The organism is Methanocellales archaeon, from assembly GCA_028715985.1.
In the GTDB taxonomy this organism is placed as follows: Archaea; Halobacteriota; UBA148; order UBA148; family UBA148; genus UBA148.
This window is the reverse complement of the sequence record JAQUQR010000004.1, coordinates 57,672-115,342: the sequence shown is the minus strand read 5'-3', so window position 1 is coordinate 115,342 and position 57,671 is coordinate 57,672. Positions and strand designations below refer to the sequence as shown.

Below are 57,671 nucleotides of genomic sequence, written 5' to 3'. Positions count from 1 at the left end.
ATCATTTGGTTCCTGATCTTGACCTTTGCCAATCGTGAGCCATTCTCGGTCTCAGTTAAAATAACGGTATCCACAACTCCTCTTTCATTGGATCTCATGGTGATAGATGCATCTCTCCTCTTCTGCGGACTCAGACCAAGCTCAGTCGGCTCCTCTAAGAACCTAGAAGGACTGGTCTTCCCTATTAGAGCATGGTTCGGATGGACCATGATTTCCGGATCGACCAAACCATCTTCATCTAAGTGAGCGTAAACCTCGCTTCCCCTAGCCCCTCGAATTTCAGGGTCGGGGACTTCAAATTTATCCTCCTGACCACCAGGATAACGCCGCTCTTCACCTTCATATGTTCTAAAGAAATGACTTCTCCCCAACCCTCTCTCTATAGAGCCTTTGTTGATGATGAGTGCATCCTCAACATTATATCCCTCATAGGATAGTACTGCCACAACGAAGTTCTGACCAGCAAGCCTCTCATCGAAACCGAGGGCATCTGATGTTTGAGTTTTAACGATCGCAAGCTGAGGGTAATGCAGCATATATGCCCTTGTGTCCGGCCTGAGCTTCATGTTCGCTGCAGGCATACCAAGTGACTGTTTAACCATGCCAGCGCCAATGGTATTACGTGGCGAGGCATTGTGCTCTGGATACGGGATCATTCCCGCGCATATCCCCAAAATCAGGGAGGGATCTATCTCCAGATGAGTGTGCTCTGCAGTAAGTTCTTCCTCGCTTATAGCGATCAAAGTATTTTCTTCTTCCTCAGGGTCAAGATATTCTATTAAGCCTTGCATAACCAAGTCATCAAATGTCATCGTGCCATCTTTCAGCAATTGAATGTGATCCTCGGTTACCAATGGTCTGCCCTCCTCGATGACTATTAGAGGGCGCCTGGCCCGACCAATGTCTGAACTTATGATAACCTCATGGGTTCTATCATGATATGTAACGTTTACTTGATTGGATATGGTGCCCTGCCTTCTTTTTGCTCTGATTTCCTTTACCAATGCGGTTGGATCACTGTGTGTCCCAACCAGGTTCCCATTTACAAATACTCTGGCCCCATGATCACTGCTTATGGGTTGCAATCCAAGTTTAGATAGAGTTGCTTTAAAATCGTCCTCCACACCAGTTGACAGTTCCACCAGCTGAGCAAAGTTCTTGACCAAGCCGCAGTTAGGACCCTCAGGCGTCTCTGAAGGACAAATCCTGCCCCACTGTGTCGGATGCAAATCACGAGCTTCAAAGTGGGGTTGTGCCCTTGATAAGGGGGATATAACACGACGTAGATGGGACAACATAGCCATGTAATCCGTTCTATCAAGCAACTGAGAGACCCCTGTGCGACCACCAACCCAGTTGCCCGTAGCTAGGGGATGCATCAAACGTTCCGTCAGAACATCCGCCCTTACCACGGTTAAAATGCGAAGTTCCCGATTTCTCATATTTGCCCGCTCAATCTGGTATTTAATGTCCCTGGTGAGACGACTAAATGAAACGCGGAATAAGTCCTCCATTAAGTCTCCGGCAAGTTTCAGCCGTTTGTTAGAGTAGTGATCCTTGTCATCCACCCCCCGGCGTCCAAGAGTTAATTCAAAGCACGATTCCGCCATTCGACCAAGGAAATGTGCTTTTGCAAGCCTACTCCCTGCATCATTGCCCAAATGGGGGAGCAAATACCTATCGATGACATAATTAGCTCGCTTTTGCTGGTATTCTCTGGCCTGACCTGCTGCAACTCGTTTTCCGAGTTTTTCCATAGCTTCTTCCACGCTGTCGATTTCTGCTTCCTCCAGGTTCTCCAGCATGAATTTCACAATTTCTGGATCTCCTGAAACAGCATTCACTATCTCCTGGTCTGTCTCTAAACCAAGCGATCTCATTAAGGTGACAAAATTAATTCGGCCCGAGATGGATGGGAAGGATACCCCAAGGATGGAGTCGCGCCCTCGCTCTACGATAACTAAGGCACGATACCCTCTTCGTTGAGAGAAAACCTTTGCAACCTCTATTTTATCGCCGTAGCGTTCATCAAATTCGACGAGAATTTTGTTTGGTGCCAGGTCCTCCAAAGTCATCAACACGCGTTCGGTACCATTGATGATAAAGTAACCACCGGGATCCTGAGGGTCTTCGCCCACCATTATCATTTGTTCCTGTGTGAGCCCATTCAGATTACAATTTTTTGACCCCAACATTATCGGAAGCTCACCAATTTCTGCCTCGGCCTCTTCCGCATCCTCTAGCTCCCCGATCTCATAATAGTTCTTAACTATAGACATTTTCAGATAGATGGGTGCTGCATAGGTAAGATTTCTAAGTCTCGCTTCTGTTGGAAATAACTTCTCATAGGAGCCGTCTGCTTCTCTGACTTTTGGCGTTCCAACCCTGATCTTGCCGATCTTGACATATACCCTATATTTGCCCCTGCTGTCGACTTCCTCAATGTCAGTTTCGATTATATCTTGCTCACCCATAATTTTCTGGAGACCGTTATCGACAAAATCGTTAAAAGAATCTATATGGTGCTGAGCAATTTTTTTATTGGTAAAATAGGCTTTGGATAAAACTCTTCGATCTAACATCTCATCCCTCGATCACCAATCGATATGATAACGCTTTGCCCGCAATCAAGCTATCCCTAACTACTTTGAGGATATCGCCTGCCTTTGCATTTATTTCCTTACAAGCAGGATCAGACGTCTTGATCTTGGGTAATTGTCCCTTGGTTATGTGATACTTCTCCAATAATGCTTTTACTTCATCTTCGGTCAGCAATATATGTTCGGGAACCATATTATGGTTGAGAACGCTAAATTCTTTCAAATAATTTCCTCCACGTTGAATGATTTTAACGGGCTCGGAGGGACTTGAACCCCCGACCACCTGGTTTCTTCCAGAATTTTCAAGATCCGTCTACCATAAAATGCCAGCGAATAAGACAGCATGTTTTGATTAGAGTTCATCTCTACTAAAAGTTTGGTTAAAAGCCAGGCGCTCTTCCTAGCTGAGCTACGAGCCCTTTTCAAGACCGTATGGAGCTTCCGCTCAAGCACGGATGTACGACGTTTAAACGTATTATATATTATAGCTACCAACAAACGCTCACCATTAGTAGAAGTCGCCAGGATATGTCGCTATAGCAATGCAGTCCTATAATTTAAACTTTTCTGAGACTTTTGGGGTAATATTATTTACTCGTATACGTTATAATCTTTTCGATGGCTCTCATGTTGAGCTGAGCGACCATGCAACTGAACGAGCTGGGTCCCTGTGATTACATCTTAGTTCTACCTGGATAACTGATGCAGAACTCGACGATGCAGTGCACCAACATCAATGGCAGTAAAACAAAAATTTATAGAGAGGTTAAACTGGGACTCCTCAACTAATACTGAGGATGCAGGGCTGAAAATAACTGTAAGGCGATGTCGATGCAATATTCCTATGAAAGGCTACGATACCAAGGGTTACATTGGGGATTTATATAGTATCGCTAGCTAATTCAATCGCACCTAAAAATGAGATACCGCCGGACTGAAAAAGAGGGATTATTCCGCTTTGTCTGATACCAATTCGGCTGTAGCGAACCTACGCATTACCTTGTTAATTTTTATCTTAACCTCATCGCCCAACTTGGTAGATGGAACGAATACCACAAATCCCTCAATTCGAGCGATTCCGTCTCCTTCCCTAGCTATGTCCTCTATCTTTACATCGTACGTTTCCCCCTCTGCTACGGGGGCACTTGGCTCTTTTCTATACAAAATTTACACACCTCTATGTTGCATGGCTAGCTATGCCATAGTAGCTTATAAAGTTTTGGCTGGATTGTTCATGGATGGATCATGTTGTTAAAGTCTTACCTAGCCGAGAAAGTCCAGAAAGAAGTCGGGTATGAGCAAAATACTTCAATTAATCTTCATGCATCGTTCCAACGACTGGAAAATTGTTGAGCAGATCTGCATCATGTGGGGCTTTCTCAAGACCGTCTGTCAAATCTTCTCCAGCGTTATGGGTAACCTGATGAGTCCCACCCTTCCACAGAAAACTACAAGATACATCATACACCTTCCCTTTGTAGGCTATTAGTGCTGGAGCCTTATTTTTGCCATTGTACTGGACCAGTTCTTTCCTGGTGAAATTTCTCATGTAACATCCCAAGCACGTACCTTATGGCTGGAAAAAAGAAAAGAGACTGTTAATTTGCTATTCTTTTCCACCTCGTTTTATATCTTCCAATACCGTCTCAAAGTCATCCTCGTGTTCTACTTCGTCCTTGAGAATGTCCAAGATAATGTGGTAGGTTACAGGGTCTTTGTCTTTGACGATGGCCAAGAGCTTTGTGTAAACATCGATGGCGCATCTCTCACCTTCTATTGCCAGTTTTAAGATGGCCCTGGAGTCAGGATCCGAAGGGTCCACATATTTACAATTTGCTCTTTCGTTTAATTCAGTCATATCTGTTATGGGTGTTCCACCCAATTGCATTATACGCTCTGAGAGCTTTTCCGCATGCTCTAGTTCTTCTGCGGCATGTTCTACAAGCTCTGAGGTCACTGCACCTTTCATGTTTCCCCTCACTATTTGTGCAGCCACCCAATATTGGTAGTATGCCAGCCACTCATCGGCATAAGCCTTATTTAACAGCTCTATTAACTTTTTTACATCGGTTTGCACTATTTCCTTTCCTTTCATTCCCATTTTTACCACCTGTTTTTACGTATAATTTCCAACTCTTAAAAGTTTTCCATGATGGACAAGCTATTTCCTCACTTTGCCTCGCATCTAGCGAATTTTTAAGATCCGTCTTATCTTAAGAAAAGAGGTCTTTAAAAACTTTAGACCCCCAATTCTAAATCTATTTCAGGAACTTGGATACAAAAGGGGAGGTCTCACCTCTGCGCAGGAAATGCCCAGAAGGTCCTTCGCCCAAGAATTCAGAGAACCAAGACTCGTGCTCAATTTCTTCGTTTAGAATCGCCTGAGACAGGGCATAGGTACGATGATCCTTGCCTGCCGTAAGATTACAGATGTGTGTATAACCTCTGACTGCACAACGCTCAGCTGCCACAAGCACCTTAAGTATCTCAATAACATCCGTTGGATCCGCGGGGAGAGACGCTGGCGGACATGCAGACATATCGTGGAACTCTTTCATGTCATCTGGCAGTTTGCCCCCAAGCTCGTAAATGCGGGGCACAATAGCTTCGAAGTGATTCCTGTCTTCAATGCGAGCGGTCTCCGCAATCTCCTTTATACCTTCTCCCTCCAGCCCAATCAGGTTGCACCGAAGTATGGTATAGTAGTAGTAAGTCGTGAGCTCCGCAGCTGCGTTCTTGACCAAAAGCTCCAACAATTCATCAACATTTACTCCTGATTTCTCAACCATTTCCCGTGCCACTTTAGCCATATTTTCACACCCTTATTTTTTTGGATACTTTAAAAATAAAAGTTTTTCGGTTTGTTAGGTTCTGATAACTCTTCGGGAGGTTTCTGCTAGGTGACCTCCCTGATAACTATCGGGTAAATTTAAAGAGAGAACTGCTCAATAATCATGTGTATGAGAGAACGTTCCATTATAATCATTATAATCGTTTTAATCATGTTCATTTCATTATGGTATTTCAATTTACTACCTGCAATGTGGTCGATTCTAACTGGCTTCTCAACTATTCTGAGCATTTTAGTCATATTGCCCTACTTCATAAACAGATTTCGCTATAGACCCGATTTGTATATCTTTGTTCACTGCGATGGTTCACCAGATACCATCCCAAGGAGGGGAGGAAACATCCAGATTGCAATCCATGCCAAGAACAAGCAAAGAGTTGTGGTGGATAGCGTCTGGGTCATTATTCCATATGAACAGAAAGGAGGAATCGAGTCTAGTGGATGTCTACCAGTTCTGCTTACTGGAGACACGATCCCTCCACGTACAAATGCCCCACCGCATTTGGTTGCGAGGCAACAGATCATAGGAGATTCAGATAAGCATGTTGGATTAGCAACTTTCTGGTGCCGAGTAAAAGATGCATCAGAGTTGATAGTGGATATCGCAATTCTTGCTCATATCCATCAGGGCGACTTACCCCATCTCGTAGATATGTACACTCCATCTACTAGAGAGTACATCTTTCGTCATACTTTTCAAGTCCAAGAAGTCAAGGAGTAAGAAAGGCGCTCCACCATTTGCAACACCGACAAAAACCTGAACCTCATCCCACCAAGATGCAACAAAGCCGAATAGAAAGGCAAACCCCGAAAGTAATCAAAGGAGAAAAACAAAATGAAAACCCCTAAGAGTTATCAGAACCATTTTGTATAGGTATTTTGATACAAGATAAAGTCGCTAATTGATCGCCTTCTAACCAAATGCTACATCAAGCACCATCATTACCGCAAAACCCATCATTGCACCCATGGTGGCTAAATCCGTATTGCCGCCACGCTGAGACTCTGGGATTATTTCCTCGACTACGACAAAAATCATAGCACCCGCGGCAAAACTCAAAGCGTATGGCAAGATGGGCTGTGCAAGAATAACGGCTGCAGCTCCAATGACACCAGCAATCGGCTCAACTATTGCGGATAACTGGCCATACCAGAAACTTTTCAAACGAGACATCCCCTCACGTCGAAGAGGCATGGAGACTGCAAGCCCTTCTGGAAAATTTTGTATGCCGATGCCGATTGCCAAGGCTATGGCTGCCGCTAAAGTGGCAGCGGGAAAACCGGCGGCAACAGCTCCAAAGGCAACGCCAACCGCAAGACCTTCTGGGATGTTGTGCAAAGTGATGGCAAGGATAAGCAGGGTACTACGCTGCCAAGTCGTCTTGATTCCTTCGGCTTCCTCGATCGGAAAGCCGATGTGAAGATGGGGGAGGATGTTATCAATCCCCCGCAAGAAAATGCCACCGAGGAGAAAACCTGCCACAGCAGGAAACCAAACGGGAATATCTTTGCCAGTTGACATCTCAATAGCAGGAGCTAGCAAAGACCAATAACTTGCAGCGACCATGACTCCGCCAGCAAAACCAAGCATCCCGTCGAGCACCTTCTTGCTCACATCTTTAGCCATAAATACCGTGGCTGCTCCGAGAGCGGTCAATGACCACGTAAAAGATGTTGCAAGAAGAGCCTGTATAACAGGATGAAGGTTCTGTAAAAAGTCTAGCATGTTTTCATATTCCTCTGATATTCATTTATGAATTTATGAAGAGGATTGGGGCAAGCAATAGCGAATCGCATACTCGCTTGTTATCTGCCATTGCCAATTTGTTCCTCATTTAACTTCCTCAAATGAAAACCTAAAAGTGTATTTCCTTAATTGAAGGTTAGGTACTGCGCGAGCTGCAAAGACTACACGCGGTGGAAAATCCCCCGCCACCAAAATGCCACGGATAGGCCTTTGTTCCTTTTCTCTAAGAGCACCCATATAGGACAGTATTTGAGCAACACAATCCGGATTAGCAGAACCTGCTTTCAGTTCTATGACTACAATTGCACCTTGCTGGTCTTCGGCTGTAATATCAATTCTACCTGCTTCAGTTGTTAGTTCCTTTCCTTCATCAATGATCTTGAGTCCTTGCTCAAGCTGTTGAATGTTAGAACGTAGGGCTATTTGGAGATCACGTTCAAGTCCAAAAGTTGTTTCCATAGCATCGATGACTTCTTCAGCCTCAGAAGGTTCAGCATAAGTTCCCATTGTCAAATGAGCTTTTATTGCACTAACCGTCCCTGGAGATACTCCGACTTTCACAGCAATCTGTTCTCTGTTTAATTTACCTTCCCGCATTAAGCTAATGATTTCGGTTTTTTGATTTTCTGATATTGGATTCATTTAGTTCTCACCCATGCAATGGCAGACAACTCCCCCATCCAAACTTAATTTATATATTGCTACAGCTACAAATTGATATTATATCCTAACTATTTATTTTTTGGCAACTCTCCCCACAAGCGCTCTTATTCCACCCTATTCAAATCAAGCGCCATTTGACCAAAACGCCCTCATCCATCCTCTCAACGCTTAACAGCTCCAGTTTCATCGGCTCTCTTAAGCCAACTCCATCCACAAGCGTGGGTGCAGTCTTGCCGCCGATGACCATGTTCCCTATGTAGACATAGATTTCATCTACCAGCCCCTCGGAGATCAGGCTCCAATTAAGCGTTGCGCCACCCTCGACCATCAGCCGTTCAATGCCGCGGTTCTTCAATTCCGCAAGTAACTCAGACAAGGAGACATGCTTATCACCCATAGCGATGATTTCTGCTTTTTCCCTCAGCGCTGCTACTCTTTCAGAGGGCGCAGATTTGGACATGGCAATGATCGTTGGACCGCCTTTTCTGGAGATGACCTCAGCATCTACGGGCGTCCTCGCCATGCTGTCCACAACTATTCGAATCGGATTCTTCTCTCCTGACTTCACGGTCAAACCGGGGTTGTCGGCCAAAACCGTGCCTATGCCCACCATTATGGCATCCGAGCCCGCCCTAAGCCCATCAACCCGCTTCATATCAGCATAGCCCGATATTTTTACTTGACTGCGCCCATATGTGGAAATCTTTCCGTCTGCGCTCATCGCTGCATTAATGAATACGAATGGTCTGGATTTCATCTTTGCATCTCCTTGGTGCGTTCGTAGTAGAACAGGTACTGCTGCGCATAGCCAGCATACTTGCCAAAATATCGCCCTGCCCATTCCCTGAGTTTTTTATCCGATATTTTGTTATTTCTGAAGTAATCGCGCTGTACAATTCTCCTTACATGAACATCTACCGGGAAGGCCTCGAGCTCATCTAAAGAAAATAAAAGAACGCAATCTGCAACTTTATGCCCCACTCCTTCCAGTGACATCAGCTCTTCCTTAGCGCTTTCATAATCGAGTTCTCTTAATCGTTCCAGACAAAAACCGCCTTCAGATACCAGTTGAGCTATTCCTTTGATCTCCTCTGCTTGCTTATCCCCAAAACGAAATTGACACTTTCTCAAATCATCTAAACTTGCTTTTGCAAGCTCATCTGGCTTGGGAAAGGTATAAAAAATTTTATTGTCAAAATGGATTTCATCTCCAAAATTTTTGGAGAGATGGAAAACGGTTCTCTCAATTTTTTCAATTCGATTTTGTCTTGAGCAGATGTAAGAGATGAGACATTCCCATGGGTCTTGTTTGATTATTCGCATGCCCCGGTACATAGCGATGGCCTCGTTCATCATCGCATCCTTGTTTATGCATTGATAGATGCCATCCAAATCATCATTAAGCCTAAAGTAGCTCGTGACATGGCCAATATCGAGATCGGATTCTACGATTAAACGATTCCCTGCCTGTTTCGCCTTGATTACTGAATTGCCTACTATACCAATCCAGTTGTCTTTATCATCTCTCCATCTAAAAACCTGACCACATCGCAACGTATGATCGAGATCGAAATTATGGACAGGTATAGTATGCGTTTTCATTCCAATGACTTTTTATTGCTTTTGAATCATTAATATGCTGGTGTTCTGGAATGTTTCCTGAAAGAATTGAGACGATTGATAATCATCGCGCTGTATGCTGTGAGATGTTGTGATGGAGAAGTGGTACTACGAGCCCAAAGTGCTTTGAAGAGAGCATTAGCATAGAGCCTCTTCTAGATGCGCCCGTATTGGTCGTGAAAAATGAAATTAAAACATTGGTAATTGCAGACCTTCACATCGGGATAGAGCATGAGCTCTATAAAAGTGGAATCAAAATTCCCAGCCAAACACAGAAACAACTGGCTAAGATAATCGATTATATTGAAAAAACGGGCCCAGATAGGTTACTCTTGCTCGGAGATGTAAAGCACAATATCCCCCTGATTTCATATCAAGAGCGGGGCGATATCCCCAGATTCTTGGGGGAATTGGCAAAACGCGCACCAATAGACATAGTTCCAGGAAACCATGATGGAGATCTGGGCTTTTTGATCCCTAAGGGCGCTGGTATCACACTCCATAGCTCAAGAGGTCTTCTTAGGGATGACATAGGGTATTTTCATGGGCATGCTTGGCCATATGCCAAAATTCTATCCGCAAAACACGTTGTGATGGCGCACAATCATCCTTCAGTGCGGTTTACAGACCGACTGGGCTACAGGAAAGTCGTACCAGCATGGATTAGGGTGAATTTTGATGAGAATGTAATAAGAAAACACTACTCCATGAAAGCCGATAAAAATATCTCACGATGCTTGACGATAATGCCTGCATTTAATGAACTTTGCGGCGGAATACCCTTTAACGAGGCTTCACATGAGGATTTAGTGGGACCGATGTCCACCTCAGGAGCAATCAAGCTAGATAGTGCGGAGGTATACTTACTGGATGGAACCTATATCGGGAAAATCAGAAATCTGAGAGTTTAAAGGATTGTCCACAATCGATATTTGTAGCGATCCTTGATCCTGCTACCACATTTGAATTGAAAACTATTATGAAGGATGCCACTATCCATGAGATATAAAAATAAAAGAAGAGAAGAAGATGTGGGCGCCCCTAGAATGTGATGAAGAAGTTCTAACCACCTATTATCTATAAAAGTACCACAAGGAGTGCATTCACAGACTGCACCATTCACAGTTTTGATATAGCATAACAGATGGGCGTATCCTTGAGCCTAATGCGAATATCTTTCGAATGATTGATGACCCATATAGTCTCCATATAGCAATGCTGACAAGAATAAGTTTACTTATCAGAAGGATCATGATGTCATTGCAAACAATATAATATAATACAATATAACATGATGACAGCATTTGACCCTCTGGATACAAGGATTAAAGAAGCACTCAGAGAGAGAGATTTTTTAGTGCCCACTGAACCGCAGGAGAAAGCCATCCCCATAGTGTTAAGAGGTAAAAACGTCCTTCTCATCGCACCCACGGGCTCTGGTAAGACTGAGTCTGCCGTGCTACCAATTTTTCATCATCTTCTCCGGAGAGATAAAAAAGGAATTTCCGCATTATACATCACTCCGCTCAGAGCATTGAACAGGGACATGCTCAAGAGAATGGAATGGTGGAGCACTAAGTTCGGCATTGATATTGCCGTTAGGCACGGAGACACCCTAGACCATGAAAGAAGGAGACAAGCGACGAATCCCCCGGACATGCTGATCACAACACCAGAGACATTACAAGCGATGCTAACAGGAAAAAGACTGCGTGAAAACCTAGCGGATGTTTCTTATGTAGTCGTGGATGAAGTTCATGAAATAGCCAGCTCCCCACGGGGTGCTCAACTCGCAATCGGATTGGAGCGACTAGTTGAAGTTGCAGGAGAATTTCAGAGAATAGGACTGTCTGCAACTGTTGGCTCGCCGGAGGAGATTGCAAAATTCTTGGTAGGGGCGGATAGGGATGTAGAAATCGTTGAGGTGTCCATATCAAAATTGCTCGACTTCAAAGTCATCATCCCAAGTGCATCGCCCGAGGACATAAAAAAGGCGAAAAGAATGATGACTGACCCAGAGATAGTGGCCCATCTAAGCTGCATGAGCGACCTTATCGAGAAACATAAATCCACGTTAATCTTCGTGAACACGCGTCAGTCTGCAGAAGCACTTGGATCAAGATTTCGTATGCTTGGTTCCAACATAGGCGTGCACCATAGCTCTCTATCAAAAGAGATGAGAGTTGAGGCAGAGGATGCATTTAAGCGGGGTGACCTGAAAGCGTTGATATGCACGTCTTCGATGGAGCTGGGCATCGACATAGGCAAGGTAGATCAGGTGATACAATATGCATCACCAAAGCAGGTGACTCGCTTATTGCAAAGAGTGGGCAGATCGGGACATAAGGTGGGTGAGACCTCAAAGGGAACGATCATAGCCACCAACCCAGATGACATTGCAGAAGCATGGGCCATAGTACGCAGAGCTTATGAAGATGAAATCGAATCGATAGAACTACACGATGCAGGCGATACGCTCGCAAACCAGATTTGCGGAATGGCTCTTCAATTTGGGCATGTCTCCCTTGAAAAAATTTTCTCCATAATACGTAGGTCCTATCCTTTCAGGAAAATCACACATGAATTATTGCTTCAAATCATCCAGCAGTTAAAAGAGCAACGAATCATCTGGTTTGATGAAAATACCCTAGGGCAAAATCGCAGAACAAGGCAGTACTTCTATGAGAACTTATCCATGATCCCTGACAAGAAGAACTATGACATATATGACGTCATCGGTGGGCGCTTTATTGGGACCTTGGATGAGGCATTTGTGGTCAACTTCGCATCTCCTGGAGCGACCTTCATCACGAAGGGGGATATGTGGCGGGTAGTTGAGATGGCTGAAGATCAGATAAAAGTGGAGCCAGTTGAAGACCCAAGCGGAGAAATTCCTTCTTGGATCGGAGAGGAAATTCCCGTCCCTTATGAGGTGGCGCAAGAGGTTGGACGCATCCGAGCTAGAGTGGCTTCAATGCTAGAAAAGAAAGAGGATGCAGCCGAGGAACTCATGAAGACTTATCCCACTGATGCCAGCACTGCCAAAAAGCTGATAAAACTCGTCCAAGAACAAACCGAGGGCAACTACCCGATTCCGACGGATAGTTGTGCTGTCATCGAATGTGAAAACAGAACGATAATAATAAACGCCTGTTTTGGGCATAAGGTGAACGAGACGCTGGGGCGAGTGATCGTCTCATTGCTAACCGCACGCTTTGGCAGCAGCGTGGCAATGGAAATCGATCCCTACAGAATTGAACTCGAGTTGCCAAGAAAACTTTCCGCAGGACAGATAAAGGAGCTGATACTGGACATAAAGCCAGAGTATATCGAGCCAATCATCGAAATGACACTTAAGAGCACCGCGCTTTTCAAGTGGAAGATGGTCCATGTCGCAAGAAAATTCGGAGTTTTTAGCCGCGATACAGATTACCGGTTCGTTGACGACAAACTGCTTGATGTTTTCACTGACACCCCCCTATATGATGCAACGATGAGGGAGATCTTCCTAGACAAATTAAACATTCCCAAGACAGAGGGTGTCCTAGAAAAAATGCTTTCTGGAGAGATTGAGCTTGTTACATCTGGAGTTAGCCCGATTGGACTTGCAGGCCGAGAATCCAGCAAGGAACTGATAGCTCCTGAAAAAGCGGATGGATCGATTTTACTTGCGCTAAAGGAGCGGATCATGAACGATAGGATCATACTTTTCTGCGTAAACTGTAAAAAATGGCTTTCTCAACGTAAGGTCAAACAAGTACCTGAAAGGCCGGAATGCCCACTCTGTAACTCAAGGATGATAGCTGCACTAAAACCTTGGGAGAAAGAAGAAATAAAAATCACCAAGCGCCCTGATAAACTTAGATCCGAAGAGGATAAAAAACGGGTCCAGAGAGTGTATGGGAATGCAAATCTCGTCCTATCCCATGGAAAAACTGCGGTCATTGCATTAGCAAGCAGGGGGCTCGGACCCAAGAGCGCATCTAGGGTGATCCGCAGATTAAGGGATGAGGAAGATTTTTACAGAGAGATTCTGATGGCAGAAAGAGAATACACTAAAACCAAGAGGTTCTGGCACGATTAAACAGAAAGCTCGTATCTAAGCTCTTTCAACGTGGCAATCCTCTCTGCGAACGCATTGTGTTGATGGATGCTTTCCTCGTTCGTCTGTCTGATGGTCACAAGGGAGTCATCTGGCAAATCCTTGAATTCTTGAACGATCTTTTGTGCCATGATTCTCACGCAATCCTCCACAAATCTTGGATTTCTGTGCGCGGTCTCTACTATGAAGGTTTCATCCGATCTTTTCAGCAATTCGTAGATTTGAGAGCTCATCGAACTCTCGATAATGTCCATCAGTCTCTCAAGCCGAACTTCATAACTATCGTGTACTTCAATGGAAATAAACCCGCGCCCTCGCTGGTTATGGGTGGCCATGGGCACTTTATCGAGGAAGGATTCGATTTTCTCAGGGGGAATGCCCAACTTCTCCATCTCATCTCGGGCCTTCTCACGCATGATTTCCTGCACGCAAGGGCATGTGGTCATACCAACCACTTCCACGCCGACGGTCTTTCTGATCTTCCTGTCCGATCTAGTAGCAATGGCCCCTGCAAAAATGTCTACGACCTCTTGGCACCTAACATTTGTAGCAGGTGTCTTTCGTTTCACTATATATTCACTGCGCATCTTTATCTCTGCCCGAGAAGCATATTCATGCCGATTTAAAAGATTCCGTGCAATTACAACACAGAGTTCTTCTGTATCGTAGACTGGCGAGGAAGTTGCCTCCTCGAGCACCTCATCGATCGCCTCAAAGTTGCGTGATAAATTGGCGCCCTTCCTATCAGGCGGCAAATCAACGAAGATGTCAAACGTTGAGAGGAGGATGATCGATCTCTTTTCTTTTCGAGCGACTTCTACAAGTTTTTTAACTCCTGTAACGCCTACCCTTGTTAGGTTTATTAAGACTTCTGGCCTATTTGCTTGTATGTCTGGTAAAACCACGATAACTCCTCATTTTATCATTCGTCTCAAACAATAAGGATTGCGATATGAGTCACCTCACCATTAAGACCGTTTTTGAGGAGTGCTTGACAACCTTTTCGGCGACACTACCCAGCAAGAATCGGTCTATTTTGCCAAGTCCCCTGCGACCCATAACGATTAAGTCGCATCCTAAATCTTCAGATGTCCTCAGAATTTCGTCCGCTATGTCGCCCTCTCGTAGAATGCATGTGACTGGAATGCCTTGAATGCGCTTCGCTGCCTCCTGCACCATGTTTAGCGCTTGACTCTTAAAAGTACCTGGGGTGACTATATCAGCAAAAGCAAACATTCTCATAGCAGAGGGCACTACCGTCAGAATGGTGATGCTGGACTCGGTACATTTTGCCAATTCCACTGCCCAATCAAGGGCCCTCTTCGAATCCTCAGATCCGTCATATGCGATTAAAATTTTTTTCATCTCCTCCAGCCCCGATGTATTTAGGCCAACGACCATATTTTTAATCCACAAATTTATAAACTATATCAATCCAATTGATGATATACATGATGCACATGCACAAACACATCCAGATCTTTGACACTACACTTAGGGATGGAGAGCAAACGCCAGGAGTTTCATTAAAAACCGAGGATAAACTCCTCATAGCTCGCCAACTAGACAAATTAGGCGTTGACATAATAGAGGCGGGGTTTCCCATTTCATCAAAGGGTGAAAAGAAGTCTGTGGAGAGTGTCGTAAGTGCTGGATTGCATGCCAAGATATGCGGATTAGCGAGGGTAAATAAACCCGATATCGATGCATGCCTTGATTGCAATGTGGACATAGTACACACCTTCATCCCAACCTCTGATATTCAGATTCAGTATACGATAGAGAAAAGCAAAGAAGAAGTATTGCAACTGGCCGTAGAGGCGGTAGAATACATCAAAGAGCATGGGGTAGAGTGTCTTTTCTCGGCGATGGATGCCACTCGAACGAACACTGACTACTTGCTCAGGGTCTACAAAGAAGTCGAAAAGGCGGGAGCTGATACTATCAACGTTCCAGATACCGTTGGCATAACATATCCTTCAGCCATGAAAGAGTTGATCGAAAAGGTCTATAACACCGTGAAAGTTCCCATCGATGTACATTGTCATAACGATTTCGGGCTGGCTGTAGCGAATTCCCTAGCGGCGGTAGAGGCGGGTGCTCGTCAGGTACAGACATCCGTAAACAGTCTGGGAGAGAGAGCAGGAAATGCAGACCTTGCTGAGACTGTAATGAGCTTGCACTCGATTTATAAATTGAGAACGAACATTCAAACGAAATACTTGGTGGAAACATCACGATTGGTAGAAAGGCTGTCGGGAATTCAAGTTCCTCCAAATACGCCCATCGTTGGGGATAATGCATTTTCCCATGAATCTGGGATACATACACATGGCGTTTTGATGAGAGCCGATACCTTTGAGCCAGGTGTTATGACGCCCGAGATGGTTGGACATGTGCGCCGAATAGTGGCAGGCAAACACGCTGGCAAACATGCCGTAAAACAAATGCTAACCAGTGCGGGGCTAAATCCGACAGATGGCCAACTAGCAGAGATAATGCAACGAATTAAGGACCTCGGCGACAAAGGAAAGAGGGTGACAGATGCGGACCTGTATACCATTGCGGAGGTAATCATGGGTGAGGTCGCAAAAGGAGAGCAGGCAATAGTGTTAGAAGAGGTCTCGGTCATGACAGGAAACAAGATCACACCAACGGCATCCATAAAAGCAGTCGTTAATGGGAAACCAAAGATTGGCGCCCAAACTGGAGTCGGACCGGTAGATGCCGCTCTTTGCGCGGTGCAGACGATCTTGGGTGAGGATGCAAGCATAAAGCTGCGAGACTTTAGGATAGAGGCAATAACCGGCGGATCTGATGCACTGGCAGAGGTGATCATCGGAGTGGAGGATAAAAAAGGCAATATTGTGACCGCAAGAGCCGCCAGAGAAGATATCGTAATGGCTTCGGTTGAGGCATTGGTAAGCGCCATAAATAGGCTGATGATAAAGAAAGGATGACCGTTAGACTGGGCTCAGAATTTTTTACAGTTCTCAATTGCATTTCATTTGTTTGTTGATTGGTGATATTGCCCGCAGGCTTTTTCAGCCCATTATCGCACCGCAAAAACCCAAGGTATGATCCATACAGTACAGTTATCAATTTTTATCAAGAACGGTTTCGATTAGGGATTAAATAATAAATATGATCAATCCTCAACCTGCCCTCTTCTCGCCTTCTTTGCGCAACAAGGGTAGCAGCTGCTCCTGTAGTTCTTGAAGTCTCTTTTGAATTCGCTTCTCTTGTCTTTCCAGAGTTTTTAGCCTTAGATCAAGGGTCTCTTTTTTCTCTGCCAACTCCACTTGAGTTGCACTTTTTTCCGATTTAATGAGCAGTTCGCCGACGATTTTATAGATCGCTGCCTTGTCGTCCAACTTCTCCAGCTCCTCTAACGCCCGCTCTGTATCGCGAAGCATCATCTCTACCTGGGTTTTCTGCCCAAACATAGCCTGAGCTTGCTGCTGTGCTTGTTGCAATTGTGCCAATTGATGTTGGACCTGTGGAGGTAATTCAGTACTCATTTTATCACAACCATATCATATGCGACCTTAATAAACCTTAACCATGTATTCAGTAAAGCTCTAAGAGAGACTATATCTTCTGCTTCTGCCCGAAGCTTGATCGTATCTCCCTCAAGAGCCAAACTGATATTGGATCTCTGCGAAGGTATATTTCTTAGCTCAGGAAGCAGCGAGTTATAGATGATGTCTGCATGTTCCCTTAATTCAATCTCGAACTCGCTATATGTCGTCATATCATCTAGCTTTAACTCGCTTGATTACTGTGGGGCGCTCTTTTAAAAGCACCCGATGTCCACAATAGGGGCACCTAATTCCGCCATACTCCTGGTCAACTTCTACCTCCCGCTTGCATCTAGCGCATTTGTAGGACACCGGTTACGCCTCTTCTTCAACTTTTGCCAGGGACCTGTTTATGGATTTCCCCATAGGCGTTTGAGGAGCATAGGTGCCTCCAGCAAATGTTTTTTTGCATTTCGAACAAGACCAAATGCCAGTGCTAACCCGAGATACGGATTTTCTACCGCATTGTGGACATTCATGCGCGGAATGCATGATATCCTCAATATCTGCTACCATTTTCCTAACTTTTCGCCCATATCGAGGCCCAAAACGCCCTGCAGATCTAGTCTTTTTTCCCTTCTTCCCGGCTCTGGTCATCAACTATCTCCAAGTATTTCTCCCTTATATCTTTTGCCTTTTTATACACAAGATCTGTAATATGAAAGATCTGATCAAATGTTAGAGGTCCCATTCCGCTTTTTTGTATTCCAGCTAAGGAGCCGTCCTTGCCTGTTATGATCGTGATCAGAGTGGATGCGATTAATTCTTCATCCAAACTCGGGTCGAGTATGATTTCCCCATCTATATCCGCAGCTGTGATAGCGACTGGAAGATCATTTATTGGTAACGGAACATCTTCCTCACCTAACCCGTACCTCACATTTGGAAGTTTTGTATTTAACAAAGCAGCAATGGCACCCAATGCTGATGCATCCATAAGATTTCCATCATGGTCAAGCACGTAGACATCAATGAAGACCGTCCAAATATCCTCGCCCTCAGTAATGCACAGCTTTGTCAAATCTATCGCCCCTGATTCTCTCACACCACGATCCACAACTCTTGCTAATTCCGTAGCGTTCTCATCCGGAGGACCTGGCTCGAAGGAGGGCGATGCGATCGGAGCGAACTCAGCATTCGTGATGATTGCACCTTGATCGGGTGTATCCGGGAAAGGTTTGCCAGGCTGTATCTTTACGCCCACGACGACCTGGGTATTCCCTATTTTGACTTTTGCTGAGCCTTCTGCATTATCTATAATCCTAGTCTCAACCCCTATTTGGCGATATTCGTCAAAGGCTCTCCCATCCACTCGCTTGCCCTTCTTGGCAAGATTGTAAATATAATCCCTCTTAATCTCTGCAATGATATCATCAGACATTATTAACACCTTCGTATTTTGAGATCAGTGCACTTCGCTGCACTTCATATATCTCTTTGCAGCCTTTTTTAGCCAGCTCAATTGCCCTTGTAAATTCTTCTTTGGTCAAGTGACCATCCATTTGCAATAGAGTGACCTTACCGTCCTGTGTCATCGCAATCGGCATATCTGCTTCCCCATAATTGTCCTCTGCACCTGTCAAATCTAGAACGATCTCTCCGTCCACTTTCCCGACAGCGCATGAAGATACGATACCTCGCATGGGAATGCCCGCATCTGCCAATGCAACTGATGAGGCATTGATTCCAGCTGTCCGCGTACCTGCATCCGCTTGCAGTATTTCCACAAAGATGTCTATGACTGACCTAGGGAAATATTCTTTTAGGATTACAGGTGCTAGGGCTTCTCTGCTCACCTTAGATATTTCTATCGACCTTCTGTCTGGTCCAGGCCTTTTCCTCTCTTTCACAGAGAAAGATGCCATATCGTATCGATAGCGAAGGATCACCTGAGTGGCTTCCTGAAGATGGCGTGGATGAACTGCCCTAGGTCCATATACTGCGGCAATTACCTTATTTCCGCCAAGTTCCATATAACAAGAGCCATCCGCTCGCTTTAGAACGCCTACCTCCATCCTGATAGGCCTAAGCTCGTCTACCTTTCTTCCATCGAGCCTTTTTCCGTTTTCTATAAGTTTGTTGGGCTTATCACTCATACTCTATTTCTCCCTTCCTTCCTTTCTCTTTTCGCTGTTTTTATCATATCCCTAACTATATCTGTTAGTCCAGCCGTATGCGATTCTCGCTCTATTTTTAACAAAGTCTGGATAGCTAGATCCATATCATCCTCTTTACCATTGACCCAAATACGACCGTTTTGACCGATAAATATGTTACAATCCAGCTCCTTTTTCAGCAAATTAATCATGGAGCCCCCTCGCCCTATCACCCGAGGTATCCGGGTATGAGAGATCTGGATTATCCTACCACTTCGTAGTGGATTGAACGTTTCCACCGTGAGGTCTACCCTCATGGTAGCATCTACATCTTTTACCTTTGCAATGAACAAATCACCTATATCAAGATGCTGACCCATATCAAACGGATATATGCGATCCGGATGCTCTGATATGTGCAGAAGCGCTTCATAAGGCGAATTGATGTCGACGACCCAGTTTGAAAAGCTGATGTCAACCACTTTTCCGATCACATTATCGCCAGTATGTGGCATATACTTTCCAGATAGGGGAATAACCCTGAGCTCTTTTTGATCTAAGATTCCATATACCGATGCATGTACCTCTCCACCTGCAACATATGTGCCCTCCCCTGCCCGCTTGACATCATCAGAAAGTAAGTCACCGGGAATAACCAGTTTCATGCTTGCCTCATCAATTTGGTCTCGGCATTACCCTTTGTGAGATTGTTCACCAAGTCGTAGAACTCACCCTGTATGCCGGCGGGAATTTTTATTATAGCTACCCACGACCCGTCACTTTGCCATTCTTCCTTCACCAATTGTCCAAAGCCCTGGACTGCACCATAGGATTTGCCAGCATATTCAGCAGGAATCTTGACCGCTATATTCACCTCATCGAAACGAATGGGTATTATCGGCCTGATTTTTTTCATAACCTCGTTGACCATTTCATCGTCGCTCTTGAAGGGATCGATATGGATGCCTGCCTCCTCCATAGCTTTTTCTATTCTGGAGGGGGGATGCGGAGCGCGCGTTTGCGGGTTAAATGCGTTCCTCGTTATTATATCTATCACCCGCTTGCGTTTATTTTCTTGCATCCTTCTCCTTTGCTCAGATGTGAGCTGGATCTCCCCATGAGATATTATCTCCTTGGAGATCGCGTACACCTCGGTCGTCCCGAAGACTGTCATAAGCTTATCATCTGCAACTCGATCCCCAGCTGATGCATCCTCAAATATATCTTCTACAGCCAATATTTTCTCGATATTCACGTCTTCGCCTCTTTTCAACGCCAATGCTGCCTCTGGATCGACTAAAATTTCGAAATGTAATCCATGAGTTTTATATCTAGCAACTACGGCTTCATCAAGGGTGACCATTAAAACCGCCTATTTTTTAGAAACGTGACGGTCGAGAATTTGCTGGACGTAAACCTTAACCTCTTCTGGCGCCAATTTTTTGAACAGCCTAATCTCGGATTCGATGATACCGACTTCTACCGTCTGCGCATCGATTTTTCCTTCTGTCGCCTTGTATAAGGCTTCAAGCCCTAGTAGTATGGCCTCATCAAGGTCAAGATCGTCCTTATATTGCTCCTCGAAAACCTCTATGGCAGTGTTCCTCCCATCCCCTATACCAGTCGCCTTGTACTCCAGTAATGTGCCAGATGGATCCGTCTCGAAAAGGGAGATGGAATCGCCATTGATGCCCGCTATGAGCATTGCGGTTCCATATGGTCTGACGCCACCAAACTGAGTGTAAGATTGCATATGGTCACAAATCTTCTTGGCCAGAGTCTCCACACCAATGGACTCATTATAAACCACCCGGTTTATCTGAGCCTCTACACGCCCTCTGTCGATCAGTATCCTGGCGTCTGCCACCAGACCAGATGCAGCCGCACCTATGTGATCATCTATCTGAAATATCTTCTCTACAGATGGCGGCTCAAGCAGCCTGCTGGTAATTCTTTTATCCACTAGGAGGACAACTCCGTCTTTTGCCTTTATACCGACCGCAGTTGTTCCTCTTTTCACAGCTTCCCTTGCATATTCCACTTGGAACAATCGCCCATCCGGACTGAAAACCGTTATAGCCCTATCATAAGCCATTTGTACTGGCCCCATCATAATGCATCACCTTTCATAAATACCTACCATCATACATCAACTTTCCATAAATAGTTTTACCACATATTAGATCAATTTATGGTGTCTTTAGAATGGTCCACTTGTCGCATAAACTTTTCTGTTACGCTTTTCACTGTTCCTGAGGTTCCTAGGACGCGAATTCCCACTCTTGTCCCATGAACACGATTGATTGTCGCAAGTGCTGCCCTTACCATGGCAGTCCTATCATGAGCACATCTCAGGATGCCTCTCCTCCCATCAAAGTCGAGCACCCATAAGTTGCATGAGTTGGAGCCAACGTCTCCCAGAAGCGACGATGTGGAGGACCATAGTTCATTGATCAGCTCACTACGATCTATTTTTCCAGCTGACAGAACCTCGAACGCTATATACCTTTTTCTTTCACGCATTGAGGAGGGCACGTTTTTCATAATAACTCCACGCCATTCATCACATATCCCGGCAGCTTTTTTTTACGATTGCGCGTGATGATGTTCCAGGGCGTCTGGCTGAGCGCCCAAACTGCCTCACTCTCGCTCATACCGAACAAACCAGCCAAGGCAATTAACTCCCTCGGAGCCCTTAGGTCGTATTGGGACCTGGCACCACTGCTTAGGGTCATTGAAACGTCGAATTTTCTTGCAAGCTTCAGATTTCTTTGAAAAGCAGAAAGTGCCCTTACCCTAGGGATGCCTCTTGTGTATAGGATCTCATCAAGATTGAACTCAATGGCAACTTCGTTCTCAGCAGCAAATTCAGCTAGTATATGGTTGAAATGATGGGAAGGATGTGCAAGGATGTCTACCTCTGAGTTTTCAACAGCAGCCCTATTGATCTTTGGATCGCCACCATGAACGAGCAAAACATCCACCTTGGGGCGATAAATCTCAATCTGTTTCCTTAGCCCTGAGATTGTATCAGCCACGATTTCAATACCACTAATGACCCCCTCGCCAGTGACTTCACCCCCCAAATTCGAATGATTTGTGATGGCAATGGCGGTATAACCATATCTTTTCGCCACTGAAACCAACCGTTCAGGTGGGTCCTCAGGAGAAGAATGCACATTGAGATCATAATAATTGGGCATCTAATAACCCCTCCATGAACCTAATCGCATTTTCCCTACGAGCCGGATAGGAAATAATTTTCATTTTAGCAACAACTGCATCATCAGTTTGAGCTAGCTTGACATCACCCCTATATGCCGCCTGCTTATCAAATCTGATATAAAAATTGCAGTCATCATCAATGTGTCGTTTTAGTTCATCCTTCAACTGTAACAGTTCAGCTTTGGGTAAGTTTCTCAAAACAGCAAGAAACAACTGATGATATTCTGGATCTAAATTCGCCTCCAAGACCGTAATTGGGTTCCCAAAGTGACCTTTCGTCATTGTGGTCTTAATTTCGCAGCCCTCTGATAAGAATAATGTTAGAGAGGATTTCACGCGGGATATGTCTTCTGTGGCATGTGCAAACGTTCTGAGTAGTATATTACGAATCATTTATCTATTTATTTACATCTATTCTTTTTACCAGCAGAGGTCTTGCCCCTGAAGGCGCGCCCTTTGTGAGATGGATTGCAAATCCAACTCAACTCTGGATCACTCTGGATGGACGGATGGCTGCGATCCATAAGTATCACCTCATACCACTTGCTTTTGCCGTCCTCGCCGACCCAGTATGAATTCAACACCTCCAAATTGGGATGTTTGCGTGACGCACGCTCTTCTGCAATTCTCTGAAGGGATTTAGCCGGCGTGATGCTATGTACACCCATGTGCGCACTTCTCCTTCCACCAGTGAAGCGAGATATGCGCCTTCCACCTCTGCGGACTTTGGCCCTTACCAAGATTATGCCCTGCTTGGCTTTGTATCCCAGCTCTCTGGCTCGGTCTAACCTAGTAGGATGCTCAATTCGTTGTATGGTGGGCTCTCTGCGCCATTCTTGTAGCCGATGCCACATCAATTCGTCCACATACGTCTTTTTTGGCCTTTTGTGGGCATCTCTTATGTATGAATAAAATGATCTTGTCATAGGTCTTGCAATGTGCCTCCGATGTTAATAAACTTTTCTCGTTAGATTAGATGTGCCTGGCCAGCTCACGAGCCACATCCGTTGCTGAAATAACGCCGATTGGAATGTTTTTGGTCACGTATGCGCTTCTGGCAGACATCACGAATGCCCTATGGATTTGGTGGGAATGCATGAAAGCCGCCGCATCTTTAAGGCTCATATCCGGGTCCACGGCAAGCGTTTGAGGCGACATGATACTCTCAGCAACTACGTCGGTTTTCCCCTCTGCATAGCACTTTACCAGATCCATATCAGTAACCACCCCCCAGGTCTCTCCCGTGCTGTCGACCGCAACGACGCCAGAAATGTCGTTTTTTATCAGAACTGCCGCAATCTCCTTGACAGACGTATCCAAATGGATCGTAACTACACCTTTAGTCATAACATCTCGTACTTTCTTCATTTTCCATTCCCCACATTTATTTAGCAGAAACTATCTTAATGATGTCACCATCTTCCAAAACGTGTTTTTCGCTGAGCCTGCGCTTCGTCCTCGCATCTATAGCATACAAGAAGCTTTTACCCAGGTCGGTGTGGACTTGATATGCCATATCATGTGCAGTCTGCCCTTTCTTCATCAAGAATGCGTCCGGCAATACTCTCCCATCCTTATCCGAGAACTTGTTCTCGTCCTCCACCGGGTAAGCTACTATCATGTCCAGCAGTTTGAAGACAGCACGGTTCACACATTCTTGGATGCCTGTGCTACCATATCGCTTTAGCAAAGATTTTAGGAGGTCCAGGCATTCTTTTTGAGCCTGAGATAGCTCACCCGTGATCTCAAAATCGGAGTCACCAGGAAGGTAGCTGAGCAATCCGCTCTTTTCACCCATTCTGAGCACCAGTTCAGCTTCGGATGAAGTGGGAACTACCATATAGTCTTTCAGTGAAAGAAGTTTTTGGATGTTTTCTTTTGGAGCGATATCGATCTTGTTTGCTGCGATTATCATCGGTTTAGTCGTCTTTCTGATCTCGTCTGCTATGCGCATTAGGTCTTCATCAGACCATGATGCCGGCTTGTCGCCCAAAGATGCATTATGCAATGCCTCTTTTATCCTTGTTTCATCCGCACCGGCGCCCATCAGTTGCTCTGCGAAAACCTGCTCAATCCTAGTGGACTGAATTTTTCGAACCAATCGACTCCAGTTGCGCTTGAGGATGCCAAAAAGCCACAGCGTCATTTCCCGCTCCAAGAAACGTACATCTTCAAGGGGATCCCGGGTTCCTATCTCCACAGGATTGCCCTCCGCATCCGTTCCCCCCGAGGAGTCAACCACATGTATGACCGCCTGGGCCTGACGCAACTGATCCAAGAATTCGTTTCCCAGACCTTTTCCCAGATGGGCGTCTGGAACCAGACCTGCAACGTCTATGAATTCAATAGGGATGAACCGATTTCCACCTATGCAATTGTTGCAAGGAACGCCAAGTTCCTTACATGGACATTTCGTTCGTACATGGGAAATCCCATGGTTGGCATCGATTGTGGTGAAGGGATATGACGCTATTGCCACATCCACCATCGTTGATGCCTTGAAATAAGTCGATTTGCCTGTATTTGGCTTCCCTGCAATTGCGATGCTCAACATCCAGTTACAATAGGATGTGAACTTAATTAAGAGTTGCGAACTAAAAGGGGGTTAAAATCCTAGAACTTTTGATTAAGATAAATAGATAAATAAAAAAATTGTAGAAGGGATTGCTACCTTCGTTTTAGCCTCCCTTCGTTTTAGCTTAATATTCTCTTCGTCTAATCAAATATGCAACCGCTAGGAGTCCAACGATTGCGAAGGCTGCCTCAAATCCCGGTATACCAGGCGTTGGCGTGGGTGTTGGAGCTGGGGCTAGCGTTGGTCTGACTGTAGGTGCTGGTGTTGGTTTTGGTGTAGGCGCTGGTGTGGGTGCTGGTGTAGGTGCTGGTGTTGGTTTCGGTGTTGGCGCAGGTGTGGGTGCAGGTGTGGGTGCTGGTGTGGGTGCTGGTGTGGGTGCTGGTGCTGCTGTTGGTGTTGCTGTTGGTGTTGCTGTTGGTGTTGCTGTTGGCGCTGGTGTTGCTGTTGGTGTTGCCGTCGGTGTAGGTGACGGTACGTACCCGCCGCCACCTGTTCCAGGAGTTACGGGCGTAGGCGTGGGTGTAGGTGTGGGCGTGGGTGTAGGCGTAGGCGCCACCCCAACCGATACAGATTTAGTTGCGGTTAGATACCCTGATTTTGTCGCAATTATCTCCAATGTGCCTGTCAGAAGCGGTTTAAATATCGCTTGACCGCTTGCATCCGTCGATGCATATATTGGCGTTCCACCATTCAGGATAAACTGTACGAATACGCCTGAGACAGGACTGCCTGACGCTGTAACGGTTACCGTTAAGGCTAGGTCTTGAACCGCTGGATCAGGAGAGACTGAAATAGCAAGCTGATCTACAGCAGATGCGGGTGCGATTAATGAAGATGCCAATACGAGAATTGCTAAAACAATTCCCCATTCAACTCTTTTTTTCATGGTTAGTTCATCTCCCCACAAATCAAAAGAGTCATGTGACCGTCGCAGTCACAGGCCCTGCATGGTCTATTATGCTTGCTAGGTTTGCTGGATAGTCACCTATCGCATATGCTCCTGCATAGAGGGTATAACTACCCACTGTTGCCTGAGACGGGATATGCACGAGTACAGGCATATTCGTTACAGACTGACTTGCAGTTAAATAGACCGTTCCTATACCAGCTATACCTTCTCCGCCGGATTCAATTCCACTGACAACAACGACATACCACCCAGTAACAGTTGAACTCATGTTTATGCGCGCAGTGAAGTTCTGTCCCTTGCTGGCGGTTGAATCGTCGATCGAGACTGACGTGATGGTCACAGGCAACGCCTGAACCGTCAATGAAATGCTAACCGATGTGTTGGTGTTAGCGTTCGTACTGCTGTCTGTCGCAGTAACAGCCAAGTTGTAGGTCCCAGGTGCTGTCGTTGGCGCTGCGGTCGTGGTTACGCTGTAAACGTCTGTAGTGCCAACCTTCGTCATCGCTGTCGTAGCAGAGCCCCCTATTGCAGAGAGGTTCACTGTAACGCTTGCGATGCCAGTACCATCCGTTACCGTTACGCTCAACTGAGATGTTGCAATCCCGTTTGCGTATATGGTGGATGGCGTCGCAGTTGGGTTGGTAACTATGGGTGCAAATGTGTCTGGTACGGCTGTAACAGTCAATGAAATGCTACTGGTTGCCGTATTCGGAGTGGTATTAGTGTCAGTCGCAGTGACTGTTAAGCTTTTGGTTCCTAAGGCTGTCGATGTCGATGCAGTCGTGGTTACGCTGTAAACGTCTGTAGTGCCAACCTTCGTCATCGCTGTCGTAGCAGAGCCCCCTATTGTAGAGAGGTCCACTGTAACGCTTGCGATGCCGACATTATCCGTTACCGTTGCGTTCAACACAGATGTCGTAGCTCCATCCGCAGGTATTGAAGATGGGGTTGCTGTTGGGCTTGTTATCACAGGTGCTGTTGTGTCTGGTGCTGCCTGAAGTGTCATGGCAGGCATAACATCAAAGCCTGCACCTGTTGTAGTCACGGAAACCGGTCCAGCGGTGTAGCCATCTCCATTGTCTGTTACTTTCGCGTAGATCACATCGCCGGGAGCCCATACATGGTTTGGAATGGACTCCGAATCGCACATATACATGTTATTTGTACCAGATGCGCCGGTTGGACCTATGGTGTCGGATACATAATTGGCTTCATCTCCCAGATAGTAGATGATGACCGTGTGTCCGTTTGCTGGCGTGCTGTCTGCGGCATCGTTGACCGTTCCAGAAATCCAGTGGGCTGCTTGAGCCCCGCTCATCAGTGCCAAGAAAGCCACTGTTAAGACAAATACAAGACATATTTTCTGTTTCATCTTTTTCTCCCTTCTCACTTCCTATTCAGTATTTTTTTCTAATTCAATTATTAATTTTTTCTTTTTGACTCAAGTAGGCATCCATGTCGTATTTCCTGTAACCGATACTTCGTAGCCTGCGCCTGTTGTGATGTTGAAGTTCGTACCCATGCCTCCAAATAGTGAAATCCAACCTTCTGATTTCTGGGTAACAGGGTTCCATCGGTTGACTGCATCGCAGTTGGATCCTATTGAACTCATCAGTTGAGAGGCATTGGATTTGGTTGTGAAGTAGGGAAGTCCGACCCAATTCTTGCCAGTGCTGCCAGGTTTTTTGACGAGATTGATGCTTTGTGTGGTGGGTATGGTTCCTAAGACTGAGAAAGTCGTGTTTGCTGTGACCGATACTTCGTAGCCTTCGCCAGGCACTATTGCAAAGTTAGTGCCCATGCCTCCAAATAGTGAAATCCAGCCTTCTGATTTCTGGGTAACAGGGTTCCATCGGTTGACTGCATCGCAGTTGGATCCTATTGCAGACATTAATTGGGATGCTGTTGTAATGTTCGTTTCAAGAGGTATGCTGATCCAGTTCTTGCCTGTGCTTCCAGGCTTTTTGACGAGGTTGTACTGGATTTGAATGGCACTTGTGACCTCCAGAGAAATGCTAACGGATGTGTTGGAATTGCCGTAGATGTCTGTGGCATTTACCGGAAGACTAAAAGTACCTTCCACACTTGAGTTGGTTGTACAATTATAAATGGAGGCCGTAGCGTTAATGACTTCCTTGAGGCTCATCATGTGATTACTCAGACCACCAATTTGAGAGAGGTTTACTGTAACCGTATCAATGTCATAAGAGGTTTTGTACACTTTGACGCTCAGTTCCGTAACGCCTGTATTGATGCTTATTTGCGATGGGCTTGCCTGGGGCTCTGCCACGATGGGTGGCGGTACCCAAATTTCGAGTGTCATGGTAGGCTCAGTATCGAAGCCTGCACCTGTGGTAGTCACAGAAACTGGCCCAGCAGTGTAGCCGTCGCCGGTGTCAATTACCTTGGCGTAGATTACATCGCCGGGAGCCCATACGTGACCTGGAATGGACTCAGCATCACACATATACATGTTACTCGTACCAGACATACCAGCGGGACCTATGGTGTCGGATACGTTATGGGCTTGGTCTCCCAGATAGTAGATGATGACCTTGTGTCCGTTTGCTGGCGTGCTGTCTGCGGCATCGTTGACCGTTCCAGAAATCCAGTGGGCTGCTTGCGCTCCGCTCATCAGTGCCAGGAAAGCCACTGTTAAGACCGAAATAAAAATAAGTTTATTCGCTCTCATCTTTTTTTTGATACCTCCCTTTCCCTATTTTTATGTGCGTATTACATATATATACTTTTATCCACCTAATAGCCCATGATTCCCACAACAGTAAACGTTGTGTTGGCGTTGACAGATACCTCGTAGCCTTCATAGGGTGTAACAGCAAAATTCGTGCCCATGCCGCCCATCAGTGAGATCCAGCCTTCTGGTTTCTGGGTAACAGGGTTCCATCGGTTTATGGAGTCACATGTGGGCCCTATTGCCTTCATTAAGGAGGATGCATTTGTAATGGCAGGATTTTCAGGCATCGATATCCAATTCTTACCTGTGCCGCCGGGCTTTTTGACGAGGTTAACGTCATATTTTGCAATGGTTTCGGACCCAATAATTCCCTTGGCTCTGACCTTATAATACCTATGGGAATAAGCATCCGCATCGTTATCTGTCCAAGAATATCCATAACCTGTAGCTATGGGAGTAACTAGGCTGACTCCAGATGTGTTTGATGCATAGATGTCAAAATTGCCCAAAAGGGATTCAACCCAGGTTAATGTGACCGTATTATCCGCATTTAACACCACTGTCAATCCAATGGGTGCAACTGAAGGCACTACGCTGACGTTAACGGTGTCAGTGTCATTGTTGCCTGCTGCGTCAGATACGGTGAGGGTTGCCGTGTAGGTGCCAAAGGTTGGGTAAAGATGGGTTACTATAGCGCCTGTAGCATCCTCCTGAATGCCGTTGCTGGCATCGAAGTCCCAGGAGTAGTTTACTATAGCGACGTTATCGGTGGATGATGATCCATTGAATTCAGCAAAAGTGCCGTTTAATACAATTTGGTTGGGACCCGCATTGGCTGTCGGTGGCGTTACATCCTTTACTGTGACCGTTAGAGTGTCATTGCTCGCTCCGGCGTTTATGGTGAGGGTTACGGTGTAAACGCCTGGTTGAGCGTAGATATGGCTCACGTTAACTCCTGTGGCATCTGATTGGATGCCGTCGCTTGCATCGAAATCCCAAGAGTAGTTTAACGCACCTGAAGAGCCTGAGCCGTTGAAATAGACTACGATGTCCTCGTTAACCGTCTGGTCAGGACCTGCATCTGCTATTATTGCCGCGACGGTGATGTTGACTATGTCAGTGTCATTGTTGCCTGCTGCGTCAGATACGGTAAGGGTTGCCGTGTAGGTGCCAAAAGCGGGATAAAGATGGGTCACAACAGCACCTGTAGCGTCCTCTTGAATGCCATCGCTGGCATCGAAGTCCCAGGAGTAGTTTACTATAGCGACATTGTCGGTGGATAACGTTCCATTGAATTGCACAAGAGTGCCGTTTAGAACGTTCTGATCTGGACCTGCGTTGGCTGTTGGGGGCGTGATGTCATTCACTGTGACGACAAGGGTGTCATTGCTCGCTCCGGCGTTTATGGTGAGGGTTACGGTGTAAACGCCTGGTTGAGCGTAGATATGGCTCACGTTAACTCCTGTGGCATCTGATTGGATGCCGTCGCTTACATCGAAATCCCAGGAGTGGTTTAACGCACCTGAAGAGTTGGAACCGTTGAAATAGACCACCGTGTCTTCATCAACCGTCTGGTCAGGACCTGCATCTGCTCTGACCTCCGTGACAGTTATATTGACCGTGTCCGTGTCATTGTTGCCTGCTGCGTCAGATACGGTAAGGGTTGCCGTGTAGGTGCCAAAAGCGGGATAAAGATAGGTCACAACAGCACCTGTAGCATCCTCCTGGATGCCGTTACTGGCATCGAAGTCCCAAGAGTAGTTTACTATGGCGACGTTATCGGTGGATAAGGTGCCGTTAAATGTCACTGTTGTACCGTTTAAAACGGTCTGATCCGAACCTGCATTGGCTGTTGGGGACGTGATGTCGTTTACGGTGACTATTAGGGTGTCATTGCTCGCTCCGGCGTTTATGGTGAGGGTTACTGTATATACACCGGGATCGGCATAGACATGGCTCACGTTAACTCCTGTAGCATCCTCCTGGATTCCATCGCTGGCATCGAAGTCCCAGGAGTAATTGACTGCCATAGTGGAGGCTGAGCCGTTGAAATATACTATAACATCTTCATCAACCATCTGGTCAGGACCTGCATTCGCCATTACAGAGGCTTGAAGGGTCATGTCAGGCTCAACATCGTATCCTGCACCTGTTGTAGTCACGGAAACCGGTCCAGCAGTATAGCCGTCTCCGTTGTCAATTACTTTCGCATAGATTACATCGCCTTCTTTCCATGTATGGCCTGGAATCGCTTGGGCATCAATCTGGTACTTGTTATTTAAAATATCAGGATTCTCAACCGTTGGACCTATGATGCCAGAATTATTACGGGCTTCGTCGCCCAGATAGTATATGATGACCGTATGCCCATCAGCAGGCTTGCCGTCTGCTGCATCGTTGACAGTACCAGCAATCCAGTGGGCTGCCTGGGCCCCGCTTGCCAGTGCCAGAAAAGCCACCATCAAAACCGAAATAAAAATGAACTTATTTTTCAGCATTTCCTCTCACCTCACCATTTTGTGATTATGCCTTCCCTACTTTATTTTATCCGATGTGCCAGCCCGTAAATGAAAATAAAAAGGGAGGAATGAATGCACCATCAGTGCATTCAATTCAAACAGGTGTCCAGGTCACATTGCCTGTGACCGATACCTCGTATCCCCTGCCCGTTACGATGGCAAAGTTAGTGCCCATGCCGCCCATCAGTGAGATCCAGCCTTCTGGTTTCTGAGTAACAGGGTTCCATCGGTTGACTGCATCGCAGTTGGATCCTATTGAACTCATCACCGTAGATGCAGACGTAAGCGTGGTGTCGTAGGGCAAACCGATCCAGTTCTTGCCCGTGCTTCCGGGTTTCTTGACGAGGTCAATCTGGCTGATGGTTGCAGGTGCACCTGTCACGCTGAAGGTCGTATTCGCAGTAACCGATACCTCGTAGCCTTCGCCAGGCACTATTGCAAAGTTAGTGCCCATGCCGCCCATCAGTGAGATCCAGCCTTCTGGTTTCTGGGTAACAGGATTCCATCGGTTGACTGCATCGCAGTTGGACCCTATTACAGACATCAGTTGGGATGCGGTTGTGATGTTTGTGGTGAGCGGTATGCTGATCCAGTTCTTGCCCGTGCTTCCGGGATTCTTGACGAGGTTGTACTGAATGGTTACCTCAGATGCCACCACGATACTCTGCGTATTGTCAACCACGCTCAAGCCAGTTGTTGCGTTTATTCCCGTAACGTTTACGTAATAGGTGCCATCTGGAACAACGGTTGCATTCGTGTAGGTCCCATCCCAAGTCTTAGCGGTCGGATTGGTTACGCTGGAGCTGTGATACAATTCCTTCACAAGGTTGTGGTTTGAATCCTCGATTTGTATCCAGGCTTCCACCACTTCCGAAAATGCCACATCTATATCAGTGGTCTGCGGCGGTGCAATGGTGCGATTAGATATGGTGTAGGAAGTGATCGTTGGTGCCGAATAGAGCGATGTGGTCACACTTATGGTTGCGTTCTCGCCTTCCAAAGCATTGTCATCATATGCCGAAACGTTGAATGTATATGTCGTGGCTGGCGATAATCCGGTTACGCTGTAGTAGGCGTTAGCAGTGGTTACAAGTAACAAACCGTCCTGATATACCCTGTATCCGACGAGGTCCGCTTCTGTGTTTGCTGTCCACCACAAATCAACCCCAGTGGAACTTGGCGTGCCATTCGTTAATCCCGTCACCATCGCTGGCGAAGTTATGTCATTCACCACGATCGTCCATGTAACCGTGTTCGATGTGCCATTTGCATTGGTAGCATTCACGGCAACGCTGTAGGTTCCGTTAACGCTCCAGCACGTTTCAAAGCTATCGTAATTCCAAATCTGATTTACCCCATCCCTGAACCAATTCCAAGTGGTAATAGCTTGATCGGCAGTTGCATTGAACCGTATTGCTTCCATTTCGTTAACCGTTATACTGAGTGAACTGCCTGTTACGTTGTTATAACCCACAATAATTGGTGCAGGGTAGGAAGCCGTCGTTATGGTAACACCAGCGCTCAATTCTCCTTCATTGTCGCTATCATCCCATGCGGAAACGTTAAAGTAGTAAGTTGTGCTGGCCTCCAAACCAGTTACATTATAATATGTATTTGTGGTATTGTCCAATAGTGCCCCATTCTTGTACACGCTATATTTTAAAAAGTCTGAGGCTGTACTTGCATCCCACGTAAGGTTAACGGTGGTAAGAGTGGGTGTGTCACTTGTCAATCCAGTTACCTTTGCCGGTGGCGTTATGTCCTCCACCATCCACTCCCAAGTCTGTGTATCAGACAACCCTGAGGTAACGTTCGTTGCAACCGCAGAAACTGACCAATAACCTTCGACAGCACTCCCATTCGTATAACTGGCGGCTGTAGAAGCAGGTACGCCTGCATCTGTTTCGACCACGGTTCCATTTATACTCCATGCCACTGTTGTCGGCTGATCAACGGTGACCGAGAACGTTCTTGTCGCAGCCTCGTAATCATTCGGTGTGGTATCGGTAGGTGAATAGGATGTTATGGTTGGTGGCGTCCCTATTACCACCGTAGCGGTTAAATTCAATTTGGTAATACCACCAATGGAAAAAGTCGCGGTTTGATCCGCTTTGCCTTCCGACCCGGAAGGAAGTTTTATGTAGAATTCTATCGTTTTTTCGTTATCATTTTCGTTATCAGTTGAAACACCTAATTTCTCACCAGCAGCCACGCCATATTTGCCTGCTTCGGTTACCGTTATGTTACCCTGACCAGGTGATCCTACGGCATCAACTATTCTTCCTGTAACCACTGTATTAACGGGTGCGGGTTCCCCATTCACAGTTACGTCTCCATAAAAACTAGCAGGTAGAAAGACGTCAACTCCCGATACTGATGGCACTGCCATCATAGTTAACATCGAAAGTATAAGCATTCCAATGACGCCGATCGAAGTCGACTTTCTTATTAAATCTCCCCTTATTTGCCTCATCTTTACGCCCCTTCAGGTATTGGACTTTACTATTTATTAAACTTCTTACTATATAATAAAGCTTTTTGGTTTAATAGACAAATGCAGTTCGTATCTCTAAAGTTTCTCGCCTTTGCGTCGATATAACATTAATGCAACCAAAGCTGATACAACCAAAATTATACCAAAGACTAGCATAATTTTCTCTGAATTTAAGTCAAAGGCATTCGATGGCTTCTCAGAGGATGGTCTCTCAGATATGAGCGATAGTCTTGGAGTAGAAACAGGAGCGGGAGTCGGTGTAGTTGTTGGCATTTGAGTGGGAGTTGATGTTGGTGTAGGAGCTGGTGTTGGTAGGGGTGTTGAAGTTGGTGCTGGTGTTGGTGCTGGTGTTGGGGTAGGCGTTGGTGTTGGAGTAGAAGTTGGTGTAGGGGTTGGAGTTGGCGCAGGAACCAGAGTGGACGATGGCGTTGGTGCAGGCGTGGTTGGACTTATCCCCCCGCTACCACTAGAGGGTGGACTTGAAGGGGTCTGTATGTTCGATTTCTTAACGCTAAGATCCAGACGGTTAACTCCTCCAATTTGCCATGTAGCTTTTTCCTCCGCCTCATCTCCGTCCACGTAGAACGAAATTATCTTGTTTTCGTCCGCTATATTTCCGGTCACACTTAATTTTTCCCCAGCTGATTCCCCATATTTACCTTCTTCTCTTACAGTCATATTTCCACAGGTTTTATTATCCATTTTCGCTGTGATCTCGGTCCCTATGGGCGCAGGCTTCCCATCGATGGTAACGTTGCCATAAAAACTACAGGGTAATACTGGTGCTTGTGCTTCTACCACGACAGTCGAAAATAGCATCAAAAAAGAGACGATCAAGATAGCATACAACAGCTGTTTTTTATTATAGCCCTTCATCCTCACATCCATCTTTTATTTTATTGTATTTTCCGCTTTACTTACTACCATATACAATATAAATTTTTGTTTTTCTTGCCATTCCCATCAACTACTGGTATTTATCAACAATGAAAAAATGAAATTAAAAGAAAATAAAAATAAAAAAAGATGTTAGGGAGATTGATTCTCCCTATCTTTGTTTTTTGTTGTTGTGTTGCGCTTTGACTAGGCACTTATTGCGGATAGTGTGTCGTCCTGTGTCATCCATACCCAGTAACCCTGGAAGGGATTCATGGTTGATGTCAAGTCACCCTCGATGATTGCATCCTGATAGCTCTGGCTTGTTGCATCCCATCCAATCACTGTGCTCCACGAACCATCCACTGATTTCAATGTATTCTCAGCAGTCTGAGCAGTAGTGTTCGAGAAGCCTATCGCATTCCATGCATTGCCTGTAAGCGCTTTGCTTGGTGGTGGTAAATAACTTGCGTCTTTGTAAGACAGATAGACTGTTCCCGCAGTATCAACGTAGACCCAGTAACCGGCTAACACATCGTCATTGATTGAACTGCTCGCAGTCAACGATGTCCAACTACTCGTAGCTGCATTGTATGAATATGCAGTCCATGTCGTCCATCCAGCGAGTAACTCTCCAAAGGTATCCTTGGTGGTATCCTGCTTCTTCGGCACGGAAATGAAGTTCCAACCTGCCTTCAAGGATATCTCGCCTGATGGTGCACCCTGCACCGTAATCAGGTTGCTTATGTTGCCTGTCTGACTGGAGGTAATATTCAATGAAACATTGCCCGATGCGTTGTATCCGTTGCCTAACGTCCTGTTGAGTTCGAAGTTTATTGTCTGGCCAGTTGCAAGAGCGGATGTCGTGTTCACTTTTATCGTAACCTCGTTGGTCGTGCCATTAACGACCATGCCCACCGTCTCTATGCGGAGTGTTCCGTTCTCTGACCACAAACTGGCCAAGGTGCTATTGTAACACACGCCATTGTACCAAACACTGACATTCTGAATGCCTCCGCCAGGTGCTACCAGTGCAGATCCGTTCTCCCTCAGCGTTATGTTCGTTATGTTCACTGCTCCCTGTGGTGCACTGAAGTTCACCCTGAGAACCTCTTTGTTGGTGGCAGTTTGGTTATATATTGCTACTGTTGTCTGTGTCGTGTCGTAGACGTCAATGCAGGCAGACCCAATTGTTTTGTTCGAAGCTGGACTGAATGTGAAGTTGTTGTAAACGGTTGTTTCCGAAGTTGCACCGGTTGCAATCATTCCCTGTACTCTTGTTGGCTCTCCGTTTGGAGCTGACCTGTTAATGAAGAACGACAGTGTTTCTCCCTCGTAGAACGTGGATGCTGTGTTCACAACCAGCAGGTAATTAACAGAATTCCCTGCAAGTACCGTGTTGTTTGCAGTCAGCGTCAGCGTTACTGTACCATCATCGGCGGTGAATGTTCCTGCGTTCGAAATGATACCGCTGTCACCTGCTGTCGTGTTCCATAGTCCATTCGCATTTGTATCGTTCACCAGGTAGATGCTTGCAATATCTGTTGCCGCATTGGCGGTTCCGTTTTCTGATATGTCTATGCTGGTTATGGTGATGTTCTCAGCCGCTCCTGCCGTGAGTTTTAGTTGCCAGACCACTACGCTGGTGTTCACACCAGACTTTATAACTGTTTCATTAAGCACATCACTGGCTCCATCCATAGCGGTCACGTTCCCTGTTCCGGTGAGCTTGTTGGACGTTATCGTCGTACCGAAAGCGGTTAACGATTGACCGGAAGTAACGCCCGTCGCGTTGTAGCTCTCCAGTCTCAACTGCAGCCAGTCGCTGGCATTGAAGTTGCTGCTCGTATTCACGTAAACGATCGTGTTGTTGAACGTTTGATTTGCCCATTCTTGCACAGCCGAGCCATTGACCGTCAGATTCCAATACTCTACAAAGTCGAAATTGATTACTGCCGTGCCGTTTACATCGAATGTGCCATTTCCAATTACTGCTTCACCGGCATCAATCAGACCATTGGCATTTGTATCGTTGATGAGTCCAACTCCCCATGTGTCGTTGTATGGATCCGTACCCATTGCGGTCAGGTTGATTCCCGTGATGTTCACGTTTTCCATCCCGAACGTTGCCGAGAAGTTCAACTGCATTACTTCAACATAGGTGTTATTCAGTGCGTCCACCGGTCCAGTGATGGTATTGTTCGCTCCAACGAGGACCGTAATGTTTCCTGTTGACCATGTCGTGTTTGAAACCGCCGTTGTGCTTGCATCCTGGATTCTCGCTCCGGAGTAGTAACCTACCGCATTGTAATGCACAGATGGGTCCAGCAAAGAAGTCACCAGGCTTGTACCTGCCTCAACCTTTGCGGTGATGTCTGCGACCACAAGTACCTTCGTGTAGCTTCCACCGACCACCTGAATCTGGGATGACGGCGTTAATGTTACCGCCCCATTGTCAGCCGTGAAAGTTGCAGTAGCTAATATCGTCTCGCTCTCGTAAGAGCCAAACGGTGCAACATCCTCTACCAGCTTTAGCGTTACATTGCCAGATTCATTGGCGGTTCCAGATGCACTTAGGACCATCGAAGTGATATTTGCCGTTTCATTGGTTGCTGTGAAGTTCAATGCCAACACTGGGAAGTTCGTCTGAGCACCCTCGACCCATGTCTTGTCGGTCAGGTTGTATCCTGCAGCGCTAATGCTTCCTGTCCAAGCCGCAGTCATCGTTGCCGAAGAGATTGTTGTCGTCTGGAGGTCTGCGATGATCACCTTAGAGGCGTTCCCCTCAGCGCTATAATTGAGGTATGGCGCTGCCGTTATGTTCAATGCGATCTTATCACTTGTGTTTATGCTAGTAGCAGTCGTGTTCACGTATATCAAGACATAGGCAGACCCGCCTGCTGGAACGGTGATGTTGTGGTTGTCATAGGACACGTTAAGGAATGCTAAGTTATTAGTTCCAATTGTCGTTTTATTCAACATCGGTTCCGTATCTGTTATGTCCCATACACCGTCCATATCTGTATCGTTGATTACCCCTATTCCGCTTGTCTTCTCGTAACCATTGCCAGTGCCGTTCCACGTTACATTTATGCTCGTGATGTTCACAGCCTCAGTGCTGCTTGCCGTAAACTTCAACTGTATTAGTTCTACGTAGGTCTCGTCAACCACGGATGAAACCGTTCCAGCAGTGACCGCATTTGTGTTTGTTGCTGTTATTGAGCCTGCTGCTGTTAGCGCGTTCCCAATTAGTTGTGCACTTGTCTGGTTTACAACCATGCTGGTTCCTGTATCGGCGATGTAATCTACGGACGAGTTGTCCATGTAGAGTCTGATCGTCTCACCGAGAACTATGTTCGAAGATGTGTTGAATGCTATCAGCAAATGCTTGTAGGCTATGAGAGCTTCTGATGTCATATTGCCTTTATTGTTGAGCATTATCTCGATCGGAGTGGCGAGCGTGAACTTGATTGTTTGATTATTGGTTGAGTAAAGTACACTGGCTACTATCGTTTCACCGGCACTCACTGCCCCATCGCCATTGGTGTCAACAACGAGACATGCTGTGACGTTGTTTGATTCGTTGATCGTGCCGTTGGTTGAAATGATTAATTCCCTCAGGTATACTTTTGAGTCCAAATCAGCCCCTACAACGCCGCCATATGAGAAGCTCAACTGCATCACAGGAGCCAGATTGGTGCTCTTGCCAACATTGGAAGTAGGTGTGTTCGCTCCCAGCTGAACCTTAAACTCTGGATTGGACACTGCACCAACGACTGCTGCACTAAGTTGCTTCATGGATGTATTTAGTGGGTCATTGTTCTGGTATATCCTCGTCATCTGCCCGGTTGTGTCATCATAGGCAACGTAATTACTGAAGTTGCCGTATTTTGTAATCGTATTGGGTAATGCTTTCGTATAGTTGCCCGAAGTCCATGCAGAAGTTGTATTCACCGCTATTATGATGATTTTCGATGCCTGTCCTGCAGTGGTCTCACTGACGCTTCCAATTGTTAGATTGCTATCCAAGACAACGTCTATCACTTGTGAACCTGCGACGATGTCGATGTCAACAGCTGATACATTGTGAGCTGTAACGAACGATATGTCTGTAATGTCTCTCACTATTTCACTAGCGCCTATATCAAGAGGCCACCAGGTATCATTTGCAGCATCGACCACTGTGACGTTTGTAATATTGGACCAAGTCGTATTGGTTTGACCAGTAGCATGAGTACTATTGACGTAGGTAATGCTGATGTTATACCACCACTCTGGGTATGAAGCTGTAACCATTGTGTCATTAGTCAAAGTTACTATGTGTATATACGGGAACGTACCATTCGCTAGTTTAGCATAATCTGAGAAATTGCCCGATATTGTAGTGTCGTAGCTCGCCAAAGTCACATTATTAGTCTTAAAGTTAAGCGCAGTTAGGTTTAATGGCGTATCCAAAGCAGTGACATTGCCATCCTCGTCCACATCTATGTAGACTTTGGGGAATGTATCAGCGGCCGCATAGGTCCAATTGGTTACCGTCGACTGCTCAAGCGTAATTTGCGTGATGTTCACCTGACCTGCAATGGCAGTGAAGTTCAACTGTGCACTCTCGACCAATGCTCTTTGACCTTCCAGCACATAAGAGAGATACGGCTGCTTGGCGCCTGCCGCCACCTGAATCATTGCCTGCCCTGTCGCTGTATTCGATGAGGGGGTTCCATATGTGCCCGTTGCTGCTCCCGAAGTAGCACCAGTTGCGGTGAAGTCCGTCGCATTGGTTATGTTAACCTTGAGAGTGTTACCGGACCAGAACTGGTTCGTGGTGTTTACCACAACCAGCAGATTTAACCAGCCATTGAGCGGTATCGCTTTACTAATTCCACTTATGGTTGCGCTGCCATTATCTTTGGAAAACGTAGTCACAGTAGTCCCTACTATTGGCTCATTTGAATCCCAAACGCCATCCGAATCGGTATCATTCACCAGATAAATAGCAGAGAAATCTTGTGTACCGTTTGCAGTTCCATTTTCCGTAAGCATAACAGTATTCAGCGTGCATCCTTCGATTTCTGCACTGAAGTTGAGTTGCGCCAGCACGATTCCAGTTGTGTTTGCCCCTGCATTAACGGTGCGGGATGCAACATCACTTGGACCGTTTGCCGCCGTTAACCTTCCAGTACCTGCTATTTCATTCGATGAAAGCGGTACTCCTGACGTTGTAACAGCTTGTCCGGAAGCAAGACCCGTTGCATTGAACGACGTTAATGTCAGCTTTATCGTACGCCCAAGCGGAAATCCGGTCGTGTTGACCCACAAGTAGAGGTCTTTCAGCGTGCCAACCGGCACTTCGAAGCCACCCGGTATGGTAAGCGTAGCCGTTCCATTATCAGCAGAAAAAGTGCTTTTAGCAAGCACAGTTCCACCGGTATCGTTAACGCCTACTCCAATTATTTCACTCGTACCGTGAATCGTTCCTGCCTCTGTGATTGTAATGTTTGTTATATTCGAACTTTCACCTGATGCGGTAAAACGAATCCAAAAGACATTAGTAAAGTTAGCACTCGAGTTGGCGATATTTGCAGAAGGAGATGATGTATGTAAGCTAGCTGCAAGGCTACCGACTGCCATTGCACCCACGCCTTCATCTTCCATCGGACTAGCAACGTTATTGCCAACACGGTTGTTGTTATTCCCAGCTACAGAAGCGCTGATGCCTGAAAATATCGAAAGCAACATTATCGCTGTTAATATTATCGAGGTTATCTTTTTTCTGTCAACGCTATTTTTAAAAGGTTTACTACTATTCATTTTTTCCCCCTTCATTTTTCCCTCTTAGTTTAACCTCAGTTTAGCTAAAACTAAATACAGAATGAATCTGCTACTATATATAAATTTTTCTCCTAAACCCAACTTTTGAGCCTTTGACTTGCGTAAATCTTCTATCATATTCCTCCCAAATATTTTTTAATTCCCCTATTTCATCATATTATATAATATGATAGCAAATCCCTACGTTAGATTTTCGGTCCTAGATCAATAGACCCATAAATAGTACCCTGAACCAACATATAAAATTGAGTTTTAGCCACCCTATAATGACCTCCCTATCCCCTCAAAGAGAATATACTCTTCAAGATGCCCTTATGAGTGTACTATATATAAACATATCGCTATTGGTCGAAAAAGTCGATTGAGTCGATTGATAAGGAGATTGATAAGTATCTAATTTACCTTTCCTGGGATGGCGTTGCGTTATATCCGTCTTCAAATAAAATCCTGCCAGCTTTACCAAAAAACCCTAAAAGTCCTCTATCAAGACATAACAGGCGAGGCTTTAACCGTGTTAGATTGGAAAGATGGTAGGAGCCAGATACAGTTACAAATTCTTCAAATGGTTGTCAGAGACATTTTTTAGTAATAAGTGCTCAGAGGCGCAATCCATTTAACATAAAAATCATGATGAGAGACTGGAATCACAAGAGAATGCACTCACAATTTTCTTTCCAAGAAGATTGTTCCAGAGCATCAAAAGAACAGATGGGATGGATAAAAAAGCATCATGGATAGATATGTATGTCTCATACTATACTAAATAAAGTCTAAAACGAATCCTGAAAGGATCAAACTTTAAGTCAAATTCAATGTTAAATAAGACTTACAAGCCAGCTCACAAATCGCATATTTGCCCTGCCAAAAAAAGAAAAATAAAACGCATTGAGATCAAGCTGGGGATATTCCAAGAATTAAAACTTTTATATGAGTTAAATTAGCCCTTTAAAGGCCTTTACACTTCCTTAATTTAGCTTTTTCACTAAAATTCTCACGTTTTAGAGGGGCAATTTCAGAGAGTATTCAAATGGAGGTCCTACTGATTTAGATACCTTCAAAATTTAATGCCCTAGATAAAATCGCTTTTTTCTAAAAAGATTTAGACTGACCTCGGATCGGTAATCCTTCCTTTGATGGCTGAAGCAATGGCGGTAGCGGGGGAGCCCAGATATATCTCTGCATTCGCACTCCCCATCCTGCCTCTAAAATTTCTGTTGGAAGTTGAGAGGCAACGCTCCCCATCACCCAATATCCCAAATAATCCGCCCATGCATGGACCGCAGCATGGCGCCTCCACAATCGCGCCTGCATCGATAAATCGCTCGATGTAGCCTGCTTTCAGCGTCTTGACATACTCCTCCCTGGAGGCGGGAATGATGAGCAACCTGGTCCCCTCAGCTATAGAACGATCTCCCAGGATATTTGCAGCGATCCGCATATCCTCAAATCTTCCATTTGTGCAAGAGCCTATGAACACCTGATCTACCTTGATTCCCTCTACATCGCTCACGCTCTTGACGTTATCCACGCCGTGAGGGCAGGCAACCTGCGGTCCCAGATCTGAGACGTCATACTCCCGGAGTTCATAGGCTGCATCCTCATCGCTCCTCAAAGGCTCTTTGAGAGTGAAACCTGGAATGCGCTCTCTAACATATGCCTCCGTTTTTGCATCTGGTTCAACGATGCCTGTAGTGGCTCCCATCTCTATCGCCATGTTGCACATGGTCATCCTGTCCGAAATGCCCATGTCCCTCATCGTGGGTCCAACATACTCACAAGCCCGATAAATGGCTCCAGATGCGCCGACATCGCCTATCAGACGGAGGATGAGGTCCTTCGAGCATACACGATCCTGTAATTTGCCAGAGATCTCAAATCTGATCGTTCCTGATATTCTGAACCACAGTCGTCCTGTAGCAAATACAGATGCCATGTCAGTAGATCCAACACCAGTAGCAAAAGTGCCTAGAGCACCATACGTGCAGGTATGGCTATCAGCACCAACTATCAGCTCTCCGGGGATAACATGCCCTTTTTCTGGCATCACCTGGTGGCAAACCCCGTCCCCGACATCGTAGTTAACGATACCCTGCTCCTTTGCAAATCGCCTGAGCAGCGCATGATTGTTGGCAGCCTCCAAGGAGTCAGCTGGAGCCTGATGATCAAATATTATCGCGATCTTCTTCGGATCCCAGACGCCGTTTCCACAGTCAGACACGATCTGCCGGAACGACTCTATCGCAAGCAAGCCAGTAATGTCATTAATCATGGCTCTATCCACATTAGCAAAAGCGAACTCATCCGCTTTCGCAACCCTACCAATAGCCTTAGAAAATATCTTTTCTGAAATGGTTTGCCCGGACATTGATAGCCTTTCTGCCAGCATCGTAGATAAAATTAATCAATGGGACAACTTTTAATTACCATCTCACATAACATAACATGAAAACGATGGAAGATATTTTACAGATTTACGAGCGATTGCAGAGCAGCATCACCTTGGATGAGTTCAAAAAGATGGTAGAGGAAAAGATCGACCTGATGGGCGGACTTTGTGACGAAAAAACAGCATCAAAGCTAGTTGCACACGATCTTGGCATTCTTGATATGATGAAAATCGGGGAGATCTCGCTGGATCAAAAAAACGTGAGTTTTAGGGGCAAGGTCACACAGGTGGAGGCCTCACATGAATTCTCCAGGGATGATGGTTCGATTGGCAGAGTTGCAAACATCATCGTCTCTGATGAGACTGGCTCGATACGCGTGGTACTATGGGATGAGCTGGCAGACCTGGTTAAGGTCAACGAGTTATCCGCAGGAGTGATGCTCAATATCAGCGGATATGTGAAAGACGGCTATGCTGGGATGGAGGTAAATGTCGGAAGAAACGGCAGTATGGAATTCATCGAAACAGACGCGGATATCAAAATCAAAACCCACAAGATCAGCGATATTGTGAGCGGGATGAGTGGAATAAACATCCTAGGAAAAGTGCTGAACATAGGCGAAATACGCAGATTCTCCCGAAAAGATGGCACGGAAGGATCTGTCAGCAACATCACCCTGGGAGATGAAACCGGTAGGATCAGGGTTGTGCTATGGAATGACCAGACCAAGGAAAAACTTGCCCCGGAAGACGTCATCGAAATTACAAACGGATATTCCCGCGAGAGTTATGGGCGTACCGAGATTCACCTTGATAGGTACGGAAAGATCGAAAAGAGTTCCAAAGAAGTGAGCTATTGTGAGCATATGACAAAGATTGCTGACATCAGTATAAACGAATCCTACAACGTGATGGGCGTTGTGACCGAGGTGGGGGAAAAGCGGGAGTTTATCAAAGGCGACGGTTCAGCTGGGAAGGTGGCGAATATAAGAATCTCTGACGACACCGATGGAATACAGGTTGCACTGTGGGGCGAAAATGCAGACTTGGTCGACCAGATAAACATCGGAACCCAGATCAAAATCATGGACGGCTATGCAAAAGCAGGTTGGAGTGACAGCATAGAGCTGAATGTCGACTGGCGAAGCGAGATCAGCACTAAAGATTTATGAGAGGAGATTCGATTCTAATCTGAGGAAAGGACTGATTAAATGACTAAAAACAATCAAACTGCCAAAAAGATTTCTCTGGGAGACTTGCCGGGCGTTGGACCTGCAACCGCTGAAAAACTACTAGAGGCGGGTTTTAGTTCAATAGAGGCTATAGCAGTCGCCTCACCGTCAGAGTTGGCAAACACTGCAGATGTAGGCGAGGCCACGGCCGCAAAGATCATCCAAGCAGCTCGACTACAAGCAGAGATAGGTGGGTTTGAGACCGGAGACGTCGTGCTGGAGAGAAGGAAAAAAGTGAGCAAGTTAACAACAGGAAGTGCTGCATTTGATGCCTTATTAGGCGGCGGCATGGAAACGCAGGCAATCACCGAAACATATGGTGAATTCGCGTCTGGAAAAACACAAGTCGCACACCAGTTAGCCATAAATGTGCAGCTACCAAGAGATAGTGGCGGGCTGGAAGGGTCAGCGATAATAATCGATACAGAAAATACCTTCAGACCGGAAAGGATAACGCAAATGGCAGAAGGCGCTGGAATGAATGCAGAAGAGGTGCTGAAAAACATCCACGTTGCAAGAGCTTACAACTCAAATCACCAGATACTGCTGGTCAGCACTGCTTCTGAGCTGGCGGAGCAGCTAAAAGACACTGACAGGCCTGTTAAGCTCCTCATCATCGACTCGCTGACCGCACATTTCAGGGCAGAATACGTCGGCAGAGGTACTCTTGCGGACAGGCAACAGAAGCTCAATAGGCACTTGCATGAACTCATGAGGTTTGCTGATCTCAACAACGCAGTTGTCATGGTTACGAATCAGGTCTTGGCAAAGCCAGACGCATTTTTTGGAGATCCTACGCGCCCAATAGGAGGACATATCCTCGGACATACCGCAACCTTCAGAATTTATCTGAGAAAGTCTAAGGGCGAGAAAAGGATTGCAAGATTGGTTGATTCACCTTACCTGCCAGAGGGGGAGGCCATATTCTCCGTTACGACGGAAGGAATCAAGGATTGAAGGCGCTTGCTCTCGACATCGATAGGACAGACAATTACACACCGAGACCGGCTGTAGAATCCATTCGCCGCATAAATGTCATTCTCGCCACTGGCGGTCTGCTGCCACTACGATGGCAAATTTAGCGGCATCAGTGATCGCACGGAGTGGCTAAGGTTGATTACGATGAGATGATGAAGAGCATGCCATCGGAGATGTCACCCATGCATACGCGCATTTGAGATTTTAAAGAAACAGTTCGATCTAGAGGGACTGGATGTATCTATCCTACAGAAGGACTGAAGTCGCAGTGAGGCGAAACCCTGACTTAGATAGGCAAGGGAATACTATCCAAAACAGATGTGAACCTCGCAGACGGCGGATTCGCCGCGCATATCAAAAGCAGTCGTGCATATCAAAAGAAAAAGCTTGCGGAGTCGCTTGACTGGTCCACTGAAGGCATCGCCGGCGACTCTGAAAACGATGTCGAAATGCTTGAGGTTGCCTGAATCGGCATAGCAGTTGTAAATGCGGATGCTAAACTAAGCTGAAAGAAGTGGCATAAAAAAAGGAATATGGCGCCGGATTTGTCGAGGTTTTTATTCCCTCAGCTCAGATACCCCTATCACAAGGATGATTGCGCCAATCATCAGCACGATGATGCCTATGATACCTTTTATAAAAGATAACACATCGTCCAAGAAGTACCATATTCCGCACAGACCTAACACTACCAAAACCAAGCCCAATAATACCCATAGATACTTATTCATCTCCCTCGCCTCTATTAGGTATCTTTAAGTCCACCACTATGTAGTCTTTTATAGCACGAACTGCTTCAAATGAAACCAGCACGAAGTTATCCTCTGTTCTGAAGCCCTCAGTATCAAACGCCATATCTGGTTTGATTACAAGGTCAATCAAAGCTCCTGTACGAAGATCGGCCACCACGTTATGCATAGTGCCAATGTTCGATCCATCGATGCCCATGACTTTTTTGTTAGATAAATTTTTTGCGAAACTCCTCACCATTAGACCCCCATTCCGCTTATTATCGATATCATATATAAGACTTCGTCTCTAGGTGATACGATACGGTTCCGATATATTTAATGGATAGGATATAAAAACTATGGATGATGAAAACGGTCATATTTAATCCCTCTTCAGGTGTCTCGGGCGACATGATCGTTGCGAGCTTAGTGGATCTGGGAGCTAACAAGAATACGGTAAAGAAGGCAATGACCTCCATTGGAGATGTCAACGTCAAAATTTCCAAGGTGAGCGGGCTTGGCATTAGTGCAACTAGGGTAAACGTGACGAGCGCTGACGATTGGAAAACGATATACACGGGCATCACAGAAGGCCTCAAAGAAAGTGGTTTGGATGACGCGGTAATTGGAGATAGTATCGCGATATGCGAAAGAATAGCTGATGCCCAATCAAAAGTGAATGGAGAACTGAAGGGTAGATCACGCTTGCGGGATGTAGGAAGTGTCGATGCAATTGCAGTTGTGATCGGTGCATGTGCTGCTTTCCATAACCTTGGCTTTGATAAATTTAGAATACGAAGCACGCCCATATGCATGGGCAGGGGATCCGCCCAAACTTCTATTGGTAGATTATCAATACTCGCAACGATCGAAATATTACGTAATTCATGTCTTTGGAACATTACATACCACGGCGGACCAGCCACGCAGGAACTGACAAACCAGACTGGTGCCGCCATATTGGCTCATTTCGTCAAGGAGTGCAACATTTTTTTCCCGAAGGTTGAAGTCAATAGAGTCGGATACGGGACCGTATCAAGAGCCTTCGAAACTCCCAACGTACTGCGAACGGTTATCGGAGAAACAGACGAGATGTTAAGTTCTGATCGTATAGATGTGTTGGAGACGGACGTCGATGATGTCACGGGAGAAGTCTTGGGTAAGCTAATCCGTGATTTGATGAGCTCGGGTGCGAGAGATGTTTCCATTATGCCCGCCACCATGAAGGAGGGGCGACCTGGGCACATAATACAAGTGATGGCCCAACCAGCTGATACTACCAGACTGGCGAGGAAAATCATCCAAGAGACTGGTTCCCCATGCACAAGAGTCATGCCTGTAAAAAGATTGATCACAGAGAGACATATTAGCACTACAGTGATTGATGTCGGTGAAGATAGAAGAGAGGTGAGGGTTAAGATATCGACAGACCGGCAAGGGAAGACCTTGAGCGTTTCAGCTGAGTTCGAGGATTGTAAAAAAGTGGCTGAAGAGTTGGGCGTTTCAGTGAAGGAAATAATCAGAAAAGCAGAATGTGTTGCCTGGAGCAGGCTTTCATGAATTGAAAAAAAGAGATATTATTTTGAGTCGCAGAAATTTCACACTTGAAACAATTTATCCCACATAGCCAAAGAACCCTATAGAGGTGCAATTCAAGTATTTGGCATGAAGAGTGGATCAATAGAAAAAGATTAAAAATCACCGTGAGCATCACAAATAGAGAAGCCTTGAGATGATGGAAAAAGTCAAGGACGTAGAGATAGCCTATTATAGTCCAGTTTGTACCCAATATTCTTGTGAATGATACTTTTTATTCAAAAAAAGGATAGTAGCTAATGAAAGTCATAAAGGGCAGATAAAATAACCTTATACTTATTAATGATAAAAGAAGTAACTGAAAACTTAGATGACGTTGCATTCCTAAGTTTAAGTAGTATAGAGGCATAGACTCCTTTATAGTTTTCAAGCAAAAAGGTGGTGATGTCTCTAGTGGCCTTTTAATAGATAAGGAAGGGGAGGTTGTTAATGGGCAAGACCCGACGTTATGAGCAGAATTGAAAGTTCATCTCTACTTATCGTCTGGCACGCTCAAGTTTCTTCTCAATGTCGAAGCGTTTCATTTCGTCTTGGTCGAAGGGGTAAGGTGAATTTTTGTCAGCGAGCAGTTTTTGTTCAAGGATATAGAAATTAAGGAAACAGAAGATAGCCAGCCATGCTACTGCAAGTAACCAATCCCACCAGTTCACCAGATGATTTGCGAGAATGTAATATACATAAATCACACCAATCGGGATGTGACCAAAAACAGTGGCTGCAACGCCAGGATTATAGAAAGATCTTAGCTTTATATTCTCATAAATGGCGTGAGTGAAGAATTGAACAATTGCGCCGCCAAGTACAGGTGCTAAACCTAGCCAAATCACGTTGGGAAAAAAGACTGGAACTAAATAGAATACATATGCAAAATTAAGATTAGCCACCATGGAATTGTTCTGGTTCAGCCAATAGCGGTCTGGCCTTTCACTTCTTTTTAAAACCATATTCGCGATCGCTGGAAATCCACCAGGCCAACTGTACTCTTCAAATTGATGTAGAAGAACGGCAATAAAGTTTAGGATAAGAAGCTTTTGTAAAAGGACAGTATCATTCCAGGCAAATATTAGGTAGGCCCCCGCGACCATTGCTGAAAAAAAGGCCGATGTCGTGCCAATGCCGTCTTAGAAATTTTAAAGGTGTCACTTTCTTCTCCTTGTTGTTGATATGCTTGTTTTCCATAGTATGATAATTTTATTATGATCGTATATTGATCGTATATATAAGTAAGAGTAAGTCTTTTTTTGCCTATCAGCCTATCCTTTAGATGAGAGCAAAAAATATTTTTTGAAGTCACTCCGCTTCGCTCCGTGCCACGCTGCGCTCTCAGCCTTCGGCTCAGAGGATAGAACAGCGATTTAACGGTTCCGAAACCTTGCAAGTTTCTCTACCCAAATCCCAAATTTCCATCTCTGAAAAATTCAACTCTTTTCGAGGGAAATTTATGACTTCGTTAAATCGCATATGTTATTACTAACTCAAATCTCAATTTAGGTGACGTTTACTTTACAGCTCAGTTTAAAATCATCTCACTCATTACTGCCTCTGACCACTACTTCTGGAGAGCACTATTATGTTCGATATTCATTTCTCGCTAGGTTAGATGGATATTTCTCCATGAATAATGCCATAGCCCCATATCACAATTTAACTTATACTCGAAAGCGGTATATCCTAGCTGTCACATACTATATAGTCACATACTATAATGAACGAAGGGGTGAGGATCATCAAGGTCAAGAGATATCCAAGCGGGTGCAAGAAAATTGACGATTTATTGGGTGGTGGCTTCGAAGTAGGAACGGTGACCCAGCTATTTGGAGAGCCTGGTAGTGGCAAGACTAATATTTGTCTTCAGCTTGCAATTGAAACCGTGAAAAGAGGGAAAAAAGTAGTTTACATCGATAGCGAGGGTTTTTCTCCAGAAAGATTTGACCAGATAGCTGGGGATGGAGTGGAGAATATTGCTAAGGATGTCATCATCTATGAGCCACTGAATTTTGAGCAGCAATATTCCGCCATCAAGGACATTGAAAAAATGATTGATAATGTAGGGATGATAATCAACGATTCAGCGGTATCTTTTTATAGGTTTGAGCTTGATGAAGAGCGGGGCATTGAATTAAAGCGAGAACTGGCAAACCAGATCGCTTGTCTACTCCAACTCGCAAGAAAATACGATGTGGCCGTCGTAATAACAAATCAAATATATATGGATGCCGATAGCGGTAAATTCCATCCGGTAGGGGGAAACATGGTCGAGCACCTCTCCAAGACCATCGTTCAGCTAGAAAAACTAGAGGATGGGAAAAGACGCGCAATACTGCTAAAGCATCGATCAAGACCAGAGGGCATCTCGTGCGAGTTCGTGTTGACGCAAGATGGCGTCAGAGACGTATCAAAGACATATAAGACAAGGGAGGATCACAGTGGGCATTCCGAAGAAGAGGAAGAGAAAAAAGATGAGTAAACATAAATTGAAAAAGAGAAGAAGAAAGATGAGATATAAGAAGAGATGATAACATCAACGAATCACCCCTTCATAAACGATCTCTGCTGTGCCTTCCAGAAACACGTTAGCGTTGATATAAACCCTCAACAGACCACCTTTAGTCCGGACATTTACTTCCCCGCCTACTTTTCCAAGTCGGTTTGCAATGAATGCGCACGCGGCTGTTCCAGTGCCACAGCTAAGCGTTTCTGCTTCCACGCCTCTCTCATAGGTCCTTATTCTCAGATAACCATCTTCAACCAAGACAAAATCCACGTTTGTCCCCATTGGAAATGCTGGATCGAACCTAATCTTGGGCGCGATATCCATTATCGGAATATCCAAGTCATCCACAAATATGACGGCATGTGGAACCCCCACCTCCAAAGCAAACACTTTGAATCCGGCCGATTCCAACTCCAGGAAGGGTTCTGATACAGGCATATTCACCTTTATCCAAATTTCCCCAAGATCTTTTCTTACCTCAGCCGTCATGTCACCTGCCAACGTTTCTATGTTAATCGTACCTAATAGGATGTGTCCTGCCTCTACAGAATACTTTACCACACAAAAGAGACCGTTTCCACACATCTCGGCCTCACTTCCATCTGAGTTGAAAATGCGCATTCTCAGGTTGGCAAATCTCGACCTGGAGACAAACAGGACGCCGTCTGCACCTATCCCGTAACGTCGATCACAGAATCGTTTCGCAAAAGCACTTTTCTCTGCCTCTGGGATAACTTCTCCACCATATTCGTCGATCAAAATGAAGTCGTTGCCGTTTCCATGTAGCTTGGTAAACAGTATCATCTATCTAAACCTCGATGGAAAAACTTGGTTCGCAAGCAAATCGTCATATGATTCCTCTTTCCTCATCACATCAACGTTACCATCAAGCACCAGCAGCTCAGCACATCTAGGTCTTCCGTTGTATTGCGAACTCATCGAGAAGCCATATGCGCCCACGTCTAGAATCGCAATCAAATCATCCTTTTCGATGTTCGGAAGAAATCGATCTCTGGCAAGAACATCACCAGATTCACAAATGGGGCCCACGATCGTGTATAAGGCGGATGGCTTTTCACCTGCTTTATTTGCAACAATAATCCTGTGATGGGCGTCATACATGGCTGGACGAATGAGAAGATTGAACCCTGCATCCACACCAACGAAGTTCCTATATGCATGCTTCACCGTGTTCACCTTAGCAAGGAGGATGGTTGTGTCTGCCATGATGTATCTCCCAGGTTCCAGGATCAACTTTGGAGGGCTTTCCAAAGCTTTCAGCCCCTCAGCAAATATCGGTAAGATCGCGTTAGCAAGATCCTTTGGCGATGGAGCAGTTTCATCCTCATATGGAATTCCAAGTCCACCACCAAGATCGATGAACTCCAACCGGATGCCGAGCCCGGTCAACTCTTTGACCAGGTCAATCATCTTTTTTGTCGCCTCTGTAAAGGGTGACACATCAATTATCTGCGAGCCAATGTGACAATGAATGCCAACTATCTTGATGTTCTCAGTTGACTGCGCTTCTTTGTAGACTGCAATGACATCACTGGAGGGAATGCCAAACTTAGTCTCTCTCAATCCAGTTGCTATCTTCGGATGAGTGTGTGGCGATACGTCTGGGTTCACTCGGAAGGCAACTTCTGCCTGATGATCGTGCTCATGCGCGATCCCCGAGAGAGCTCTTAACTCGTCCAAGGAGTCAACTGAAACTCTTATGTTGTTCTTAACAGCCATTTCCAGTTCAGCATCGGTCTTGGAATTTCCGTTGAACAATATCTTATCAGAAGGAATTCCCGCCTTGAGAGCACAGTGCAACTCTCCGCCCGAGAACACGTCCGCTCCAGCCCCTTCCTCTGCAAGTATCCTGAGAACTGTCAGATTATAGTTCGACTTGGCGGCATAATATATGTCTGCATTTGGGAAGGCGTCTTTGAACCTCTGATAATTAGCCCTGATTCTTGCCTCATTGGTTACATATAGAGGAGTGCCGAACTGCTCTACCAAGGTAACAGTATCGACGCCACCTAGGACCAGATGAGAGCTCTTAACTTCCAGATGACCTCTAGTCGACATCATTCCACGATCTTTGTGATGTTCATCTCAAGAATGTCCTCTGCCCCTTCGTCTTTCAGTTGAGGGAGGAGAATGTTGACGTCCTTTTTATCCACCACCGTTTCCACCGCATAGTATGTCGAACCATACAATTGGGAGATGGTCGGATTTTTCATGGCAGGTAACAACCCCACAACAGCATCTAGCTTTTCTTTTGGCACATTCATGCTTAGGAGCACCTTGCCACGGGCTGCTATGACTCCCAGAAGCAGGATTTTAATCTCTTCCATTGCCTTTCTTTTCTCTGGATTATTCCATGACTTCTTGTTCGCTATTAGTCTAGTGGAGGACTCAAGGATCGTTCCGATTATCTTCAGCCCATTTCTCCTCAGCGTCTCACCTGTCTCCGTCAAGTCGACGATGACGTCCATCAGCTCAGGTACTTTTGCCTCTGTCGCACCATAGGAATAAAATATCCTGACAGGAATGCCCAATTTCTTAAAATACTCCTTGGTTAGGTTCGGAAATTCTGTGGATACCCTGCTGTTTGGTCTTATTCCCCTCACATCGTTGATCTCGGATTCGATGGGTACAGCGACCACGATTCTAACAACTCCTGCGCCCTGTTTGCTATAGGGCAAATCCGCAATCTCGATCAAATCCGCACCCGATTCAAGAACCCAGTCATAACCTGAGATGCCGAGATCAAAATAGCCTTCCTCAACGTATTTCGGAATTTCCTGAGGTCTCAGTATTTTTACCTTATCGATTCTGGGGTCATCTATGTGTGGATTATACCCCCTGTATGTGGCTTTTACGTCAAGGTCTGCTGCCCTAAAAAGCGACAGTGTCTGTTCCTCCAAACTGCCCTTTGGAAGCGCAATATTAAGCATGATCAATCATATCCCCACATTTCTCATTCGTTCTACTGCCTCTTTGATTTTTTCCATAGAAGTAGTTAGCGAAAGACGTATATATCCTTCACCATGCTCACCGAAGCCAATGCCAGGTGTCACTACAACTCCGGCTTTGTCCAACAACAGATTTGAGAATTGCATAGAAGTAAATCCGCTAGGTACAGGTGCCCAGACATAGAACGTCGCTTTTGGAGGTTCCACGGATATGCCCATTTCCCGCAATCCAGCAAGCAAGAAGTCCCGCCTCTCTTGGTAGATTGCCCGCATTCTTGTAACGCAATCTTGAGGCCCTGTCAGGGCGGTTATACCCGCCGTTTGTACTGCCCTGAACACACCCGAATCTATGTTGGTCTTCACTTTTCCCAAGCCAGCAAGGACCTCAGAGTTGCCAACAGCAAAGCCAAGCCGCCATCCGGTCATATTGTAGGTCTTAGAAAGAGAGTGGAACTCAACTCCGACTTCCATCGCACCCTTAGTCTCTAGGAAAGACGGCGCTTTATATCCGTCATAGGTCATCTCAGAATAAGCATTATCATGGCAAACGATCAGCCCGTTATCGGATGCGAAGTCAACCACCTTTTTGAAGAATTTTTTTTCAGCGATAGCACTAGTGGGATTGTTTGGATAATTTATGAAGAGCATCTTTGCCGACCTAGCTACACTTCTGGGAATCACATCCAGATCCGGCAGGAAGCCTTTTTCAGCCAACAATGGCATGAGATACGGAGTGCCACCCGCGATTAGAGTTCCCATGCGATAGACCGGATAAGCTGGATCCGGAACGAGTGTGACATCCCCGGGATTCACGAATGCAAGAGGAATATGAGCCAGACCCTCTTTTGAGCCTATAAGGGCGAGCACCTGATCCTCTGGATCAGGCCTAACGCCGAAGGTTTTGCCATACCACTGGGATACTGCTTCTCTGAAGGAAATAATGCCTTCGTAGGGGGGGTACCTATGCGTAATAGGGTCTTCAACAGCAGCACATAATGCCCGAATGATGTGTTCTGGCGTCGGCTGATCTGGATCCCCAATCCCAAGATCGATGACTTTTATACCCTGTTTTATTTTTTCAGATTTCAGTTGGTCAAGTTTTGCAAAGAGATAAGAAGGCAGGGTACTCATTCTATGGGCATACATCTCTATTCTCCTAAGAGCGCTGTATAAAAATACTTTTGTAATGCTCAGTAAAGGAAAATTAAATTTAGATAGTATATTTACTAACCTAAAAATCTCAATTCTTGACTTAACCATGGAAACTACAAATATTAATTACCTTTTTTAGCTTCCTAACCAACCAAACCTTTAATAAATATTTAAACCAATATTAAAACATGAAAGATAGAAAAATCCTGAAAATGGGATCGAGTTATATGGTTACTTTGCCCATGGACATCGGTCGTTTTTGGATGGGACGAGAACACTAAGGTAAGGATAACTGGTCAGAAAGCGCTGGAGATAACAGAGGCGTGAAAAGGGTGGTGTTGTGATCGAGAGGATTAAAGTCTCTCAACCACTTCATTTTTAATAATACCCTAATGAGGCAACATTTTGGCAATAGATATATTAAGAAGATTAGAATAAATAGGGATCATTGGAGAAGATACAGAAGGTTAATTAAAATGAAAAAAGTAGTGGCTATTTTGTTTTTTTGCTTTAATTACATGTGCTTTTTCAGGGTGTATCGAAGAGAGGCTGTTTAAGCCTACTCCAACACCCACACCAACTCCTACTCCAACACCCACACCAACTCCTACTCCAACACCCACACCAACTCCTACTCCAACTCCTACTCCTACTCCAACTCCAGCTCCTACACCGAAACCTGATTCAGATGGTGATGGATGGAGCGATGAACAAGAGAGACTTGCAGGAACCGACCCATATAAAAAAGATACAGATGGGGATGATTACTGGGATCCACAGGATCCAAATCCTTTAGATGCCGATATACCTGTATCTCAAATTACAGCTACTCCCACACCAGCACCTACTCCAACACCAACACCAGCTCCAACGCCCCAAGAGGTATCTAAGAATCCAAAAATTGTAGATTTCTTCCCAAGGGAAGGAGAGACATTTAATGGCTTTGAAATTAATGGTGAAATAATAGGTTCTGGGTCCTACAAGGAAGCAGGTATTGATTACTACCCAGAATATGTTCGCTCATATAGTAACTATTGTGTTCGCTTGTATGGGGATAGATTTGAAAGTTTGAGTGATGCTAAAATCGCAATGTCTTATAATATAAATCTACACGCCAAAAGTAAAAATATTACTACTAGGACTAATTTCTCTTTTGATGATTGGTCAGGAGAAAAATATACATGGAAAGTTATCGGTTATGGAGGCTGGGATGGAACCTACAAAATTATAATGGTTGGACATGATGAATACATCATTTGGGCTTATGTAAAAATGGAAGAAGTCTCCTATGCTGAAGAGAGATGCGATGGATTGATCAAATCTCTTATTATCCGATACAAAGAGGCGTTATAAGTAAATAAAAATTTTCAAATCCTTGCGAATCGACATCATCTTTATATATCCTCCATCCCATACACATTCGATTTTAATATGGCTAAAAGATCAAAGAAAGAGGGATGGAAAGCTAAAAAATGGTATAATGTGCTTGCTCCAGAGATGTTTGGTCATGCGATCATTGGGGAAACGCCTACCGATGAACCCAAGAAGCTGATAGGTAAGATTATGACGACCACCTTAGGTGACATGACAGACGACTGGTCCAAAAAGAATATCAATATGCTGTTTAAGATTTATGAAGTAGATGCGAATGGGGCTCAAACTAGATTTATTGGTCACGAAATGGCTCGTGACTATATGAGGTCCTTGGTTAAGAGGAGAACATCCAAGATCGATGCAAACATAATTGCAACCACGCCAGATGGATACAAAGTAAGGATCAAGCCATCTTGTTTTACGGTCAGACGGGCAAGCCACCCTCAGATAAAAACGATCAGGCAAATGATGCATGATATCGTGACTTCTAGGGCAAAAGAACTTGATTTCGCTGCATTCATCCAAGAAATCGTGCTCGGTAAGATTGCATCTGATATCTATAAAGTGGCAAAGGATATTTATCCGTTGCGTAGAGTGGAACTCAGAAAGACAGAGGTTATCTATAGGCCAAAAGAAGTCGTAAAAATAGAAGAGACCCAAGCAACTGGGTAGTTTTTAAATATCAAGCAGAAAGAATAGCTATTTATGGGTATCGCCAGGAAGATACTATTGGTTGTTTTAGATGGTGTCTCAGACCGTCCGATAAATGGGAAAACGCCACTCCTGATGGCTAAAAAGCCGAATTTAGATTTGATGGCAAGTTTAGGCGTCAACGGTATCATGGACCCCATCGCGCCAGGAATCAGACCAGGCTCGGATGTAGCGCATTTGGCCTTGCTGGGATATGACCCCTATAAGGTTTACACTGGTAGGGGACCTCTTGAGGCAGCCGGTGTAGGCATTCACCTCAAAAAAGGTGATATTGCTTTTAGATGTAATTTTGCGACGATTAAAGAGGGCATGGTAATAGATAGACGAGCAGGAAGGATAAGCGATACTACTGAACTTTCAAAAGCGATCCAAGAAGGGGTGCATTTGGATACAGAGTTCATATTCAAGAGATCAACTGGGCATAGGGCTGCAATGGCGCTCAGAGGAGATGGGCTTAGCTCACATGTAACGGCATCTGATCCAAAACATGATGGGGAACCTGTTAGAAGAGTTGACGCTCTTGGACCAGAGGCAGAGAGAACTGCTAACCTCTTGAATGAATTTATTGAGCAGGCAGAGAAGGTTCTGGAGGGTCATCCGACCAATAGGGAGCGTAAAAGGTCTGGTAAGCTCCCGGCGAATACAATACTTATCAGGGGCGCTGGCACTGTACAAAAAATTGAGACGTTTTCAGAGAAATATGGGCTAAAGGGGGCTGTGGTCGCCGCTACTGGATTGATCATCGGGATAGGAAGGATGTATGGATTGGATTATATCGAGACGAAAGGCGCTACAGGAGGCGTGGACTCTGATGTCAGTGCCAAAGTCAAAAATGCCATAAATGCACTAAATGACCATGACTTCGTGCTGTTGAACATCAAAGGCGCGGATGAAGCTGGACACGATGGCCTGATGGAGGAAAAAACACAGTTCATCGGTAAGGTTGATAAGGCTTTGGAGCCAATAACTCGCCTGAAAGACGCGCTAGTGGTTGTGACAGCAGATCATTCAACACCCATAGCGGTAAGAAACCATTCAGCTGATCCAGTTCCAGTAATGATCAAAGGACAGGGGGTTAGAGCGGACGATGTCAGGACTTACGATGAGATAAGTGCTGCCACTGGGGGACTGAACCGCATTCGCAGCATGGACCTGATGCCAATACTCATGGACTTAATCGATCGTACGGAAAAATTTGGGGCATAATCATATAATATAATAAATAAATAGTGGTAGGTACATAATCATATCATACCATATAACATCTAGAGGGGAGTGGTGAAATAGCAGAATTGCTTCGTTCTTTTGTCATGCCAGACAACACGCAGATGGGAGATAGATCGATAATAGTAGAGGGAGATGTTCTAATAGGCAACCATTCTGAGATCAGCTATGGACTTTTTGCGCGCTCCGTCATCATCGGCGAACGAGTGAAAATAGATGGGGACATCGTAGCCGAGGAAGACGTAAGACTGGACCTCTGGTCAAACATAAACGGGGACGTAAGGACGAAGAAGGACGCATACATAGGTGAGCGTACCAATATAAACGGCAAATTGGTCGTGAAAGGCGACCTGGATATCGGAAACGACGTGCATATCAAGGATGATTTTGAGGCGAAGGGCTGGATCGTGATCAGAAACCCAGTACCAGTAATCGTTTACA

The 57,671-nt window shown here is 45.4% G+C and carries 57 protein-coding genes and 1 tRNA gene (2 of these 58 cut by a window edge); 14 read left to right on the top strand and 44 right to left on the bottom strand.

Going from position 1 to position 57,671, the window contains the following annotated elements; all coding sequences use genetic code 11:
- The 7 genes from PHI74_05300 to dps form a co-directional block, all read right to left on the bottom strand.
- Positions 1–2,582, bottom strand: the 5' portion of a protein-coding gene (locus PHI74_05300) for a DNA-directed RNA polymerase subunit B (GenBank protein ID MDD5485418.1). Its footprint begins 748 nt before the window's first position; the window shows 2,582 of its 3,330 coding nt (coding positions 1–2,582); its start codon is at positions 2,580–2,582; its stop codon lies off the left edge, out of view.
- Position 2,583: 1 nt separating this feature from the next.
- Positions 2,584–2,823, bottom strand: coding sequence for a DNA-directed RNA polymerase subunit H (locus tag PHI74_05295; GenBank protein MDD5485417.1), 240 nt, complete (start codon positions 2,821–2,823; stop codon positions 2,584–2,586).
- A gap of 29 nt (positions 2,824–2,852) precedes the next feature.
- Positions 2,853–3,019, bottom strand: a tRNA-Lys gene (locus tag PHI74_05290).
- A gap of 529 nt (positions 3,020–3,548) precedes the next feature.
- On the bottom strand, positions 3,549–3,764 hold the full coding sequence (locus PHI74_05285) for a TRAM domain-containing protein (GenBank protein MDD5485416.1): 216 nt from the start codon (positions 3,762–3,764) through the stop codon (positions 3,549–3,551).
- A gap of 148 nt (positions 3,765–3,912) precedes the next feature.
- Positions 3,913–4,149, bottom strand: coding sequence for a cytochrome b5 domain-containing protein (locus PHI74_05280; protein MDD5485415.1), 237 nt, complete (start codon positions 4,147–4,149; stop codon positions 3,913–3,915).
- Between the two features lie 57 nt (positions 4,150–4,206).
- Complete coding sequence (locus PHI74_05275; GenBank protein ID MDD5485414.1) at positions 4,207–4,701, bottom strand: ferritin-like domain-containing protein; 495 nt, start codon at positions 4,699–4,701, stop codon at positions 4,207–4,209.
- Positions 4,702–4,858: 157 nt separating this feature from the next.
- Positions 4,859–5,410 (bottom strand): DNA protection during starvation protein, encoded by a 552-nt coding sequence (dps, locus tag PHI74_05270; GenBank protein MDD5485413.1) that lies wholly within the window; start codon positions 5,408–5,410, stop codon positions 4,859–4,861.
- 150 nt (positions 5,411–5,560) lie between these two features.
- Here dps and PHI74_05265 point away from each other — a divergent pair, with 150 nt between their 5' ends.
- Positions 5,561–6,172: a hypothetical protein gene (locus PHI74_05265; protein MDD5485412.1), complete on the top strand. Its 612-nt coding sequence runs from the start codon at positions 5,561–5,563 to the stop codon at positions 6,170–6,172.
- 192 nt (positions 6,173–6,364) lie between these two features.
- Here the strand turns inward: PHI74_05265 and PHI74_05260 are convergent, their stop codons facing one another.
- From PHI74_05260 to PHI74_05245, 4 genes are all read right to left on the bottom strand, one after another.
- Complete coding sequence (locus tag PHI74_05260; GenBank protein ID MDD5485411.1) at positions 6,365–7,177, bottom strand: ZIP family metal transporter; 813 nt, start codon at positions 7,175–7,177, stop codon at positions 6,365–6,367.
- 105 nt (positions 7,178–7,282) lie between these two features.
- Entirely contained in the window at positions 7,283–7,840 is a 558-nt protein-coding gene (locus PHI74_05255; GenBank protein MDD5485410.1) for an endonuclease NucS, read from the bottom strand.
- Positions 7,841–7,979: 139 nt separating this feature from the next.
- On the bottom strand, positions 7,980–8,618 hold the full coding sequence (locus PHI74_05250) for a 2,5-diamino-6-(ribosylamino)-4(3H)-pyrimidinone 5'-phosphate reductase (GenBank protein ID MDD5485409.1): 639 nt from the start codon (positions 8,616–8,618) through the stop codon (positions 7,980–7,982).
- Positions 8,615–9,463, bottom strand: coding sequence for a DNA glycosylase (locus tag PHI74_05245; GenBank protein MDD5485408.1), 849 nt, complete (start codon positions 9,461–9,463; stop codon positions 8,615–8,617). Before PHI74_05245 ends, PHI74_05250 begins: the two co-directional genes overlap by 4 nt.
- Before the next feature lie 194 nt (positions 9,464–9,657).
- On the opposite strand from PHI74_05245, the gene PHI74_05240 reads away from it, so the two are divergent.
- Entirely contained in the window at positions 9,658–10,392 is a 735-nt protein-coding gene (locus PHI74_05240; GenBank protein ID MDD5485407.1) for a metallophosphoesterase, read from the top strand.
- Positions 10,393–10,775: 383 nt separating this feature from the next.
- Positions 10,776–13,565 (top strand): DEAD/DEAH box helicase, encoded by a 2,790-nt coding sequence (locus tag PHI74_05235; GenBank protein MDD5485406.1) that lies wholly within the window; start codon positions 10,776–10,778, stop codon positions 13,563–13,565.
- Here PHI74_05235 and mptA read toward each other — a convergent pair.
- Together mptA and PHI74_05225 are read right to left on the bottom strand one after the other, a co-directional pair.
- The gene (gene mptA / locus PHI74_05230) at positions 13,562–14,488 is read right to left on the bottom strand and encodes a GTP cyclohydrolase MptA (GenBank protein ID MDD5485405.1); all 927 of its coding nucleotides are present in this window, start codon (positions 14,486–14,488) and stop codon (positions 13,562–13,564) included. The genes PHI74_05235 and mptA overlap by 4 nt on opposite strands.
- Positions 14,489–14,540: 52 nt before the next feature.
- On the bottom strand, positions 14,541–14,984 hold the full coding sequence (locus PHI74_05225; protein MDD5485404.1) for a universal stress protein: 444 nt from the start codon (positions 14,982–14,984) through the stop codon (positions 14,541–14,543).
- A 50-nt stretch (positions 14,985–15,034) separates the two neighbouring features.
- On the opposite strand from PHI74_05225, the gene PHI74_05220 reads away from it, so the two are divergent.
- Entirely contained in the window at positions 15,035–16,543 is a 1,509-nt protein-coding gene (locus PHI74_05220) for a 2-isopropylmalate synthase (GenBank protein MDD5485403.1), read from the top strand.
- Positions 16,544–16,738: 195 nt separating this feature from the next.
- Here PHI74_05220 and PHI74_05215 read toward each other — a convergent pair whose 3' ends face one another.
- The 23 genes from PHI74_05215 to PHI74_05105 form a co-directional block, all read right to left on the bottom strand.
- Positions 16,739–17,104 carry a prefoldin subunit beta gene (locus PHI74_05215; protein MDD5485402.1) on the bottom strand — a complete coding sequence of 122 codons (366 nt, stop codon included), beginning with the start codon at positions 17,102–17,104 and terminating at the stop codon, positions 16,739–16,741.
- A complete protein-coding gene (locus PHI74_05210) occupies positions 17,101–17,337 on the bottom strand; it encodes a KEOPS complex subunit Pcc1 (GenBank protein ID MDD5485401.1) in 237 nt (78 codons plus the stop codon). The genes PHI74_05215 and PHI74_05210 overlap by 4 nt, the downstream gene beginning before the upstream one ends.
- A gap of 1 nt (position 17,338) precedes the next feature.
- On the bottom strand, positions 17,339–17,476 hold the full coding sequence (locus tag PHI74_05205) for a DNA-directed RNA polymerase subunit P (GenBank protein MDD5485400.1): 138 nt from the start codon (positions 17,474–17,476) through the stop codon (positions 17,339–17,341).
- 3 nt (positions 17,477–17,479) lie between these two features.
- Positions 17,480–17,761, bottom strand: coding sequence for a 50S ribosomal protein L37ae (locus PHI74_05200; protein MDD5485399.1), 282 nt, complete (start codon positions 17,759–17,761; stop codon positions 17,480–17,482).
- On the bottom strand, positions 17,727–18,545 hold the full coding sequence (gene rrp42 / locus PHI74_05195) for an exosome complex protein Rrp42 (GenBank protein MDD5485398.1): 819 nt from the start codon (positions 18,543–18,545) through the stop codon (positions 17,727–17,729). Before rrp42 ends, PHI74_05200 begins: the two co-directional genes overlap by 35 nt.
- Complete coding sequence (gene rrp41, locus PHI74_05190) at positions 18,538–19,260, bottom strand: exosome complex exonuclease Rrp41 (protein MDD5485397.1); 723 nt, start codon at positions 19,258–19,260, stop codon at positions 18,538–18,540. The genes rrp42 and rrp41 overlap by 8 nt, the downstream gene beginning before the upstream one ends.
- Positions 19,257–19,925, bottom strand: a complete 669-nt coding sequence (gene rrp4, locus PHI74_05185) for an exosome complex RNA-binding protein Rrp4 (protein ID MDD5485396.1) — start codon at positions 19,923–19,925, stop codon at positions 19,257–19,259. The genes rrp41 and rrp4 overlap by 4 nt, the downstream gene beginning before the upstream one ends.
- Positions 19,922–20,623 (bottom strand): ribosome assembly factor SBDS, encoded by a 702-nt coding sequence (locus tag PHI74_05180; protein MDD5485395.1) that lies wholly within the window; start codon positions 20,621–20,623, stop codon positions 19,922–19,924. The genes rrp4 and PHI74_05180 overlap by 4 nt, the downstream gene beginning before the upstream one ends.
- Before the next feature lie 9 nt (positions 20,624–20,632).
- Entirely contained in the window at positions 20,633–21,373 is a 741-nt protein-coding gene (gene psmA, locus PHI74_05175; protein ID MDD5485394.1) for an archaeal proteasome endopeptidase complex subunit alpha, read from the bottom strand.
- 71 nt (positions 21,374–21,444) lie between these two features.
- Positions 21,445–21,804 (bottom strand): Rpp14/Pop5 family protein, encoded by a 360-nt coding sequence (locus PHI74_05170; protein MDD5485393.1) that lies wholly within the window; start codon positions 21,802–21,804, stop codon positions 21,445–21,447.
- Positions 21,801–22,463, bottom strand: coding sequence for an RNase P subunit p30 family protein (locus PHI74_05165; protein ID MDD5485392.1), 663 nt, complete (start codon positions 22,461–22,463; stop codon positions 21,801–21,803). Before PHI74_05165 ends, PHI74_05170 begins: the two co-directional genes overlap by 4 nt.
- The gene (locus PHI74_05160; protein ID MDD5485391.1) at positions 22,447–22,878 is read right to left on the bottom strand and encodes an RNA-binding domain-containing protein; all 432 of its coding nucleotides are present in this window, start codon (positions 22,876–22,878) and stop codon (positions 22,447–22,449) included. The genes PHI74_05165 and PHI74_05160 overlap by 17 nt, the downstream gene beginning before the upstream one ends.
- Positions 22,879–22,886: 8 nt before the next feature.
- Positions 22,887–23,411: a 50S ribosomal protein L15e gene (locus tag PHI74_05155; GenBank protein MDD5485390.1), complete on the bottom strand. Its 525-nt coding sequence runs from the start codon at positions 23,409–23,411 to the stop codon at positions 22,887–22,889.
- Positions 23,412–23,457: 46 nt separating this feature from the next.
- Positions 23,458–23,853, bottom strand: a complete 396-nt coding sequence (locus PHI74_05150) for a CBS domain-containing protein (protein ID MDD5485389.1) — start codon at positions 23,851–23,853, stop codon at positions 23,458–23,460.
- Positions 23,854–23,869: 16 nt separating this feature from the next.
- On the bottom strand, positions 23,870–25,039 hold the full coding sequence (locus tag PHI74_05145; protein MDD5485388.1) for a redox-regulated ATPase YchF: 1,170 nt from the start codon (positions 25,037–25,039) through the stop codon (positions 23,870–23,872).
- A 145-nt stretch (positions 25,040–25,184) separates the two neighbouring features.
- Complete coding sequence (locus PHI74_05140) at positions 25,185–25,946, bottom strand: PGF-CTERM sorting domain-containing protein (GenBank protein MDD5485387.1); 762 nt, start codon at positions 25,944–25,946, stop codon at positions 25,185–25,187.
- Positions 25,947–25,977: 31 nt separating this feature from the next.
- Positions 25,978–27,342, bottom strand: a complete 1,365-nt coding sequence (locus PHI74_05135; protein MDD5485386.1) for a hypothetical protein — start codon at positions 27,340–27,342, stop codon at positions 25,978–25,980.
- Positions 27,343–27,411: 69 nt separating this feature from the next.
- Entirely contained in the window at positions 27,412–28,662 is a 1,251-nt protein-coding gene (locus tag PHI74_05130; GenBank protein ID MDD5485385.1) for a hypothetical protein, read from the bottom strand.
- A 65-nt stretch (positions 28,663–28,727) separates the two neighbouring features.
- The gene (locus PHI74_05125; GenBank protein ID MDD5485384.1) at positions 28,728–31,163 is read right to left on the bottom strand and encodes a PKD domain-containing protein; all 2,436 of its coding nucleotides are present in this window, start codon (positions 31,161–31,163) and stop codon (positions 28,728–28,730) included.
- A gap of 115 nt (positions 31,164–31,278) precedes the next feature.
- Entirely contained in the window at positions 31,279–33,657 is a 2,379-nt protein-coding gene (locus PHI74_05120; GenBank protein ID MDD5485383.1) for a fibronectin type III domain-containing protein, read from the bottom strand.
- Positions 33,658–33,753: 96 nt separating this feature from the next.
- Positions 33,754–34,554: a hypothetical protein gene (locus tag PHI74_05115; protein MDD5485382.1), complete on the bottom strand. Its 801-nt coding sequence runs from the start codon at positions 34,552–34,554 to the stop codon at positions 33,754–33,756.
- A 207-nt stretch (positions 34,555–34,761) separates the two neighbouring features.
- On the bottom strand, positions 34,762–40,362 hold the full coding sequence (locus tag PHI74_05110; GenBank protein MDD5485381.1) for a hypothetical protein: 5,601 nt from the start codon (positions 40,360–40,362) through the stop codon (positions 34,762–34,764).
- A gap of 1,120 nt (positions 40,363–41,482) precedes the next feature.
- Positions 41,483–42,769, bottom strand: a complete 1,287-nt coding sequence (locus PHI74_05105; protein ID MDD5485380.1) for a 3-isopropylmalate dehydratase large subunit — start codon at positions 42,767–42,769, stop codon at positions 41,483–41,485.
- A 56-nt stretch (positions 42,770–42,825) separates the two neighbouring features.
- Here PHI74_05105 and PHI74_05100 point away from each other — a divergent pair, with 56 nt between their 5' ends.
- The 4 genes from PHI74_05100 to PHI74_05085 all read left to right on the top strand — a co-directional run bounded on the left by PHI74_05100 (position 42,826) and on the right by PHI74_05085 (position 45,446).
- Positions 42,826–43,941, top strand: coding sequence for an OB-fold nucleic acid binding domain-containing protein (locus tag PHI74_05100; GenBank protein ID MDD5485379.1), 1,116 nt, complete (start codon positions 42,826–42,828; stop codon positions 43,939–43,941).
- 39 nt (positions 43,942–43,980) lie between these two features.
- A complete protein-coding gene (radA, locus tag PHI74_05095; GenBank protein ID MDD5485378.1) occupies positions 43,981–44,958 on the top strand; it encodes a DNA repair and recombination protein RadA in 978 nt (325 codons plus the stop codon).
- Positions 44,955–45,083 (top strand): hypothetical protein, encoded by a 129-nt coding sequence (locus PHI74_05090; GenBank protein ID MDD5485377.1) that lies wholly within the window; start codon positions 44,955–44,957, stop codon positions 45,081–45,083. Before radA ends, PHI74_05090 begins: the two co-directional genes overlap by 4 nt.
- A gap of 216 nt (positions 45,084–45,299) precedes the next feature.
- Positions 45,300–45,446, top strand: a complete 147-nt coding sequence (locus PHI74_05085; protein ID MDD5485376.1) for a hypothetical protein — start codon at positions 45,300–45,302, stop codon at positions 45,444–45,446.
- A 90-nt stretch (positions 45,447–45,536) separates the two neighbouring features.
- On the opposite strand, the gene PHI74_05080 is transcribed toward PHI74_05085, so the two are convergent.
- On the bottom strand, positions 45,537–45,710 hold the full coding sequence (locus PHI74_05080; GenBank protein MDD5485375.1) for a hypothetical protein: 174 nt from the start codon (positions 45,708–45,710) through the stop codon (positions 45,537–45,539).
- Positions 45,703–45,969, bottom strand: coding sequence for a PRC-barrel domain-containing protein (locus PHI74_05075; protein ID MDD5485374.1), 267 nt, complete (start codon positions 45,967–45,969; stop codon positions 45,703–45,705). The genes PHI74_05080 and PHI74_05075 overlap by 8 nt, the downstream gene beginning before the upstream one ends.
- Before the next feature lie 107 nt (positions 45,970–46,076).
- On the opposite strand from PHI74_05075, the gene larC reads away from it, so the two are divergent.
- Positions 46,077–47,270, top strand: coding sequence for a nickel pincer cofactor biosynthesis protein LarC (larC, locus tag PHI74_05070; GenBank protein MDD5485373.1), 1,194 nt, complete (start codon positions 46,077–46,079; stop codon positions 47,268–47,270).
- Positions 47,271–47,782: 512 nt separating this feature from the next.
- On the opposite strand, the gene PHI74_05065 is transcribed toward larC, so the two are convergent.
- Positions 47,783–48,391 (bottom strand): HXXEE domain-containing protein, encoded by a 609-nt coding sequence (locus PHI74_05065; GenBank protein MDD5485372.1) that lies wholly within the window; start codon positions 48,389–48,391, stop codon positions 47,783–47,785.
- 620 nt (positions 48,392–49,011) lie between these two features.
- On the opposite strand from PHI74_05065, the gene radB reads away from it, so the two are divergent.
- Positions 49,012–49,773 (top strand): DNA repair and recombination protein RadB, encoded by a 762-nt coding sequence (gene radB / locus PHI74_05060; GenBank protein MDD5485371.1) that lies wholly within the window; start codon positions 49,012–49,014, stop codon positions 49,771–49,773.
- Between the two features lie 54 nt (positions 49,774–49,827).
- Here radB and dapF read toward each other — a convergent pair whose 3' ends face one another.
- The 5 genes from dapF to PHI74_05035 all read right to left on the bottom strand — a co-directional run bounded on the left by dapF (position 49,828) and on the right by PHI74_05035 (position 54,544).
- Positions 49,828–50,604 (bottom strand): diaminopimelate epimerase, encoded by a 777-nt coding sequence (dapF, locus tag PHI74_05055; GenBank protein ID MDD5485370.1) that lies wholly within the window; start codon positions 50,602–50,604, stop codon positions 49,828–49,830.
- Positions 50,605–51,882, bottom strand: coding sequence for a diaminopimelate decarboxylase (gene lysA, locus PHI74_05050; protein ID MDD5485369.1), 1,278 nt, complete (start codon positions 51,880–51,882; stop codon positions 50,605–50,607).
- The gene (gene hisG, locus PHI74_05045; protein ID MDD5485368.1) at positions 51,879–52,751 is read right to left on the bottom strand and encodes an ATP phosphoribosyltransferase; all 873 of its coding nucleotides are present in this window, start codon (positions 52,749–52,751) and stop codon (positions 51,879–51,881) included. Before hisG ends, lysA begins: the two co-directional genes overlap by 4 nt.
- Before the next feature lie 6 nt (positions 52,752–52,757).
- Entirely contained in the window at positions 52,758–53,915 is a 1,158-nt protein-coding gene (locus PHI74_05040) for an LL-diaminopimelate aminotransferase (GenBank protein MDD5485367.1), read from the bottom strand.
- Between the two features lie 473 nt (positions 53,916–54,388).
- Positions 54,389–54,544: a hypothetical protein gene (locus PHI74_05035; protein MDD5485366.1), complete on the bottom strand. Its 156-nt coding sequence runs from the start codon at positions 54,542–54,544 to the stop codon at positions 54,389–54,391.
- A gap of 445 nt (positions 54,545–54,989) precedes the next feature.
- On the opposite strand from PHI74_05035, the gene PHI74_05030 reads away from it, so the two are divergent.
- The 4 genes from PHI74_05030 to PHI74_05015 all read left to right on the top strand — a co-directional run.
- A complete protein-coding gene (locus tag PHI74_05030; protein MDD5485365.1) occupies positions 54,990–55,274 on the top strand; it encodes a hypothetical protein in 285 nt (94 codons plus the stop codon).
- Between the two features lie 78 nt (positions 55,275–55,352).
- Positions 55,353–55,967 (top strand): 30S ribosomal protein S3ae, encoded by a 615-nt coding sequence (locus tag PHI74_05025; GenBank protein ID MDD5485364.1) that lies wholly within the window; start codon positions 55,353–55,355, stop codon positions 55,965–55,967.
- Between the two features lie 33 nt (positions 55,968–56,000).
- Positions 56,001–57,212: a 2,3-bisphosphoglycerate-independent phosphoglycerate mutase gene (locus PHI74_05020; GenBank protein ID MDD5485363.1), complete on the top strand. Its 1,212-nt coding sequence runs from the start codon at positions 56,001–56,003 to the stop codon at positions 57,210–57,212.
- 104 nt (positions 57,213–57,316) lie between these two features.
- Positions 57,317–57,671: the start of a hypothetical protein gene (locus PHI74_05015; GenBank protein MDD5485362.1), read on the top strand. The gene runs 497 nt beyond the window's last position; the window shows 355 of its 852 coding nt (coding positions 1–355); it begins with the start codon at positions 57,317–57,319; its stop codon lies beyond the right edge, outside the window.

Excerpts from the sequence above, each read along its gene's own strand:
- PHI74_05280 (MDD5485415.1), bottom strand. The coding sequence starts at position 4,149 with ATGAGAAATTTCACCAGGAAAGAACTGGTCCAGTACAATGGCAAAAAT.
- PHI74_05275 (MDD5485414.1), bottom strand. The coding sequence starts at position 4,701 with ATGGGAATGAAAGGAAAGGAAATAGTGCAAACCGATGTAAAAAAGTTA.
- dps (MDD5485413.1), bottom strand. The coding sequence starts at position 5,410 with ATGGCTAAAGTGGCACGGGAAATGGTTGAGAAATCAGGAGTAAATGTT.
- PHI74_05265 (MDD5485412.1), top strand. The coding sequence starts at position 5,561 with ATGAGAGAACGTTCCATTATAATCATTATAATCGTTTTAATCATGTTC.
- PHI74_05260 (MDD5485411.1), bottom strand. The coding sequence starts at position 7,177 with ATGCTAGACTTTTTACAGAACCTTCATCCTGTTATACAGGCTCTTCTT.
- PHI74_05255 (MDD5485410.1), bottom strand. The coding sequence starts at position 7,840 with ATGAATCCAATATCAGAAAATCAAAAAACCGAAATCATTAGCTTAATG.
- PHI74_05250 (MDD5485409.1), bottom strand. The coding sequence starts at position 8,618 with ATGAAATCCAGACCATTCGTATTCATTAATGCAGCGATGAGCGCAGAC.
- PHI74_05245 (MDD5485408.1), bottom strand. The coding sequence starts at position 9,463 with ATGAAAACGCATACTATACCTGTCCATAATTTCGATCTCGATCATACG.
- PHI74_05235 (MDD5485406.1), top strand. The coding sequence starts at position 10,776 with ATGACAGCATTTGACCCTCTGGATACAAGGATTAAAGAAGCACTCAGA.
- PHI74_05225 (MDD5485404.1), bottom strand. The coding sequence starts at position 14,984 with ATGGTCGTTGGCCTAAATACATCGGGGCTGGAGGAGATGAAAAAAATT.
- PHI74_05220 (MDD5485403.1), top strand. The coding sequence starts at position 15,035 with ATGATGCACATGCACAAACACATCCAGATCTTTGACACTACACTTAGG.
- PHI74_05215 (MDD5485402.1), bottom strand. The coding sequence starts at position 17,104 with ATGAGTACTGAATTACCTCCACAGGTCCAACATCAATTGGCACAATTG.
- PHI74_05210 (MDD5485401.1), bottom strand. The coding sequence starts at position 17,337 with ATGACGACATATAGCGAGTTCGAGATTGAATTAAGGGAACATGCAGAC.
- PHI74_05200 (MDD5485399.1), bottom strand. The coding sequence starts at position 17,761 with ATGACCAGAGCCGGGAAGAAGGGAAAAAAGACTAGATCTGCAGGGCGT.
- rrp42 (MDD5485398.1), bottom strand. The coding sequence starts at position 18,545 with ATGTCTGATGATATCATTGCAGAGATTAAGAGGGATTATATTTACAAT.
- rrp41 (MDD5485397.1), bottom strand. The coding sequence starts at position 19,260 with ATGAGTGATAAGCCCAACAAACTTATAGAAAACGGAAAAAGGCTCGAT.
- rrp4 (MDD5485396.1), bottom strand. The coding sequence starts at position 19,925 with ATGAAACTGGTTATTCCCGGTGACTTACTTTCTGATGATGTCAAGCGG.
- PHI74_05180 (MDD5485395.1), bottom strand. The coding sequence starts at position 20,623 with ATGGTCACCCTTGATGAAGCCGTAGTTGCTAGATATAAAACTCATGGA.
- psmA (MDD5485394.1), bottom strand. The coding sequence starts at position 21,373 with ATGATGGGGCCAGTACAAATGGCTTATGATAGGGCTATAACGGTTTTC.
- PHI74_05170 (MDD5485393.1), bottom strand. The coding sequence starts at position 21,804 with ATGAAAAACGTGCCCTCCTCAATGCGTGAAAGAAAAAGGTATATAGCG.
- PHI74_05165 (MDD5485392.1), bottom strand. The coding sequence starts at position 22,463 with ATGCCCAATTATTATGATCTCAATGTGCATTCTTCTCCTGAGGACCCA.
- PHI74_05160 (MDD5485391.1), bottom strand. The coding sequence starts at position 22,878 with ATGATTCGTAATATACTACTCAGAACGTTTGCACATGCCACAGAAGAC.
- PHI74_05155 (MDD5485390.1), bottom strand. The coding sequence starts at position 23,411 with ATGACAAGATCATTTTATTCATACATAAGAGATGCCCACAAAAGGCCA.
- PHI74_05150 (MDD5485389.1), bottom strand. The coding sequence starts at position 23,853 with ATGAAGAAAGTACGAGATGTTATGACTAAAGGTGTAGTTACGATCCAT.
- PHI74_05145 (MDD5485388.1), bottom strand. The coding sequence starts at position 25,039 with ATGTTGAGCATCGCAATTGCAGGGAAGCCAAATACAGGCAAATCGACT.
- PHI74_05140 (MDD5485387.1), bottom strand. The coding sequence starts at position 25,946 with ATGAAAAAAAGAGTTGAATGGGGAATTGTTTTAGCAATTCTCGTATTG.
- PHI74_05135 (MDD5485386.1), bottom strand. The coding sequence starts at position 27,342 with ATGAAACAGAAAATATGTCTTGTATTTGTCTTAACAGTGGCTTTCTTG.
- PHI74_05130 (MDD5485385.1), bottom strand. The coding sequence starts at position 28,662 with ATGAGAGCGAATAAACTTATTTTTATTTCGGTCTTAACAGTGGCTTTC.
- PHI74_05125 (MDD5485384.1), bottom strand. The coding sequence starts at position 31,163 with ATGCTGAAAAATAAGTTCATTTTTATTTCGGTTTTGATGGTGGCTTTT.
- PHI74_05120 (MDD5485383.1), bottom strand. The coding sequence starts at position 33,657 with ATGAGGCAAATAAGGGGAGATTTAATAAGAAAGTCGACTTCGATCGGC.
- PHI74_05115 (MDD5485382.1), bottom strand. The coding sequence starts at position 34,554 with ATGAAGGGCTATAATAAAAAACAGCTGTTGTATGCTATCTTGATCGTC.
- PHI74_05110 (MDD5485381.1), bottom strand. The coding sequence starts at position 40,362 with ATGAATAGTAGTAAACCTTTTAAAAATAGCGTTGACAGAAAAAAGATA.
- PHI74_05105 (MDD5485380.1), bottom strand. The coding sequence starts at position 42,769 with ATGCTGGCAGAAAGGCTATCAATGTCCGGGCAAACCATTTCAGAAAAG.
- PHI74_05100 (MDD5485379.1), top strand. The coding sequence starts at position 42,826 with ATGAAAACGATGGAAGATATTTTACAGATTTACGAGCGATTGCAGAGC.
- radA (MDD5485378.1), top strand. The coding sequence starts at position 43,981 with ATGACTAAAAACAATCAAACTGCCAAAAAGATTTCTCTGGGAGACTTG.
- PHI74_05080 (MDD5485375.1), bottom strand. The coding sequence starts at position 45,710 with ATGAATAAGTATCTATGGGTATTATTGGGCTTGGTTTTGGTAGTGTTA.
- PHI74_05075 (MDD5485374.1), bottom strand. The coding sequence starts at position 45,969 with ATGGTGAGGAGTTTCGCAAAAAATTTATCTAACAAAAAAGTCATGGGC.
- larC (MDD5485373.1), top strand. The coding sequence starts at position 46,077 with ATGAAAACGGTCATATTTAATCCCTCTTCAGGTGTCTCGGGCGACATG.
- PHI74_05065 (MDD5485372.1), bottom strand. The coding sequence starts at position 48,391 with ATGGTCGCGGGGGCCTACCTAATATTTGCCTGGAATGATACTGTCCTT.
- radB (MDD5485371.1), top strand. The coding sequence starts at position 49,012 with ATGAACGAAGGGGTGAGGATCATCAAGGTCAAGAGATATCCAAGCGGG.
- dapF (MDD5485370.1), bottom strand. The coding sequence starts at position 50,604 with ATGATACTGTTTACCAAGCTACATGGAAACGGCAACGACTTCATTTTG.
- lysA (MDD5485369.1), bottom strand. The coding sequence starts at position 51,882 with ATGATGTCGACTAGAGGTCATCTGGAAGTTAAGAGCTCTCATCTGGTC.
- hisG (MDD5485368.1), bottom strand. The coding sequence starts at position 52,751 with ATGCTTAATATTGCGCTTCCAAAGGGCAGTTTGGAGGAACAGACACTG.
- PHI74_05040 (MDD5485367.1), bottom strand. The coding sequence starts at position 53,915 with ATGTATGCCCATAGAATGAGTACCCTGCCTTCTTATCTCTTTGCAAAA.
- PHI74_05025 (MDD5485364.1), top strand. The coding sequence starts at position 55,353 with ATGGCTAAAAGATCAAAGAAAGAGGGATGGAAAGCTAAAAAATGGTAT.
- PHI74_05020 (MDD5485363.1), top strand. The coding sequence starts at position 56,001 with ATGGGTATCGCCAGGAAGATACTATTGGTTGTTTTAGATGGTGTCTCA.